The organism is Pseudomonas sp. TH41 (assembly GCF_016650695.1).
Classification (GTDB): Bacteria; Pseudomonadota; Gammaproteobacteria; order Pseudomonadales; family Pseudomonadaceae; genus Aquipseudomonas.
On sequence record NZ_JAEKFH010000003.1, the window covers coordinates 732,475 to 788,853 of the forward strand.

52 protein-coding genes and 1 pseudogene (1 of these 53 only partly in view) are annotated in these 56,379 nt (G+C 59.5%); 20 read left to right on the plus strand and 33 right to left on the minus strand.

Going from position 1 to position 56,379, the window contains the following annotated elements:
• Both wrbA and JFU37_RS06070 read left to right on the plus strand, forming a co-directional pair.
• Positions 1 to 434, plus strand: partial view of an NAD(P)H:quinone oxidoreductase gene (gene wrbA / locus JFU37_RS06065; RefSeq protein WP_046046494.1) — the 3' portion only. The gene continues 163 nt to the left of window position 1, outside the view; only the last 434 of its 597 coding nucleotides appear in the window; its start codon lies off the left edge, out of view; its stop codon occupies positions 432 to 434.
• 1 nt (position 435) lies between these two features.
• Positions 436 to 861 (plus strand): DUF2069 domain-containing protein, encoded by a 426-nt coding sequence (locus tag JFU37_RS06070; protein ID WP_201114016.1) that lies wholly within the window; start codon positions 436 to 438, stop codon positions 859 to 861.
• 99 nt (positions 862 to 960) lie between these two features.
• Here the strand turns inward: JFU37_RS06070 and JFU37_RS06075 are convergent, their stop codons facing one another.
• Positions 961 to 1,635, minus strand: a complete 675-nt coding sequence (locus JFU37_RS06075; protein WP_201114018.1) for a DNA-3-methyladenine glycosylase I — start codon at positions 1,633 to 1,635, stop codon at positions 961 to 963.
• A gap of 138 nt (positions 1,636 to 1,773) precedes the next feature.
• Entirely contained in the window at positions 1,774 to 2,598 is an 825-nt protein-coding gene (gene ttcA, locus JFU37_RS06080) for a tRNA 2-thiocytidine(32) synthetase TtcA (protein ID WP_201114020.1), read from the minus strand.
• Between the two features lie 361 nt (positions 2,599 to 2,959).
• On the opposite strand from ttcA, the gene JFU37_RS06085 reads away from it, so the two are divergent.
• Positions 2,960 to 3,562, plus strand: a complete 603-nt coding sequence (locus JFU37_RS06085) for a Yip1 family protein (RefSeq protein ID WP_201114022.1) — start codon at positions 2,960 to 2,962, stop codon at positions 3,560 to 3,562.
• A gap of 158 nt (positions 3,563 to 3,720) precedes the next feature.
• Positions 3,721 to 4,215: a SprT family zinc-dependent metalloprotease gene (locus JFU37_RS06090; protein WP_201114024.1), complete on the plus strand. Its 495-nt coding sequence runs from the start codon at positions 3,721 to 3,723 to the stop codon at positions 4,213 to 4,215.
• A 126-nt stretch (positions 4,216 to 4,341) separates the two neighbouring features.
• On the opposite strand, the gene JFU37_RS06095 is transcribed toward JFU37_RS06090, so the two are convergent.
• A complete protein-coding gene (locus tag JFU37_RS06095) occupies positions 4,342 to 5,523 on the minus strand; it encodes a CaiB/BaiF CoA transferase family protein (RefSeq protein ID WP_201114026.1) in 1,182 nt (393 codons plus the stop codon).
• A gap of 263 nt (positions 5,524 to 5,786) precedes the next feature.
• Positions 5,787 to 7,121 carry a dicarboxylate/amino acid:cation symporter gene (locus JFU37_RS06100; RefSeq protein ID WP_201114028.1) on the minus strand — a complete coding sequence of 445 codons (1,335 nt, stop codon included), beginning with the start codon at positions 7,119 to 7,121 and terminating at the stop codon, positions 5,787 to 5,789.
• 337 nt (positions 7,122 to 7,458) lie between these two features.
• On the opposite strand from JFU37_RS06100, the gene JFU37_RS06105 reads away from it, so the two are divergent.
• A complete protein-coding gene (locus JFU37_RS06105; protein ID WP_201114030.1) occupies positions 7,459 to 8,472 on the plus strand; it encodes an AraC family transcriptional regulator in 1,014 nt (337 codons plus the stop codon).
• A gap of 136 nt (positions 8,473 to 8,608) precedes the next feature.
• On the opposite strand, the gene JFU37_RS06110 is transcribed toward JFU37_RS06105, so the two are convergent.
• Entirely contained in the window at positions 8,609 to 8,914 is a 306-nt protein-coding gene (locus tag JFU37_RS06110) for a ribbon-helix-helix domain-containing protein (RefSeq protein WP_201114032.1), read from the minus strand.
• A gap of 14 nt (positions 8,915 to 8,928) precedes the next feature.
• Positions 8,929 to 9,510: a DJ-1/PfpI family protein gene (locus tag JFU37_RS06115; RefSeq protein ID WP_201114033.1), complete on the minus strand. Its 582-nt coding sequence runs from the start codon at positions 9,508 to 9,510 to the stop codon at positions 8,929 to 8,931.
• 404 nt (positions 9,511 to 9,914) lie between these two features.
• On the opposite strand from JFU37_RS06115, the gene JFU37_RS06120 reads away from it, so the two are divergent.
• Positions 9,915 to 10,805, plus strand: coding sequence for a DMT family transporter (locus JFU37_RS06120; RefSeq protein WP_201114035.1), 891 nt, complete (start codon positions 9,915 to 9,917; stop codon positions 10,803 to 10,805).
• A gap of 89 nt (positions 10,806 to 10,894) precedes the next feature.
• Here the strand turns inward: JFU37_RS06120 and JFU37_RS06125 are convergent, their stop codons facing one another.
• From JFU37_RS06125 to JFU37_RS06140, 4 genes are all read right to left on the minus strand, one after another.
• Positions 10,895 to 12,112, minus strand: a complete 1,218-nt coding sequence (locus JFU37_RS06125) for a class I SAM-dependent methyltransferase (RefSeq protein ID WP_201114037.1) — start codon at positions 12,110 to 12,112, stop codon at positions 10,895 to 10,897.
• Positions 12,113 to 12,324: 212 nt separating this feature from the next.
• Positions 12,325 to 12,942: a TPM domain-containing protein gene (locus JFU37_RS06130; protein ID WP_201114045.1), complete on the minus strand. Its 618-nt coding sequence runs from the start codon at positions 12,940 to 12,942 to the stop codon at positions 12,325 to 12,327.
• A gap of 43 nt (positions 12,943 to 12,985) precedes the next feature.
• Complete coding sequence (locus JFU37_RS06135) at positions 12,986 to 13,735, minus strand: TPM domain-containing protein (RefSeq protein ID WP_201114053.1); 750 nt, start codon at positions 13,733 to 13,735, stop codon at positions 12,986 to 12,988.
• 192 nt (positions 13,736 to 13,927) lie between these two features.
• The gene (locus tag JFU37_RS06140; RefSeq protein ID WP_201114055.1) at positions 13,928 to 14,536 is read right to left on the minus strand and encodes a LemA family protein; all 609 of its coding nucleotides are present in this window, start codon (positions 14,534 to 14,536) and stop codon (positions 13,928 to 13,930) included.
• 239 nt (positions 14,537 to 14,775) lie between these two features.
• Here JFU37_RS06140 and bglX point away from each other — a divergent pair, with 239 nt between their 5' ends.
• Positions 14,776 to 17,067 carry a beta-glucosidase BglX gene (bglX, locus tag JFU37_RS06145; protein ID WP_201114057.1) on the plus strand — a complete coding sequence of 764 codons (2,292 nt, stop codon included), beginning with the start codon at positions 14,776 to 14,778 and terminating at the stop codon, positions 17,065 to 17,067.
• Between the two features lie 96 nt (positions 17,068 to 17,163).
• On the opposite strand, the gene JFU37_RS06150 is transcribed toward bglX, so the two are convergent.
• From JFU37_RS06150 to JFU37_RS06170, 5 genes are all read right to left on the minus strand, one after another.
• Positions 17,164 to 18,321, minus strand: a complete 1,158-nt coding sequence (locus JFU37_RS06150; protein ID WP_201114059.1) for a phospholipase D-like domain-containing protein — start codon at positions 18,319 to 18,321, stop codon at positions 17,164 to 17,166.
• A 1-nt stretch (position 18,322) separates the two neighbouring features.
• On the minus strand, positions 18,323 to 18,913 hold the full coding sequence (locus JFU37_RS06155) for a YceI family protein (protein ID WP_201114061.1): 591 nt from the start codon (positions 18,911 to 18,913) through the stop codon (positions 18,323 to 18,325).
• Positions 18,914 to 19,050: 137 nt separating this feature from the next.
• A complete protein-coding gene (locus tag JFU37_RS06160; RefSeq protein ID WP_201114062.1) occupies positions 19,051 to 19,380 on the minus strand; it encodes an amidase in 330 nt (109 codons plus the stop codon).
• Positions 19,377 to 20,471 carry a serine hydrolase domain-containing protein gene (locus JFU37_RS06165; RefSeq protein WP_201114064.1) on the minus strand — a complete coding sequence of 365 codons (1,095 nt, stop codon included), beginning with the start codon at positions 20,469 to 20,471 and terminating at the stop codon, positions 19,377 to 19,379. The genes JFU37_RS06160 and JFU37_RS06165 overlap by 4 nt, the downstream gene beginning before the upstream one ends.
• A 163-nt stretch (positions 20,472 to 20,634) precedes the next feature.
• Positions 20,635 to 21,516 (minus strand): acyl-CoA dehydrogenase family protein, encoded by an 882-nt coding sequence (locus JFU37_RS06170; protein WP_201114066.1) that lies wholly within the window; start codon positions 21,514 to 21,516, stop codon positions 20,635 to 20,637.
• A gap of 154 nt (positions 21,517 to 21,670) precedes the next feature.
• Here JFU37_RS06170 and olsB point away from each other — a divergent pair, with 154 nt between their 5' ends.
• Positions 21,671 to 22,426, plus strand: a complete 756-nt coding sequence (olsB, locus tag JFU37_RS06175; RefSeq protein ID WP_201114068.1) for an L-ornithine N(alpha)-acyltransferase — start codon at positions 21,671 to 21,673, stop codon at positions 22,424 to 22,426.
• Positions 22,426 to 23,217, plus strand: coding sequence for a lysophospholipid acyltransferase family protein (locus JFU37_RS06180; RefSeq protein WP_201114070.1), 792 nt, complete (start codon positions 22,426 to 22,428; stop codon positions 23,215 to 23,217). Before olsB ends, JFU37_RS06180 begins: the two co-directional genes overlap by 1 nt.
• A 127-nt stretch (positions 23,218 to 23,344) precedes the next feature.
• Here the strand turns inward: JFU37_RS06180 and JFU37_RS06185 are convergent, their stop codons facing one another.
• Positions 23,345 to 23,923, minus strand: a complete 579-nt coding sequence (locus tag JFU37_RS06185; protein ID WP_201114078.1) for an acyl carrier protein phosphodiesterase — start codon at positions 23,921 to 23,923, stop codon at positions 23,345 to 23,347.
• Between the two features lie 171 nt (positions 23,924 to 24,094).
• Between JFU37_RS06185 and JFU37_RS06190 the strand changes: the two genes are divergently transcribed.
• From JFU37_RS06190 to JFU37_RS06200, 3 genes are read left to right on the plus strand one after another with little or no spacing between them, the layout of a single operon-like run.
• Complete coding sequence (locus JFU37_RS06190) at positions 24,095 to 24,397, plus strand: ArsR/SmtB family transcription factor (RefSeq protein WP_201114080.1); 303 nt, start codon at positions 24,095 to 24,097, stop codon at positions 24,395 to 24,397.
• Positions 24,398 to 24,431: 34 nt separating this feature from the next.
• Positions 24,432 to 25,598 (plus strand): MFS transporter, encoded by a 1,167-nt coding sequence (locus JFU37_RS06195; protein WP_201114088.1) that lies wholly within the window; start codon positions 24,432 to 24,434, stop codon positions 25,596 to 25,598.
• Between the two features lie 20 nt (positions 25,599 to 25,618).
• A complete protein-coding gene (locus JFU37_RS06200) occupies positions 25,619 to 26,668 on the plus strand; it encodes an alkene reductase (protein ID WP_201114090.1) in 1,050 nt (349 codons plus the stop codon).
• 321 nt (positions 26,669 to 26,989) lie between these two features.
• On the opposite strand, the gene emhR is transcribed toward JFU37_RS06200, so the two are convergent.
• Complete coding sequence (emhR, locus tag JFU37_RS06205) at positions 26,990 to 27,622, minus strand: efflux system transcriptional repressor EmhR (protein ID WP_201114098.1); 633 nt, start codon at positions 27,620 to 27,622, stop codon at positions 26,990 to 26,992.
• Positions 27,623 to 27,887: 265 nt separating this feature from the next.
• Between emhR and emhA the strand changes: the two genes are divergently transcribed.
• The 4 genes from emhA (at position 27,888) to JFU37_RS06225 (ending at position 35,306) form a co-directional block, all read left to right on the plus strand.
• Positions 27,888 to 29,045 carry an efflux RND transporter periplasmic adaptor subunit EmhA gene (emhA, locus tag JFU37_RS06210; RefSeq protein WP_201114100.1) on the plus strand — a complete coding sequence of 386 codons (1,158 nt, stop codon included), beginning with the start codon at positions 27,888 to 27,890 and terminating at the stop codon, positions 29,043 to 29,045.
• 3 nt (positions 29,046 to 29,048) lie between these two features.
• Positions 29,049 to 32,198, plus strand: a complete 3,150-nt coding sequence (gene emhB, locus JFU37_RS06215) for an efflux RND transporter permease subunit EmhB (protein WP_201114108.1) — start codon at positions 29,049 to 29,051, stop codon at positions 32,196 to 32,198.
• On the plus strand, positions 32,195 to 33,655 hold the full coding sequence (emhC, locus tag JFU37_RS06220; protein WP_201114110.1) for an efflux RND transporter outer membrane subunit EmhC: 1,461 nt from the start codon (positions 32,195 to 32,197) through the stop codon (positions 33,653 to 33,655). Before emhB ends, emhC begins: the two co-directional genes overlap by 4 nt.
• 391 nt (positions 33,656 to 34,046) lie before the next feature.
• The gene (locus tag JFU37_RS06225; protein ID WP_201114113.1) at positions 34,047 to 35,306 is read left to right on the plus strand and encodes an OprD family porin; all 1,260 of its coding nucleotides are present in this window, start codon (positions 34,047 to 34,049) and stop codon (positions 35,304 to 35,306) included.
• Positions 35,307 to 35,418: 112 nt separating this feature from the next.
• Here the strand turns inward: JFU37_RS06225 and pcaC are convergent, their stop codons facing one another.
• The 11 genes from pcaC to pcaR all read right to left on the minus strand — a co-directional run bounded on the left by pcaC (position 35,419) and on the right by pcaR (position 46,233).
• A complete protein-coding gene (gene pcaC / locus JFU37_RS06230) occupies positions 35,419 to 35,811 on the minus strand; it encodes a 4-carboxymuconolactone decarboxylase (RefSeq protein ID WP_201114115.1) in 393 nt (130 codons plus the stop codon).
• A gap of 10 nt (positions 35,812 to 35,821) precedes the next feature.
• Entirely contained in the window at positions 35,822 to 36,613 is a 792-nt protein-coding gene (pcaD, locus tag JFU37_RS06235; protein ID WP_201114117.1) for a 3-oxoadipate enol-lactonase, read from the minus strand.
• A gap of 11 nt (positions 36,614 to 36,624) precedes the next feature.
• Positions 36,625 to 37,989: a 3-carboxy-cis,cis-muconate cycloisomerase gene (locus JFU37_RS06240; RefSeq protein ID WP_201114119.1), complete on the minus strand. Its 1,365-nt coding sequence runs from the start codon at positions 37,987 to 37,989 to the stop codon at positions 36,625 to 36,627.
• A 45-nt stretch (positions 37,990 to 38,034) separates the two neighbouring features.
• Entirely contained in the window at positions 38,035 to 39,339 is a 1,305-nt protein-coding gene (locus JFU37_RS06245; protein ID WP_201114121.1) for an MFS family transporter, read from the minus strand.
• Positions 39,340 to 39,496: 157 nt separating this feature from the next.
• A complete protein-coding gene (gene pcaG, locus JFU37_RS06250) occupies positions 39,497 to 40,063 on the minus strand; it encodes a protocatechuate 3,4-dioxygenase subunit alpha (protein ID WP_201114123.1) in 567 nt (188 codons plus the stop codon).
• A gap of 1 nt (position 40,064) precedes the next feature.
• Positions 40,065 to 40,769, minus strand: a complete 705-nt coding sequence (pcaH, locus tag JFU37_RS06255) for a protocatechuate 3,4-dioxygenase subunit beta (protein WP_201114125.1) — start codon at positions 40,767 to 40,769, stop codon at positions 40,065 to 40,067.
• Between the two features lie 53 nt (positions 40,770 to 40,822).
• A complete protein-coding gene (pcaF, locus tag JFU37_RS06260; RefSeq protein WP_201116427.1) occupies positions 40,823 to 42,028 on the minus strand; it encodes a 3-oxoadipyl-CoA thiolase in 1,206 nt (401 codons plus the stop codon).
• Positions 42,025 to 42,804, minus strand: a complete 780-nt coding sequence (locus JFU37_RS06265) for a CoA-transferase subunit beta (protein WP_201114127.1) — start codon at positions 42,802 to 42,804, stop codon at positions 42,025 to 42,027. Before JFU37_RS06265 ends, pcaF begins: the two co-directional genes overlap by 4 nt.
• The gene (locus JFU37_RS06270) at positions 42,801 to 43,661 is read right to left on the minus strand and encodes a CoA transferase subunit A (RefSeq protein WP_201114129.1); all 861 of its coding nucleotides are present in this window, start codon (positions 43,659 to 43,661) and stop codon (positions 42,801 to 42,803) included. Before JFU37_RS06270 ends, JFU37_RS06265 begins: the two co-directional genes overlap by 4 nt.
• A 255-nt stretch (positions 43,662 to 43,916) precedes the next feature.
• Positions 43,917 to 45,263, minus strand: a complete 1,347-nt coding sequence (locus JFU37_RS06275; protein WP_201114131.1) for an MFS transporter — start codon at positions 45,261 to 45,263, stop codon at positions 43,917 to 43,919.
• 127 nt (positions 45,264 to 45,390) lie between these two features.
• Positions 45,391 to 46,233, minus strand: coding sequence for a pca regulon transcriptional regulator PcaR (gene pcaR, locus JFU37_RS06280; RefSeq protein WP_201114132.1), 843 nt, complete (start codon positions 46,231 to 46,233; stop codon positions 45,391 to 45,393).
• Positions 46,234 to 46,748: 515 nt separating this feature from the next.
• Between pcaR and JFU37_RS06285 the strand changes: the two genes are divergently transcribed.
• From JFU37_RS06285 to JFU37_RS06295, 3 genes are all read left to right on the plus strand, one after another.
• Positions 46,749 to 46,916 carry a hypothetical protein gene (locus JFU37_RS06285; protein ID WP_201114135.1) on the plus strand — a complete coding sequence of 56 codons (168 nt, stop codon included), beginning with the start codon at positions 46,749 to 46,751 and terminating at the stop codon, positions 46,914 to 46,916.
• Positions 46,917 to 46,920: 4 nt separating this feature from the next.
• On the plus strand, positions 46,921 to 47,121 hold the full coding sequence (locus tag JFU37_RS06290) for a hypothetical protein (protein ID WP_007935837.1): 201 nt from the start codon (positions 46,921 to 46,923) through the stop codon (positions 47,119 to 47,121).
• A 378-nt stretch (positions 47,122 to 47,499) separates the two neighbouring features.
• Positions 47,500 to 48,975 carry an inorganic phosphate transporter gene (locus JFU37_RS06295; protein WP_201114137.1) on the plus strand — a complete coding sequence of 492 codons (1,476 nt, stop codon included), beginning with the start codon at positions 47,500 to 47,502 and terminating at the stop codon, positions 48,973 to 48,975.
• Positions 48,976 to 48,987: 12 nt separating this feature from the next.
• Here JFU37_RS06295 and JFU37_RS06300 read toward each other — a convergent pair.
• The 4 genes and pseudogenes from JFU37_RS06300 to JFU37_RS06310 all read right to left on the minus strand — a co-directional run bounded on the left by JFU37_RS06300 (position 48,988) and on the right by JFU37_RS06310 (position 51,397).
• A pseudogene (locus tag JFU37_RS06300) lies at positions 48,988 to 50,241 on the minus strand (IS3 family transposase).
• Between the two features lie 322 nt (positions 50,242 to 50,563).
• Positions 50,564 to 50,677, minus strand: coding sequence for a cytochrome c oxidase subunit CcoM (ccoM, locus tag JFU37_RS31115; RefSeq protein ID WP_342214916.1), 114 nt, complete (start codon positions 50,675 to 50,677; stop codon positions 50,564 to 50,566).
• A 144-nt stretch (positions 50,678 to 50,821) separates the two neighbouring features.
• Positions 50,822 to 50,983, minus strand: coding sequence for a hypothetical protein (locus tag JFU37_RS06305; RefSeq protein ID WP_007935839.1), 162 nt, complete (start codon positions 50,981 to 50,983; stop codon positions 50,822 to 50,824).
• A gap of 72 nt (positions 50,984 to 51,055) precedes the next feature.
• Positions 51,056 to 51,397 carry an aspartate-semialdehyde dehydrogenase gene (locus tag JFU37_RS06310; protein WP_201114140.1) on the minus strand — a complete coding sequence of 114 codons (342 nt, stop codon included), beginning with the start codon at positions 51,395 to 51,397 and terminating at the stop codon, positions 51,056 to 51,058.
• 263 nt (positions 51,398 to 51,660) lie between these two features.
• On the opposite strand from JFU37_RS06310, the gene rapA reads away from it, so the two are divergent.
• Positions 51,661 to 54,507: an RNA polymerase-associated protein RapA gene (rapA, locus tag JFU37_RS06315; protein ID WP_201114142.1), complete on the plus strand. Its 2,847-nt coding sequence runs from the start codon at positions 51,661 to 51,663 to the stop codon at positions 54,505 to 54,507.
• A 193-nt stretch (positions 54,508 to 54,700) separates the two neighbouring features.
• Here the strand turns inward: rapA and JFU37_RS06320 are convergent, their stop codons facing one another.
• The gene (locus JFU37_RS06320) at positions 54,701 to 56,053 is read right to left on the minus strand and encodes a spinster family MFS transporter (RefSeq protein WP_201114144.1); all 1,353 of its coding nucleotides are present in this window, start codon (positions 56,051 to 56,053) and stop codon (positions 54,701 to 54,703) included.
• Positions 56,054 to 56,379: the final 326 nt, after the last annotated feature.

Consider the following 56,379-nt stretch of genomic DNA (forward strand, 5'->3'; position numbering starts at 1 on the left):
CCGACGAAGGCGCGCTGTACGCCAGCCTCGACGACCTGAAAAATTGCGCGGGCCTGGCCATGGGCAGCCCGACCCGCTTCGGCAACATGGCGGCGCCGCTCAAGTATTTTCTCGACGGCACCAGCAACCTGTGGCTGACCGGCGCACTGGTGGGCAAGCCGGCCGGCGTGTTCACCTCCACCGCGAGCCTGCACGGCGGCCAGGAAACCACGCTGCTGTCGATGATGTTGCCGCTGCTGCACCACGGCATGTTGATCACCGGCCTGCCTTACAGCGAGTCGGCCCTGCTGGAAACCCGTGGCGGCGGCACGCCTTACGGCGCCAGCCATCACGCCGGGGCCGATGGCAAAAGCGGTTTGAATGAACATGAAGTGGCGCTGTGCCGGGCCTTGGGCCTGCGCTTGGCGAAGACCGCACAAAAGTTGGGGAACTGAGGTGGCCAAGAAGCCGAAGATTCTGCCCTCCATCGAATGGCTGGAACCGCGGGTTCGGGCGATGCGCGTGATCAGCCTGTTGTGCTTTTTCGCGCTGGTGGGATTGCTCTGCGCCTATTACCTGGTGGTCGCCGACCTGCATGGCGCCCGGCCGTGGGTGATTTTGCTGATCGAACTGGTGCCGTTGCTGTTGTTGGCGCCAGGAATGATTGTCGGCAGCGCGCGTGGGCATTCGTGGATGTGTTTTGTGGTGAACCTGTATTTCATCAAGGGCGCATTGGCCGCGTATGACCCGAACCGGCAGTGGTTCGGGCTGCTCGAGATGGGCGCGAGCCTGGCGGTGTTCTGCTCGGCGTTATTGTATGTGCGGTGGCGGTTTCAGTTGAATCGCAAGTTGGCGGGTGAAGGCGAGATTTCCGCCGCCTGATCTGACGCCTTCGCGAGCAAGCCCGCTCCCACACTGGATCTGTATCGTTCACAAATCCCCTGTGGGAGCGGGCTTGCTCGCGAAGGGAACGACTCGGTCTCAATGATTGACGGTATAAGCCAACATCATCGAAATCTGGCTCATCGGCCGCCCACCGCTTTCTTCATGCCACTGATTGAACACGCCCTGGACCGTGGCCAGATCGCGCAAACTGGTCGGCACCTTGTCGACAATTTCCTGCGCATTCAACGCCGCCACCACGTCATAGCTCGGCACAAAGGTGTCTTTGCCGACCATCCGCAAGAAGCGCGGTGCCGACAACCCGCCCAGTTGATGGCCGCGCTTTTTCAAATACGTCCACAACCCAACGATATCGGTCACCGGCCAATCGGCGATCAACGCGCCGAAGCTGCCCTGCTCATGCGCCACGTCCAGCACGAATTGCGCATTGCGCGGCACGCTTTTGAGCTTGCCGAGGTGACGGATGATCCGCGCGTCCTGCATCAGGCGCTCCAGGTGCTCGGCGCTCATCAGCACGACTTTTTCCGGGTCGAACTTGAAAAACACTTCTTCGAACGCCGGCCATTTTGCATCCACCAGACTGTGCTTGAGCCCGGCGCGGAACACGCGCAGGGCCATGGTCGAGAGGTAGCGATCGTCGCTGATCTTGCGCAATTGCGCCGGGGTCTTGGGAACGGGCAGATGGGCTTCCAGTTCAGCCGCCGAACCGAAGCGGTTCAGACAGTATTCGTGCAGCCACTTGTAATCGCGCATGCCCTCTCCTGAGGAATGATATGAAAACGGCGCCCAAAAACTGTGGGAGCGGGCTTGCTCGCGAATGCGGTGTGTCAGCCGACTTTAATGTTGAATGACACACCGCATTCGCGAGCAAGCCCGCTCCCACAGTTTTGTTCAGAGATTTACAACATTAACGAAGCGCGAAGCCGCCGTTTCGTCGATCTTTAGGCTGGTGAAGTCAAACAGGTTACGGTCCGCCAGTTGCGACGGAATCACGTTCTGCAAGCTGCGAAAAATACTCTCGGTACGGCCCGGGGTCTTGCGCTCCCAATCCAGCAACATGTCTTTGACCACCTGACGTTGCAGGTTTTCCTGAGAACCACAGAGGTTGCACGGGATGATCGGGAATTGCTTGAGGTCTGAGTAGGCCTGGATGTCTTTTTCGTTGCAGTAGGCCAACGGGCGGATCACCACGTTGCGACCGTCATCGGCACGCAGTTTCGGCGGCATGGCCTTCAGCGAGCCGTTGAAGAACATATTGAGGAAGAACGTCTCGACGATATCGTCGCGATGGTGACCGAGGGCCATTTTGGTCGCGCCGATTTCGTCGGCAAAGGTGTAGAGGGTGCCGCGACGCAAGCGCGAACACAGCGAGCAGGTGGTCTTGCCTTCCGGGATCAGCTCCTTGACCACCGAATACGTGTCTTTCTCGACGATGTGGTACTCGATGCCCAGTTCTTTAAGGTAAGCCGGCAGCACGTGTTCGGGAAAACCTGGCTGCTTCTGGTCCATGTTCACGGCCACGATCTCGAACTTGATCGGGGCGACCTTCTGCAAATGCATCAGCACGTCGAGCATGGTGTAGCTGTCCTTGCCACCGGACAGGCAGACCATGACCTTGTCGCCGTCTTCAATCATGTTGAAATCGGCAATAGCCTCACCGGCCTGGCGGCGAAGGCGCTTTTGCAGTTTGTTCTGGTTGACCGTAAGAGTGCCCATGACGCGAATCCGTGAGGTGTGACGAAAGGCCGGCATTTTACGCAAAAATACCTCGTCGGCGAAGAACCCTGTGTAGGAGCTGCCGCAGGCTGCGATCTTTTGATCTTCGGCAATTTCCAGTGCCGTCGAAGATCAAGATCAAAAGATCGCAGCCTTCGGCAGCTCCTACAAAAGACATAACCGCGATTAAGCCCTGTGTTTACAGCGCGATTTGCTCTAAGCCCTATCACCTGTGCCGGTAAGTCCTTTCTATACTGCGACATAAGGTCGCACGCATATCCAGACCTATTACTTACTTGGCCACTTTGGTCCGTAAGCGCTCCACTGGGGGGCGAGGGTAAAAACAAGAGGAGTGACTGGCATGATCCATCACGTAGTGGGGCTGTTCACCCACCCTGACCAAGAATGGAAAGAGATTCGTGGCGATCAAGAGGAAAGTATCAGCCGCATGTACCTGACGCACACGTTGATTCTGGCGGCAATCCCTGCGGTGTCGGCGTTTATCGGCACCACGCAGGTCGGCTGGGTCATTGGGAGCCGGGCGCCGGTCATGTTGACCCAGGAAAGCGCGCTATGGATGACGATCATGTCTTACGTGGCGATGCTCGGCGGTGTCGCGGTGATGGGCGCATTCATCCACTGGATGGCCCGTACTTATGATGCCAACCCAAGCCTGGCACGTTGCGTTGCGTTTGCGACCTATACCGCAACCCCGCTGTTCGTTGGCGGCCTTGCGGCACTTTATCCACATATGTGGCTGGGGATGATCGTCGGGACGGCGGCTATCTGCTACACGGTTTATCTGTTGTATGTGGGGCTGCCGACATTCATGAACATTCCATCTGACGAGGGATTCCTGTTTTCAAGTTCGGTGCTCGCCGTCGGCCTGGTGGTGCTGGTGGCTATCATGGCATTCACGGTCATTGTATGGGGACTCGGCGTGGGGCCGGTCTATACGAACTAGCAACATTCCACCTAAAAACTAGATCTGCCAACACAGGCCGCCGCAAGGCGGCCTTCTAATTTTCCGGGTCCGCTCACGGCGACGACCATTCGGCGCCTCGGCGATTCGCAAGGCCCCGGGGTTGCGGCATACTCGACGTCTCTGGAGATCCATCAAGCATGCCCGAGCAACTCAATACCCGCGTCGAAGACTGTTACCTGCAAGCCGAAACCTTTTTCAAACGACCTTTCAAACGCCCCGTGGTGAGCCTCAAGCTGCGCGGGCAAAAAGCCGGTGTCGCGCATTTGCACGAGAACCTGCTGCGCTTCAATCCGCAGCTGTACCGGGAAAACACCGAAGATTTCCTCAAGCAGACCGTGGCCCATGAAGTCGCGCACCTGATCGCCCATCAACTGTTCGGCGACCGTATCCAGCCCCATGGCGAAGAGTGGCAGTTGATCATGCGCGGCGTGTATGAACTGCCGCCCAATCGTTGCCACTCCTATGACGTCAAACGCCGCCGCGTGACTCGCTACATCTACAAATGCCCGTGCGCCGACAGTGATTTTCCGTTTTCGGCACAGCGTCATGGTTTGGTGAGGCAGGGGCGGCGGTATTTGTGCCGACGATGCCGCAGCACATTGGTGTTCAGTGGGGAGATGCGGGTCGAGTAGTCAGATTTGTGGTGTTTGGGCCGGCCTTTTCGCGAGCAAGCCCGCTCCCACATTGAATTGCATTCCCCTGAAGGAACTCGGTCAAATGTGGGAGCGGGCTTGCTCGCGAAGGGGCCCTAAAACCCACTACACAACCACCTTGGCACGGCGCAATTCCGCAATCCGCTCAGCACTAAACCCCAACTCCCCCAACACCTGATCCGTATGCTCCCCCACCGCCGCACCGATATGCCGCGGCTCAGGCAATCCATCAGAAAACTTCAACGGACACGCCATCTGCGCCTGAGTCGTCCCGTCACCCCGAGGCACCTCAGTCACCAACGCCCGCGCCTTCAACTGCGGATGCCGCACCGCCTCGCCAACACTCAACACCGGCTCGACACACGCATCGACTCCGGCAAACAAGGCGCACAACTCGGCGAAGTCATGTTTCTCGAATTCCATCTTCAACTCATTCTTCAGCGCCTGTTGCTGCTCGGGTTTGGGCGACAAGCCCTGGGCCGCCAGTTCCGGCCGTCCCAGCGCCGAACACAGTGGCTGCATGAACACCGGTTCCAGGCTGCCCACCGATAACCAGCGCCCATCCCGCGAACGGTAATAGTCATAGAAACTGCCGCCATTGAGCATCTGATCTTCCCGACCCGGCTCCTTGCCACAGGCCAGATACCCCGCGCCGGCCATGGCGTTCAGGCTGAAAGCGCAGTCGGTCATGCTCACGTCCAGGTGCTGCCCCTGTCCGGTGTGCTGCCGGGCAATCACTGCCGCCAACAGGCCTATGACCCCGTGCAACGAGCCACCGGCGATATCCGCCACCTGCATGCCCAAGGGCAACGGCCCACTGTCGGCGCGGCCGGTGTAGCTCGCCATCCCCGCCAGCGCCAGGTAGTTGATATCATGGCCGGCGCGGTCCTTGTAGGGGCCGGTCTGCCCATAACCGGTGATCGAAACGTAGATCAGCTTCGGATTGATCGCCTTCAAGGCTTCATAGCCCAGGCCCAGTCGCTCCATTACGCCGGGGCGGAACTGCTCCAGTACGATGTCGTGGTCCTTGAGCAACTGCTTCACCACGTCCAGCGCCTCGGGTTGCTTGAGGTCCAGGGCCAGGCTGCGTTTATTGCGATTGAGGTAGGCATGGCTGGCGGAGACGCCCTGATCGTGAGGCGGCAGCACTCGCAGCAGGTCCATGCGGGTCGGCGATTCGATGCGCAAGACCTCGGCGCCCATGTCCGCCAGCAACAACGAGGCGAACGGCCCCGGCAGCAGTGTCGAGAAATCCAGAACCTTGAGTGATGCCAGTGGACCGAGCATGAGCGTTCTCCCTAAACAATGCCCCCAGCCTAGGCAGCCGGCGGCATTCCAGCAATCACCTTATGCGTCAGATGCGCTGACCGTTGCGCTCAAATCGCAGGCAAAAAAAACCCGCCGAAGCGGGTAGTGCCGTAGGAGCGAGCTTGCTCCGGGCGGCGTTCCGACGATGGTCGTTAACGAAAACGGGTTTTGCCTGGCTAAACGCGGCGTTTTGAAGTCCATCGCGAGCAGGCTCGCTCCTACAGTTCTCTCAACAGCGAGTCTTACTTGACGTTGCTCGGGGTTGGGCCTTCGGCCACACCCAGGTCGTCTTCAGCGCGCTCGTCGGAAATGCCGCGACCGCCGGAAGCCAGTTCCGCATGCATCACGTCAACGTCCAGCTCCTTGACCCACTTGGCCACCACCAGGGTGGCAACCGCGTTACCGACCAGATTGGTCAGCGCACGGGCTTCAGACATGAAGCGGTCGATGCCGAGGATCAGCGCCAGACCAGCAACCGGCAAGTGACCCACCGCGGACAGGGTGGCCGCCAACACAATGAAACCGCTACCGGTCACGCCAGCAGCGCCTTTGGAGGACAGCAACAACACCACCAGCAACGTGATCTGGTGAGTGATGTCCATGTGGGTGTCGGTCGCCTGAGCGATGAACACGGCCGCCATGGTCAGGTAGATCGCCGTACCATCCAGGTTGAACGAGTAACCGGTCGGGATCACCAGACCTACCACGGATTTCTTCGCACCCAGACGCTCCATCTTGATCAGCATGCGTGGCAGCACCGACTCCGAAGAAGAAGTCCCCAGCACAATCAGCAGTTCTTCACGGATGTAGCGAATCACTTTCAGCACGCTGAAGCCGTGAGCGCGAGCGATCGCGCCCAGCACAACGAGGACGAACACCAGGCACGTGATGTAGAAGCACGCCATCAACTGACCCAGTTGCACCAGCGAGCCAACACCGTACGCACCGATGGTGAACGCCATGGCGCCCAAGGCACCGAGTGGTGCGAGCTTCATGATCATGTTGATGATATTGAACATCACGTGAGCGAAGCGATCGATGAAGTCGAGGATCGGCTTGCCGTAGGCACCCAGGCGATGCAGGGCGAAACCGAAGATCACCGAGAACATCAACACTTGCAGGATGTCGCCGGTCGCGAACGCGCCGAAGATGGTGTTCGGGATGATGTTCAACAGAAAGCCAATGACGCTTTGATCAGCACCGGCCGCTACATACTGAGCGACTTTGGAGGCATCCAGGGTCGCCACGTCGATGTGCATGCCGGCACCCGGCTGCACGACGTTGACCACCACCAGCCCCACCAGCAAGGCGATGGTTGAAACGACTTCGAAGTAGAGCAGCGCGTAACCGCCCGTCTTGCCGACCGACTTCATGCTCTGCATGCCTGCAATGCCGCTGACGACGGTGCAGAAGATGATCGGGGCGATGATCATTTTGATCAGTTTGATGAACCCGTCACCCAGCGGCTTGAGGGCTACGCCGGTCTGCGGGTAGAAGTGACCGACCAGGATGCCGATGGCGATGGCAACGATCACCTGAAAATACAGGGATTTGTACAGTGGCTGACGAGTCGTCATTGCAAAGTTCCTCAAGAGTGCCCGCTGACAACATCCATCTGTTGTCCCTGACACCTGAATTGCGAACCCTCCTGCACTGGAGGGATTTGTTTTTCGAGCTGCGCGTGGCAAGCATCTGCTCGTTGTATCGCAAGGCCCGTGCCACCTTTGCCGAATTGCCTGCAAGCCTTTCGACATCAAGGGTTACAGCTTTTTCCTTGTCACCGACCGGTTACGGCACAGTGGCGGGTTTCCGCCTATCCGCCCAATCACCTCCTGCAATTTGGCGGATATCCGCCTTGTTCATCACCCGGCACCACGCCTACTATCCGCCCTTCAATGGACGGACCTGCCCGCTATGCGCGAACGCACCATCGCCAGTCATTTCGCCCGTGCAGCCCTCGGTGGCGCGCGCCGGCTGGGATACGACTATTCAAATCTGCTGCAACAACTCGGCATCAGTCCCGAATGGCTGGACGAGCCGCGTGCGCGGATTGCGCCTGAGCTGTTCACCCGATTGATCCAGGGGTTGTGGCTGGCGCTCGACGACGAATTCCTCGGTTTCGGGCCCGCCCCGAGTAAAACCGGCAGCTTCGCGATGATGTGCCATGCCCTGATCCACTGCCGCACTCTGGATAAAGCGCTCAATCGCGGCTTATTGTTTTATAGCCTATTCCCCGAGGGGCCGCGTCTGACCCTGACCCGCGAAGGCGAAAGCGTGCGCCTCAGCCTCTACGATTCGCAGTTTTGCGACCCGGACCATTTCCTCACCGAAAGCCAGCTGATGGTGTGGCATCGCCTCGCCAGCTGGCTGATCGGCCAGCGAATTCGTCTGGAACAGGCCACCTTCAGCTACCCGAAACCCGAGCACGGCGCCGAATACGATTTGCTGTTCCCTTGCCCGATGGAATTTTCCGAAGTAAAGAGCACGACGGCGCGGAGCAGCCTGCTGTTTCACAGTCGCTACCTGAACCTGCCGTTGTTACAGGACGAGCGAACCCTCAAGCATTTCCTCCAACGCTCGCCCGCCGACCTATTGGCGCGACCGGATGACGGCGATAGCCTGAGCAGCCAGTTGCGCCGCCTGCTTAGCCGCGACAGTTCACGCTGGCCGGATCTTGAAACGGTGGCCGCGCACCTGCACATCAGCCCGCAGACCTTGCGCCGGCATCTGCGGGAAGAGGGTTCAAGTTTTCAGGAGCTGAAGGATCAGTTACGCCGGGACATTGCGATTTATCACTTGGGGCGGGCGGATCTGTCGTTGCAACAGATTGCCGAGGCGTTGGGATTTTCCGAGCCTTCGGCGTTTCACCGGGCGTTCAAGAAGTGGACCGGATTGACGCCGGGGGCTTATCGCGCCCAGGAGAAATGAGTTTTTTGTGGTGAATTGACTGGCCCCTTCGCGAGCAGGCTCGCTCCCACAGGGATCTTTGGCGTGACATAAATCCAGTGTGGGAGCGACGGTGCGGCGATCCGACCTGCTCGCGAAAAGGGCGACGCGATTTGCCCTACTTCACCACCGAACGCACCACTGACAATTCCGGCACAGCCACCCGCCGCTGACTCAGGTACCGCATACAACTCACCCGCAAAAACGAGGCGAAATTCACCACCTCGCCGCGATAGTCCATCACCTCTTCATACAGCTTGGCGATCAACTGGTTGGTGGTCATGCCATCGACCTCGGCGATTTCGCTGAGGATGTCCCAGAACTGATTCTCCAGCCGCAGGGTGGTGACCACCCCGCAGATGCGCAGCGAGCGGGAGCGCGATTCGTAGAGAATCGGATCGGCTTTGACGTAGAGCTCGCACATGGGAACGTCCCTCGTTACAGCGTGATTTTGGTGCCCAGCAACCCGAGGAAACCCGCGAGCCAGTTCGGGTGCGCCGGCCAGGCCGGAGCAGTGGCCAGATTGCCTTGAACGTGACCTTCCGTCACCGGGATATCGATGAACGTCCCGCCGGCCAGCCGGACTTCCGGGGCGCAGGCCGGGTAAGCGCTGCACTCGCGACCTTCGAGAATCCCCGCCGCGGCCAACAGTTGTGCACCGTGACACACGGCGGCGATCGGCTTACCGGCCTTGTCGAACGCGCGCACCAGCTCCAGCACTTTTTCGTTCAGGCGCAGGTACTCCGGCGCACGACCGCCGGGGATCAGCAGCGCGTCGTAGTCTGCGGACTTGACCTTGGAAAAGTCGAAGTTCAGGGCAAACAAGTGACCGGGTTTTTCACTGTAGGTCTGGTCGCCTTCAAAGTCGTGGATCGCTGTGCGCACGGTCTGGCCGGCGTTTTTGTCCGGACAAACGGCGTGCACCGTGTGGCCAACCATCAGCAGCGCCTGGAACGGCACCATCACTTCGTAGTCTTCGACGTAATCGCCAACCAACATCAGAATTTTTTTAGCCGCCATGGGGAAGACTCCTCTGGGAAAAACGTGGGCCTGCAGGAGTATTCAAGGTAGTCCTTAATCTGCATGACAGGTAATACCCGACTACTACGTTGATTACCTGATTACCTGATTACCTGATTACCTGATCACCTGATCACCTGATTACCTGATCACCCGATCACCCGATCACCTGTAGGAGCTGCCGAAGGCTGCGATCTTTTGATCTTGATCTTGAACCTTTGGAATGAAGCATATTGGGGTTGGTGGGGCGGCTGGTAAAAAGATCGCAGCCTTCGGCAGCTCCTACGTTGCGAGCATTACTCGCAACTGTACGGATAACTCTACGCCTAGCTGTAACAGCGGCAGCCCCCAGGTTTGTGGCTATATAAAGGCTCTTCCCGCCACCCTCGATTCTGGTTGCCATCATGTCCTCGCGCGAAAATACCGGTATGGCCCTGGGCCTGCTCGGCGTTGTTATTTTCAGCCTCACCTTGCCCTTCACGCGGATCGTCGTGCAGGAACTCCATCCGCTGCTCAACGGCCTGGGCCGTGCGTTGTTCGCGGCGGTTCCGGCGGCGTTGCTGTTGCTGTGGCGTCGGGAGAAATGGCCGACCTGGAAACAGATCAAAGGCCTGACGCTGGTGATTGCCGGGGTGATCCTCGGGTTCCCGGTGCTCTCGGCCTGGGCGATGCAAACCTTACCGGCGTCCCACGGTGCACTGGTCAACGGCCTGCAACCATTGTGCGTGGCGCTGTACGCTGCGTGGCTGTCCCATGAGCGACCTTCAAAAGCCTTCTGGGCCTGCGCCGCACTGGGCAGTGCGTTGGTACTCGGTTATGCGCTGATCAGCGGGGCCGGCAGTATTCAGGCGGGTGATTTGCTGATGCTCGGCGCGATTGCCGTGGGTGGCCTGGGTTACGCCGAGGGTGGACGGTTGGCCAAGGAGATGGGCGGCTGGCAGGTGATCTGTTGGGCCCTGGTGCTGTCGACGCCGCTACTGATCGGGCCGGTGGCGTACCTGGCGCTGCAACATCAAGGAGAGATTTCGGCCAAGACCTGGTGGGCGTTTGGTTATGTCTCGCTGTTCTCGCAGTTCATAGGGTTCTTCGCCTGGTACGCCGGGCTGGCCATGGGTGGCATTGCCCGGGTCAGCCAGATCCAGTTACTGCAGATTTTCTTCACCATCGCCTTTTCGGCACTGTTCTTCGGTGAACACATCGAGCCGATCACCTGGCTGTTTGCCGCCGGGGTGATCGTGACGGTGATGCTGGGGCGCAAGACAGCAGTCAAGCCCGCGCGCATTGCCACGGCGTGAAGCAAGATCAAAAGATCGCAGCCTGCGGCAGCTCCTACAGAGGAACGCGGTCAATGTAGGAGCTGCCGCAGGCTGCGATCTTTTCGGGATCAGCCCAGATAACCGTCAGAACGCAGCAAGGTTTCCAGGCAATGCTCGCTGATGTGGTAGAAATCCTTCAGCTCCTGAATCTTCACCAACAGCTGAGCCGGGTCAACCGGCTCGGCGCGTTTGACCGCCAGGATCATTTTGTTCTTGTTGGTGTGGTCCAGTGAGATGAACTCGAACACCTTGGTTTCATAACCGCAGGCTTCGAGGAACAACGCACGCAAACTGTCGGTGACCATTTCCGCCTGCTGGCCCAAATGCAGACCGTACTGAAGCATCGGCTTGAGCAGCGCCGGGCTCTGGATTTGCAGGCGGATCTGTTTGTGGCAGCACGGCGAGCACATGATGATCGAGGCGCCGGAGCGGATGCCGGTGTGAATGGCATAGTCGGTGGCGATGTCGCAGGCATGCAGCGCGATCATCACGTCCAGCTCGCTCGGTGCCACACTGCGCACGTCACCACATTTGAACACCAGCCCCGGGTGCTCAAGCTTTGCCGCCGCGGTGTTGCACAGATTGACCATTTCTTCACGCAGCTCCACACCCGTCACCACGCCTTCGGCCTTCAAGGTATTTCGCAGGTAGTCGTGGATCGCGAATGTCAGGTAACCCTTGCCCGAACCAAAATCCGCCACCTGCACCGGCTTGTCCAGCGCCAGCGGGGAGCTGGTCAGCGCATGGCTGAAGACCTCGATGAATTTGTTGATCTGCTTCCACTTGCGCGACATCGCCGGGATCAACTCATGCTGCTTGTTGGTCACGCCAAGGTCGGCGAGGAACGGCCGGCTCAGGTCGAGGAAGCGGTTTTTTTCGCGGTTATGTTCGGTGGACGGTACTTCACGCAATTGCTGAGGTTTGCTCTTGAACAGCGAAGACTTGCCCTTTTTGCTGTATTCGAGCTGGGCTTCGTCTGTCAGCGACAGTAAATGCGCATTTTTGAAGGATGCGGGCAACAACGCGGCAATGGTCGCCACGCCCTCGTCAATCGGCAGGTTTTTGGTGATATCGCGAGTCTTGTAGCGATACACAAAGGACAGGCAAGGCTGATCCTTGACCGTCAGCTGCTTGATGATCAGCCGCTGCAACTCGGCTTCGGTGCCGACGTACTTGGCCAGCACCAGTTTGATGAACGCATTGGCGTCGAGGCTGGTTTGCAGCAGATCGATGAACTGGGCGTGATGATCCGGCGCGAGGCTGGCGGGAGTGGCGGTGACAGACATGGAAAAAACGGCCTCGGGCGGAGCGAATCGGGGAATGGCGGGTATTTTAGGGGGGATGGCCACTCAGGACACGCAGTTATTTACCGAACGGCGCGATCTGTAGGAGCGAGCTCGCTCGCGATGGTCGCTAACGATGACGCGGGCTCTCTGGATAAGCGCGGTGATTCGGCATCCTTCGCGAGCAAGCTCGCTCCTACAAGGAATGAGTAAGCTCAGCCCAGCACCACCAACCGATTTGGCAATTCATTGCGCACATGCGTCACCGGCACATGCACTTTGAGCAACTCGCCGCACGCTTCGACACAGGTGACAAACCCCTGCAGTGTCTGCCCCTGCTTCACCTGTTGCGTGAACGCCGCAACAATCCCGTCCCAATTCTTGTTGTCCAGCCGTTTGGAAATCCCTTCATCCACCAGAATTTCCACATAGCGCTCGGCCTCGCAGACAAAAATCAGCATCCCGGTGCTGCCCACCGTGTGGTGCAGGTTTTGCTCCAGGAACTGCCGACGTGCCAGGTTCGAGGCGCGCCAGTGACGCACCGAGCGCGGAATCAGGTACGTGGTGACTTTGGGAATACGCAACACCAGGCACAGCACGATGAAGCTGGCCCATTGCACCAGCAGCAAGCTGTGCAGGGTTAGCCAGCCCGTCAGGTAATGCACGACACCCGGCACCACCAGTGCCAGCAAACTGGCCCAGAGCAGCGGGATATAGGCATAGTCGTCGGCGCGGGCCGCGAGCACGGTCACCAATTCCGCGTCGGTGTCGCGTTCGACCCGGGCAATGGCCTCGGCGACTTTGCGTTGTTCGTGTTCAGTGAGTAATGCCATGTTTACGAATGCCTGTTCGTTATTGTTATTAACTGAAGTGTCATCACCAGCCGCCCGACGAACCGCCGCCCCCGAAACCGCCACCGCCGCCGCTGAAGCCCCCGCCTCCGCCGCCACCAAAACCGCCGCCGCCAAATCCACCTCCCGAGCGGCCTCCGCCGCCGCCACTGGGCAGGATTCCGAGCATCTGGCAGACGAAAATCGTCAAGATGAACAGCATCACCAGAAACACAAATACACTCGGATGCCGCGAAATGAAGTCCCCGTTTTCATCGCCCCGCGATTGATAGACGGTCGACGGCTCATCCAGCGGATTGCCGCCCAACACCACAAGCATCGCCGCGACCCCGTCGCTGATGCCCTTGCTGAAGTTGCCGGTTTTGAACGCCGGGGTGATCACCTGATTGATGATCACCGAACTCTGCGCATCGGTCAGGCGATCTTCCAGGCCATAACCGACTTCAATCCGCAGCTTACGATCGTCACGCGCCACGATCAGCAGCGCGCCGTTGTTTTTGTCCTTCTGGCCGATGCCCCAGTAGCGTCCCAGTTGATAACCAAAGTCCGCGATGTCGGTGCCCTGCAAGTCCGGCAACGTGACCACCACCAACTGCTCGCCGGTGGCTTTTTCATGGGCCTGAAGTTGTTGCGTCAGCTGCTCGCGCACCGCTGGCTCGATCATCTGGGCGTTATCCACCACCCGTCCGGTCAGTTCCGGGAATTTCAACCCGGCCTGGGCCGTCAGGGCAAACACCCAGAGCATCAGCACCAGGCCCATTTTCAACACGCGCATTGGCAACCTCTTCCGTGCACCCGCATCAACATCTCTCAACCCCTGTAGGAGCTGCCGAAGGCTGCGATCTTTTGATCTTGATCTTAAAAGCAACATCAAAAGATCGCAGCCTTCGGCAGCTCCTACAGGGTTTGTTCACCCGCCATCAAGTGATGTGAAGCCATGTTTATTCGTGGTGTTAATTCAAATCCGTCAAAACTTCACTTGCGGTGCTTTATCAGCATCCGGCGTTGTCGCCTCGAAGGTTTCGCGAATCGGCAAATCGCTGTACATCACGCTGTGCCACAGGCGCCCCGGAAAGGTACGGATTTCGGTGTTGTACTTCTGCGCGGCAAGAATGTAGTCGCGGCGCGCCACGGCGATGCGGTTCTCGGTGCCTTCAAGTTGCGATTGCAACGCCAGGAAGTTCTGGTTGGCCTTGAGGTCCGGGTAACGCTCGGACACCACCATCAAACGGCTCAAGGCACCGGTCAGCTGATCCTGGGCCTGCTGATACTGTTTGAGCTTTTCCGGGTTATCCAGGGTCTTGGCATCCACCTGGATCGACGTGGCCTTGGCCCGGGCTTCGATGACCGCGGTCAGGGTTTCCTCTTCGTGCTTGGCGTAGCCCTTGACGGTTTCCACCAGGTTGGGAATCAGGTCGGCGCGGCGCTGGTACTGGTTCTGCACCTGGCCCCAGGCCGCCTTGGCCTGCTCGTCCAGTGTCGGGATCGTGTTGATGCCGCAACCGGCCAACAGCGTGGTCAGCAACATCAAGGCTGCGACGTGCAGGCTCGACCGATAGTGGTGTCGTACATTCATCTGGTTGACGCTCCCGTGTACATTCCGTTGAAAAACAACCAGCAGCCCCCTGACCGGCCTCTTGGGGCATAATCTGCCGCCGCCACTGGATTGCATCGAGCCAATGGGCTAAAAGATGCCCCCAGCGCTAAAACACTGCGCAAGTGTGCCTGCATTTACCTGAACAACAATAGTCGCTCCCTAAATTTTGGCTGACCGGCGCGCATTCACCGCCGCTTAGGCTTTTGAGATAACTATTCATGAAGAAGCTGTGTTTGCTGGGCCTGTTCGTCAGCCTGGCCAGTCATAACGTATTGGCCGCCACGACGCCCGCACCTTTGGAGAACAAGGACGCCTTCATCAGCAACCTGATGAAGCAGATGACCCTCGATGAAAAAATCGGCCAGCTACGGCTGATCAGCATCGGCCCGGAAATGCCTCGGGAGCTGATCCGCAAGGAAATCGCCGCGGGCAACATCGGTGGCACGTTCAACTCGATCACGCGCCCCGAAAACCGTCCGATGCAGGACGCGGCCATGCGCAGCCGGTTGAAGATCCCGATGTTCTTCGCCTATGACGTGATCCACGGCCACCGGACCATTTTCCCGATCCCGCTGGCCCTGGCCTCGAGCTGGGACATGGACGCCATCGGCCTGTCCGGACGCATCGCGGCCAAGGAAGCGGCGTCAGACAGCCTCGACCTCACCTTCGCGCCGATGGTCGACATCTCCCGCGATCCACGCTGGGGTCGCACGTCCGAGGGTTTCGGCGAAGACACCTATCTGGTTTCGCGCATCGCCGGCGTGATGGTCAAGGCCTTCCAGGGCAGCGGCGCGAATGCGGCCGACAGCATCATGGCCAGCGTCAAACACTTTGCCTTGTATGGCGCGGTCGAAGGGGGTCGCGACTACAACGTGGTCGACATGAGCCCGGTCAAAATGTACCAGGACTACCTGCCCCCCTACCGCGCCGCCATCGACGCGGGTGCCGGCGGGGTAATGGTTGCGCTGAACTCGATCAACGGCGTGCCGGCCACCGCCAACACCTGGCTGATGAAGGACCTGTTGCGCAAGGAATGGGGCTTCAAAGGCCTCGCCGTCAGCGACCACGGGGCGATTTTCGAGCTGATCAAACACGGCGTTGCCGCCGACGGTCGCGAAGCCGCGAAGCTGGCAATCAAGGCCGGCATCGACATGAGCATGAACGACTCCCTCTACGGCAAAGAGCTGCCAGGGCTGCTGAAGGCCGGCGAGATCGAGCAAAGCGACATCGACAACGCCGTACGTGAAGTACTGGCCGCCAAGTACGACATGGGCCTGTTCAAAGACCCGTACCTGCGCATTGGCAAGGCTGAAGATGATCCGGCCGACACCTACGCCGACAGCCGTCTGCACCGTACCGAGGCGCGTGACGTTGCGCGCCGCAGCCTGGTGTTGCTGAAGAACCGGGGCGAAACCCTGCCGCTGAAGAAAACCGCGAAAATCGCCCTGGTCGGTCCGCTGGCCAAGGCGCCGATCGACATGATGGGCAGTTGGGCAGCCGCCGGCAAACCTGCGCAATCGGTGACCCTGTTTGACGGCATGACCAACGCACTGGGCGCACAATCGACGCTGATCTACGCCCGTGGCGCCAACATCACCAGCGACAAGAAAGTCCTCGATTACCTGAACTTCCTCAACTTCGACGCCCCGGAAGTGGTGGACGATCCGCGTTCGGCCCAAGTGTTGATCGATGAAGCGGTGAAAGCCGCCAAAGACGCCGATGTGGTAGTGGCGGCGGTGGGCGAGTCCCGTGGCATGTCCCACGAATCGTCGAGCCGCACCGACCTGAACATCCCGGCCAACCAGCGCGACTTGATCAAGGCCTTGAAAGCCACCGGCAAACCGCTGGTGCTGGTGTTGATGAACGGTCGTCCGCTGTCGATTCTCGAAGAGAAAGAACAGGCTGACGCGATTCTGGAAACCTGGTTCAGCGGCACCGAAGGCGGCAACGCCATTGCTGACGTGCTGTTCGGCGACTACAACCCGTCGGGCAAACTGCCGATCACCATTCCGCGCTCGGTAGGTCAGATTCCGACCTACTACAACCACCTGAGCATCGGCCGGCCGTTCACGCCGGGCAAACCGGGCAATTACACCTCGCAGTATTTTGATGACACCACCGGGCCGCTGTTCCCGTTTGGCTTTGGTTTGAGCTACACCGATTTCAGCCTGACCGACGTGGCCCTGTCGTCGACCACGCTGAATAAGACCGGCAAGCTCGACGCCAGCGTCATGGTGAAGAACACCGGCAAGCGTGACGGCGAAACCGTGGTGCAGCTGTACATCCAGGACGTGACCGGTTCGATGATTCGTCCGATCAAGGAACTGAAGAACTTCCAGAAAGTCATGCTCAAGGCCGGCGAACAGAAAGTCGTGCACTTCACCATCACCGAGGATGACCTGAAGTTCTTCAACGCCCAGCTCAAGTACGCAGCGGAACCGGGCAAGTTCAATGTACAGATCGGCCTGGATTCAGAGGACGTGACGCAGCAGAGCTTTGAGTTGCTGTAACCGTTAAAAGCAAAAGATCGCAGCCTTCGGCAGCTCCTACAGGGGAACGCATTCCAATGTAGGAGCTGCCGAAGGCTGCGATCTTTTGATCTTGCCCTACCCCCGTCGATCCAGCAGATTCACCACCAGCCGATCCACCCATCCCCACATCCGTTGCTTCACCCGTCGCCACAGCGGCCGGCGTTGCCAGGCCTCCAGGCTCACCTCCTGACTCAAGCCAAAGTCCTTTTCAAAACTCGCCGCCACCGCCCGGGTCAACCCGGGGTCAAACGCTTCGAGATTGGCCTCCAGGTTGAAGCGCAGATTCCAGTGATCAAAGTTGCACGAGCCAATGCTCACCCAATCATCGATCAACACCATTTTCAGGTGCAGGAAACACGGCTGGTATTCAAAGATCTTGACCCCTGCCTTGAGCAATCGCGGGTAATAGCGATGCCCGGCGTAGCGCACCGACGGGTGATCGGTGCGTGGCCCGGTCAGCAGCAGGCGCACATCGACGCCACGGCCGGCTGCCCGTCGTAGTGAACGGCGGACTTTCCACGTCGGCAGGAAATACGGGGTTGCCAGCCAGATTCGCCGCTGCCCACTGTTCAACGCACGAATCAGCGATTGCAGAATGTCCCGGTGCTGACGGGCGTCCGCATAGGCGACCCGGCCCATGCCTTCGCCCATGGACGGCACGCGCGGCAGCCGCGGCAAGCCGAAATGCGAAGCCGGTTTCCAGGCGCGTCGATGACGGTTGGCGATCCATTGGCGGTCAAACAGCAACTGCCAGTCGATGACCAGCGGGCCGGTGATTTCCACCATGACTTCGTGCCATTCGCTGGTGTCTTCGCCCGGCGTCCAGAACTCATCGGTGACCCCGGTGCCGCCGACCACCGCCAGGCGCTGGTCCACCAGCAACAGCTTGCGGTGATCGCGGTAAAAGTTACCCACCCAGCGCCGCCAGCTCAGGCGATTGTAGAAACGCAGCTCTACGCCGGCCGCCATCAGACGCTGACGCAGGGTCAGGGTAAACGCGAGGCTGCCGTAATCATCGAACAGGCAACGCACACGCACACCACGCTCGGCCGCCTGGACCAGCGCCTGAACCATGGCCTCGGCGCACGCACCGGCCTCCACCAGGTACAGCTCCAGTTCGACCTGCTCTTCGGCGCGGGCAATCGCGACCAACATGCGAGGGAAGAACTGCGGGCCGTCGATCAGCAGTTCGAAGCTGTTGCCTTCACGCCAGGGAAAAATTGCGCCGGCCATGTCAGCGCGCCGTGAATATCAGTACCGCACCCACCGGCACTGACAAACTGATCGCCGACAAACCGGCGACGTTGCGCAAACGTTCCAGGCCGGGGGCCAGATCGAAATCCGCAGCGTTGATCACCAGCGGCTCGAGGGTCACCACCTGGAAGCGCCGGTCATCGAGACGGGTCGCTAACAGTTCGGCGTTGTAGTCGTGTTGTTTGCCATGGAGGTTGACGGTCAGCGGCAAACGCAACTCCAGTTGCGCACCAGGAGCGAGGTCTTTGATCGGCCGCAAATCGATCTGCGCGGTGATCAAGGCGTCGGGAAAGGTCTGGATCTCGAACAGGTCCTTGCGCATGCGCTCGTCACGCAACGGGATGCCGCTGTTCACCGAGTCCAGCTCAACCTCCACTTCGGCCAGGCCCTTGGGATCGACCTTGCCATGCAGCACCAGAAAGCGCTGCACTTCGGAAACGTTGGCGTTTTGGGTGCTGATAAACGACAGCCGCGAAGACTCTCCGTCCAGGTACCAATTGGCGTGTGCCGGCAGCGTGGCGCTGGCCAGCAGCACGAAGGCCAGGGTTTTGAAGACAGAGCGGTTGAACATAGAGACTCGCGGGCAGAAAAACCTGAGCGAACCTTAACCGCCCGTGGGCGTGTTGCAAACCTTGAAGATCAAAAGATCGCAGCCTGCGGCAGCTCCTACAGAGATTGGTGTAGGAGCTGCCGCAGGCTGCGATCTTTTCACGGCATCAACCGACATCCCTGCCGTTCGCCGACCCAAGCGGCGCTATTGCTGCGGCCCATGCCGCTGGCGGTGACGCGCTTGCTGGCGGGATCATCGGTGAAACCGCGGGTGGGCAGCCATTGCTTCACATAGCTGTGGCAATACTCGGCGTCGTTGTTCATCACGTAGCGGCACGAACAATATTCCTTGGCGGTGTAGGCGCTGATGATGTCCGGGAACGCCCACAGCGCCACTCGCTCCTGCCAGACCCAGCCGAGCAAGAGCATCAGCAGGATCAATAGCAACGTGCTGATTGGTCGGCGACGAATGAAAGGGCGACGGTTCATGGCTGTACCTTCACGGCAAATGCCTTGAGCGCGAGCTTGAGCAATTCGTTGTGTTGGTAGCGGCCGTCACGGTCATCGCCGTAGCGGACGATCACCAGGTTTTGGCTGGGGATTACGTACATCGCCTGCCCCCAATGGCCCAGCGCGGCGAAGGTATCGGCGGGGGCTTCGGGCCAGGGTTGTGCCGCGCCATCCACCGCGCGATTGAGCCACCACTGTCCGCCGGGCACCGCATCGTCCTGATTCTTTTGATAGTGGGCAAAGGGTTCGCGATTGAAGGCGACCCAGTCTTTGGGAAGCAATTGGCGTTCGCCCCAACGACCGTCGCGCAACATCAACAGACCGACGCGGGCCAGATCCCGAGCGGTGAGGTAGGCATAGGACGAAGCGACAAAGGTGCCTGTGGCGTCGGTTTCCCAGACGGCGTGGCGAATCCCTAACGGTTCGAACAACGCAGCCCATGGATAGTCCGGATAACGTGCCGGGCCGACGATGTTTTTCAGCGCGGCGGACAGCAGATTGCTGTCGCCACTGGAATAGCGAAACGCCTGACCGGGGGCGGCGTACTCGCCGTGATCGGCGGTGAACGCGGCCATGTCGGGGTGACCGCGGGTGTAGAGCATCGCGACCACCGAGGACTTCAACGGTGCGTATTCGTAGTCTTCCTGCCAGTCCAGGCCCGAAGCCCAATGCAGCAGATCGGCCATTGTTATCGTCGGGTGTTTTTCAAGCGCTGGATAAAACTTCAGCACCGGGTCTTTGAGTGTGAACAGGCCTTCGCCATAGGCCACGCCGAGGACCGTGGCCATGAGGCTTTTGCTGATCGACCAGGTCAGGTGCGGTGTGTTGGCGGTGGTTGGCGCGGCGTAGCGCTCGTAGATCAATTGGCCGTCGCGGATCACCAGCAAGGCATCGGTGCGGATGCCTTGGCGCGTGGTGTCGTCGCGAGGAGGGAAGGCGTAGGCCTCCAAGGCGTCGAGTGCGGGCCCGGTGATCGTCGGACCGGCCGACCATTGTTCGGCAGGCCATTGTTCGGCTTGGGCTGTGAGGCTGAGCAGCAGCATCAACATCAGGGACAAGCCTTTGAACATGGCAGGGGCTCGAAGTTGTGAACCTGCTGAGCCTAGCCCAGTTAAATGACACTCTCACTGTCCCTGTAGGAGCTGCCGCAGGCTGCGATCTTTTGATCTTTATCTTTTTCGGAGCCGCGGAAGATCAAGATAAAGATCAAAAGATCGCAGCCTGCGGCAGCTCCTACAGTGAACTGTTCAAGGCTTTGGCCAACCGCTTGCCTCTGGCTCCCGCCGCCAAATCCATCACCGCCTGATCCCTGCGCCACATCGCCGCCCAATGCGGCGGGCCATCGGCCAATGCCTGATCCACCTCAGCCTTGAGCCCATCGAACTGTGCAAACAACCCGCCCAGCAACACATGGCCGGCCGAATTATTCGGCGCTTGCCGACTGACTTCTGCACACCCGGCCAGCAGCGCCAGCAATCGCAGTTGCAAGGTTTGCGGCCAGTCACTGTCCTGAGCGACCCCATACAGCCAGGCCGTCATGGCGCTCAGCACATAGATGTCTTCCAGCGTGCGGAACGGTTTGACGTAAGCGTCCCAACCATCCCCCGCCAGCAATTCACATAGCGCGTTGTCGAGAAACAGTCGGCCGTGGCTGATGTCCGGCATCAACGGGATCGCAGGCAGTTTTTCCAGGCGCACGCCCGGCTCATCGGGATAGACCACCGCCAGACTCAAGCGCGGCGTCTCGCCAGGTTCTTCACTGCGAGCAGCAATCAGCAACCAGTCGGCGGCATCGCCAGCGGTGACGAAATCCTTGCGCCCGCTGACGCGCAAATCGCTGAGACGGGTTTGCATGTCTGCCACCCGCAGGCTGCGTTGCTCAGTCGCACACAACGCGCCGAGACTCAGGGGCGCGCTCGGCCAGAGCATGCGCAATGCGGCCTGATAACCCACCAGAAACGCCAGCCCCGGTGTCGCCATCAACCGGCCACCCGCTACCGCCAGTTCGAACGGCGTAACGCTACCCAATTGGTGCAACAAGATCGAAAAACCTTCGCCCAAGTCCGCATTGGCAGGCAAGCGATCACGGCGGTGCAACAGGGTTTGCCAGGGCATAAGAGGCTCCTTGTGGGCTGTCATAGAAGCATCACCAAAGCTTCATGGCGATGACACCGGGGCTACATAGCCTGACTTTGCACAACACGGCTGCATAAAGAAAGTCGATCGGCTGCAACCCAAGACAGGGGAACAGCCCGCACGGAGATTCCCAATGACTCAGATCGCCCGCATCAGCGACACCGGCAATGAACGCCGCCTGCAAGCCGAACGCCTGGTGGGCGCCGTGGCCTTGCAGGAAGCCCAGGCCCTGCGCTTCAACGTGTTCAGCGGCGAATTCAACGCCAAGCTCAAGGGTGCTGAACTGGGTCTGGACATGGATGACTATGACGTTCACTGCGCCCACATCGGTGTGCGCGACTTGAATACCGGGCGTCTGGTGGCGACCACTCGTTTGCTCGATCACACGGCGGCCAGCAGCCTGGGCAAGTTTTACAGTGAAGAGGAATTCAGCCTGCACGGGCTGGTCCATCTGCAAGGCCCGATCCTCGAAATCGGCCGCACCTGCGTCGACCCGGCCTACCGCAACGGCGGTACCATTGCCGTGCTCTGGGGTGAACTGGCGGAAGTGCTGAACCAGGGCGGCTACAGCTATTTGATGGGTTGCGCGAGTATTCCGATGCAGGACGGCGGCATTCAGGCTCACGCGATCATGCAGCGTTTGCGCGAACGTTATCTGTGCACCGAACACCTGCGCGCCGAGCCGAAAAAGCCGCTGCCTGTTTTGGACATCCCGTCCAACGTCATCGCCGAAATGCCACCGCTGCTCAAGGCCTACATGCGCCTGGGTGCGAAAATCTGCGGCGAGCCATGCTGGGATGAGGATTTCCAGGTCGCCGACGTGTTCATCCTGCTCAAGCGCGACGAGCTTTGCCCGCGTTACGCCAAACACTTCAAGGCGGCTGTGTAATGAGTCGGTTGCGGGTGTACGCGCGGATCGCGCGAGTGCTTGGCGTAGTGACGCTGGGTTTGAGCATGGCCAGTGTGTTCGGGCTGTTCGAACGTTTAGGGATTGCTCATTCGATGGTTCGCCGCCAGCGCTGGTCGCGATTCTTCATGGCGCGGTTGAGCAACGCCCTGCCCTTTCGCGTGACGGTGCACGGTGAATTACCGAAGGCGCCAATGCTGTGGGTCAGCAACCACGTGTCCTGGACCGACATCCCGCTGCTGGGCATGCTGACGCCATTGTCATTCCTGTCCAAGGCCGAAGTGCGCACCTGGCCTGTAGCGGGCTGGTTGGCGGCCAAGGCCGGCAGCCTGTTTATCCGTCGGGGCTCGGGCGACAGCCAGTTGATCCGCAAACAGATGACCCGTCATCTGGAGCAAGCGCATCCACTGCTGATGTTCCCGGAAGGCACCACCACCGACGGCCGTTCGTTGCGCACCTTTCATGGGCGCTTGCTGTCCGCGGCGATCGATTCGGAAGTGAAGCTGCAGCCGGTAGCGATTCGTTACTTGCGTGACGGTGAGCTTGATTCACTGGCACCGTTTGTTGGCGATGATGATTTGCTGTCGCACTTGATGCGCTTGTTCGCGAACGATCGGGGTGAAGTGGAGATTCATCTGCTCAAGCCGATTGCTTGCGAAGGTCGGGAGCGCGCGGCGCTGGCGTTCGAAGCGCAGCAGGCGGTACAGAAGGCGTTGTTTGGGGCGATTCCAGCAACACAGCAAGCCCCGATGCGCCCCGCTATCGCGGCCTAAACACACATCCCCCCGAAGAAACACATCCCCGTGTGGGAGCGGGCTTGCTCGCGAAAGCGGTCTGTCATCCACCATTGATGTCGACTGGCACACCGCTTTCGCGAGCAAGCCCGCTCCCACAAGGGATTTATCTTGCTGGATGGTTGCGCACAAATTGTTGAAGCTGTGGATAGAACAACCTGAAGTCCTCGCTCAACGGTTCATACAACACTCGCAACTCCTGCATCGCTGCCGCCAGTTCTTCGGGTCGGGTCAACCGACGAGAAATCCCTCGCAACACCTGCTCCAGCACCTCGAATTCCCGATAAGAACCCAACCAGTCGTTGGCCACCATATGCGGCGCGATGCGCGCCAAGCGTTCCGGCAGTTGCGGTTCGCGGGTCAGCACGCGGTACACGTGCGAGGTGAACAGCTCCAGCGGTTGTTCGGCGTACAGTTTCCAGTCCCGCGCCAGGCAGTGATCGAAAAACACGTCGAGCACGATCCCGGCGTAACGCCGGCGGGTCAGGGAGAACCGCGACAGCGCCACGTCCACCAACGGGTGGCGATCGGTGAATACGTCGATGCTGCGATGCAGCTGGATGGCCGCTTCAATCTCCGGATCAAACTGCCCTTGCAGCCGCCCTTTGACGAAATCGCCGTAAAGACTGCCGAGCAATTGACCGGGGCGCTGGCCACCGAGGTGAAGATGAGCGAGATAGTTCATGGGCGCAGCTTAGCACTGCACCCTTGTATCGTTACACCCACCATATCGTTATAACCCGATATACCGATTTACGCGGTCCTCAGAGCAAAATCATATTGGAATATCGCGAAATACCGATTTAAAGTTCGCTGCATCGCGATATAGCGTTTTACTCATCACGAGCCCTAAGCCATGAACCTCGACCTCGACGAAATAATAAAAGCCCTGGCACACCCAGTACGGCGAGAAATCCTGCACTGGCTCAAAGACCCGACCGTCGAATTCCCCGACCAGTCCCACAGCAACGAGCACGGCGTCTGCGCCGGGCAAATTGATCAACGTTGCGGTTTGTCGCAGTCCACCGTGTCTGCGCATCTGGCCACCCTGCAGCGCGCCGGCCTGATCAGCAGCCGCAAAGTCGGCCAATGGCACTTTTTCAAACGCAACGAGGAAACCATCCAGGCGTTCCTCCGCACCTTCAGCAAAGAGCTCTGACCCTTTACGTCAGTCAGCCGACAAGGAATCAATAATGCCCCTCTCGCTCCTCATTCTGGCCTTGAGCGCCTTCGCCATCGGCACCACCGAGTTCGTCATCATGGGCTTGCTGCCGGACGTGGCGGCCGACCTCGGTGTGTCGATTCCCGGCGCCGGCTGGCTGGTGACCGGTTACGCCCTGGGCGTGGCTATCGGTGCGCCTTTCATGGCACTGGCCACCGCCCGACTGCCGCGTAAGGCCGCTTTGGTAGCGTTGATGGGGATTTTCATCATCGGCAATCTGCTCTGCGCACTGGCCACTGACTACAACGTGCTGATGTTTGCCCGTGTGGTGACCGCCCTCTGCCACGGTGCGTTCTTCGGCATCGGTTCGGTGGTGGCAGCAGGCCTGGTACCGGCTAACAAACGCGCTTCGGCCGTGGCCCTGATGTTCACCGGCCTGACCCTGGCCAATGTCCTCGGCGTGCCGTTGGGCACTGCACTCGGTCAGGAAGCCGGCTGGCGTTCGACTTTCTGGGCGGTCACCGTGATCGGCGTGATTGCGCTGATCGGCCTGATCCGCTTCCTGCCGGCCAAGCGCGATGAAGAGAAACTCGACATGCGCGCCGAACTGGCTGCGCTCAAAGGGGCCGGGATCTGGCTGTCCCTGAGCATGACCGCCCTGTTCGCGGCCTCGGTGTTCACCCTGTTCACTTATGTCGCGCCGTTGCTGGGCGAAGTCACCGGTGTCTCGCCTCGTGGTGTGACCTGGACCTTGATGCTCATCGGCCTGGGCCTGACGGTCGGCAATATCATCGGCGGCAAACTGGCTGACAAAGGCATGGCCGCGACGTTGATCGGCGTCTTCATTTCGATGGCGGTGATTTCCACCGTGCTGACCTGGACCAGCGTCGCGCTGATTCCAACCGAAATCACCCTGTTCCTCTGGGCCACCGCGTGCTTTGCCGCCGTGCCTGCCCTGCAAGTGAACGTGGTGACCTTCGGCAAGGCTGCACCGAACCTGGTGTCGACCCTGAACATCGGCGCATTCAACATCGGCAACGCACTGGGCGCCTGGGTCGGCGGAAGCGTCATCGCCCACGGCTTCGGCCTGACCCGCGTGCCTCTCGCGGCCGCCGTACTGGCGGTACTCGCCTTGCTGATCACCCTGATTACTTTCCGCCAGAGCGGCAACCCCGAACTGGCCCCTGCTACTCACTAACCTCACGAGGGTTGTACTTCATGACGACTATTTTCGATCCGATCAAACTGGGCGACCTCGAGTTGGCCAACCGCATCATCATGGCGCCGCTGACCCGCTGCCGCGCCGACGAAGGCCGTGTGCCGAACGCGCTGATGGCCGAGTACTACGTACAACGCGCCTCGGCCGGCCTGATCCTCAGCGAGGCCACTTCGGTCACGCCAATGGGCGTCGGCTACCCGGACACCCCGGGCATCTGGTCCAACGATCAGGTGCGTGGCTGGGCCAATGTGACCAAAGCGATCCACGGCGCGGGCGGTAAGATTTTCCTGCAACTGTGGCACGTCGGGCGTATTTCCCACGGGTCGTATCTGGGCGGTGAAGCGCCGGTCGCACCGAGCGCCATTCAGCCGGAAGGTCATGTCAGCCTGGTTCGCCCACTGGCCGACTTCCCCACCCCGCGTGCTCTGGAAACCGCTGAAATCGCCGACATCGTCGACGCGTACCGCACCGGTGCCGAGAACGCCAAGGCAGCCGGTTTCGACGGTGTGGAAATCCACGGTGCCAACGGTTACCTGCTCGACCAGTTCCTGCAAAGCAGCACCAACCAGCGCACCGACCACTACGGTGGCTCCCTGGAAAACCGTGCGCGCCTGTTGCTGGAAGTGACCGATGCAGCGATCGAAGTCTGGGGCGCGGGCCGCGTGGGTGTGCACCTGTCACCGCGTGCCGATCTCCATGACATGGGCGACGACAACCTGTCCGAGACCTTTACCTATGTCGCTCGCGAGCTGGGCAAACGTGGCATCGCGTTCATCTGCTCTCGCGAGAGAGAAGCTGGCGACAGCCTCGGTCCTCAAATGAAGGACGCGTTCGGCGGCCCCTACATCATCAACGAGCGTTTCACCAAGGACAGCGCCAATGCCTGGCTAGCCAGCGGCAAGGCCGATGCGGTCGCCTTCGGCGTGCCGTTCATTGCCAACCCGGACTTGCCTGCACGGTTGAAGGCCGATGCACCGCTGAATGAGGCGCGTCCGGAATTGTTTTATGCCAAGGGCCCGGTTGGTTACATCGATTATCCGATGATGTAATTTTCAACCACGTAAAAAAGCCGCGTACGAACGCGGCTTTTTTATACCTGAATATCGCGATTTGGCACTGTAGGAGCTGCCGCAGGCTGCGATCTTTTGATCTTGATCTGGCGATACCGCAGCAGCTGAAGATCAAAAGATCGCAGCCTTCGGCAGCTCCTACAGGGGCGACACAAAATTCCTACAAAATAATGAGGCTGCCGCCTGTCAACCGGGCGAATGTGCGTATATAAAAGCACCCCAATGCCGTGGAGCCGGTGAAGAACTGTTCATTTATGGCTCCGACGGATGACACACGCAAAGCCGATTACGCATTTTGTTTCATTTGCGCAGACTGGGGCTCAAGCGCAGCATATCCAACCCTGTATCAACCCAACGCTCTGCTTCGATGTGCAGGTGAAAACTGTCGGGAACCAGCAGCCACTGATACAAGATGCCATCGATGTAAGCATGCAGGCTGATGGCCGCGCGCTCCGTGTCGAGGTTTTCCGGCAATTGCCCCCGATTCACTGCATTACGCAGGGCCAGGCCGATCCGCACATTGCAGTCGAGGCTGGCCACCACACGCTGCTGGCGCAGATCGCACATTTCATCGGTGAATTCGCATTTATGGAAAAAAATCTCATTGATGCGTCGTGTTTTCGGGTCCAGGGCAACTTGATGAAACAAATGAATCAGCAGCTTGCGCATGCAGCCCAGTGGATCGAGCTCTGCTTCGCTTTCACTGGCCCTGGCCATTTCTTCCAGCGGCTCGTGCAACGTATCGAGCATGGCCTGTACCAGGTCCGCCTTGTTGCTGAAATGCCAGTAGATCGCCCCGCGAGTGACGCCAGCCAGGGTCGCGATGTCCGCCAGTGTCGTGCGCGCTACGCCCCGTTCAAAAAAGGCCTTTTCTGCCGCTTCGAGTATCTGGCTACGGGTTTCTTGAGCTTCCTCTTTGGTACGACGGACCATGGCAGTAAAACCTCAATCAGGATGCTTCAGCGATGTCTGAATATCCGCTGAATAAAAGTGGGGCGAGCGCTCTTGGGTATCGTCCCCGGCCTACAATTCGAACCTTCGAACGGCGTCTGTAACGATGTGGATACGTGGTCAAGGTGTTTACAAACAACCATGAACGTAAGTATATTCATTAGCAAGCTACTTATCCACTCATCACCCATTTTTTACCTTTCCACATTTCTTGAGCGTTTCTTGCGCGCCTGACCCGAGGATTTTCATGCAATTCAAGCCAGCTGTTACCGCTCTGGTCACCGCCGTCGCCCTGGCATCACTGCTAAGCGGCTGCAAAAAGGAAGAGGCGGCACCGGCCGCGCCACCTCCTCAGGTCGGCGTTGTTACTTTGCAACCTCAATCCTTCACCCTGACCTCCGAACTGCCAGGCCGCACCAGCGCGTACCGCATCGCCGAAGTTCGCCCGCAGGTCAATGGCATCATTCTCAAGCGTCTGTTCAAGGAAGGCGGCGACGTCAAGCTCGGCCAGCAGCTCTATCAAATCGATTCGTCGGTCTATGACGCGACGCTGAAAAGCGCTGAAGCCAACCTGCAACAGACCAGGTCGATCTCGGATCGCTACAAGCAACTGGTCAACGAGCAAGCCGTCAGCCGTCAGGAATACGACACTGCCGTGGCCAACCGCATGCAATCGGAAGCCGCGCTGCAAAGTGCCCAGATCAATGTGCGCTACACCAAGGTTTACGCCCCGCTGACGGGTCGTATCGGCCGTTCCAATGTGACCGAAGGCGCACTGGTCACCAGCGGTCAAGCGGACCCGATGGCGGTGATCCAGCAACTCGACCCAATCTACGTCGACGTCACCCAGTCGTCCGTCGAGCTGCTTGAGCTGCGCCGTGAACTGGAAAGCGGTCGCCTGCAAAAATCCGGTGACAACGCGGCGGCGGTCAAGCTGACCCTGGAAGATGGCAGCCAGTACAAGCAGGACGGCAAGCTCGAGTTCTCCGAAGTGTCGGTTGACCAGACCACTGGTTCCGTCACCCTGCGCGCCGTGTTCCCGAACCCTGACCACACGCTGTTGCCGGGCATGTTCGTTCATGCGCAGTTGCAGGCCGGTGTGAACGCCGCGGCGATTCTGGCCCCACAACAAGGCGTGACTCGCGACCTCAAAGGCACGCCGACCGCATTGGTCGTCGGCCCGGACAACAAGGTTGAACTGCGTCAGCTCAAGGCCAGTCGCACCGTCGGCAGCCAATGGCTGATCGAAGACGGTCTGAAGGCCGGCGATCGCCTGATCACCGAAGGCCTGCAATTCGTCAAACCTGGCGTTGAAGTCAAGGCCACTGAAGCCACTAACGTTGGCGCAAAGAACCCGGCACCCGCACAGGCAGCTAACAAGGCTTCCAGCGGAAAAGGGGAGTAAACCATGTCGAGATTTTTTATCGACCGTCCGATTTTCGCCTGGGTAATTGCCCTGGTGATCATGTTGGTCGGGGCTCTATCGATCCTCAAACTCCCGATCAACCAATACCCGAGCATTGCGCCTCCGGCCATTGCGATCCAGGTGACTTACCCAGGCGCGTCCGCACAAACCGTGCAGGACACCGTGGTGCAGGTCATCGAGCAACAGCTCAACGGTATCGACAACCTGCGTTATGTCTCGTCGGAAAGTAACTCCGACGGCAGCATGACCATTACCGCGACCTTCGAGCAGGGCACCAACTCCGATACCGCGCAGGTTCAGGTCCAGAACAAACTGAACCTGGCCACCCCGCTGCTGCCGCAAGAAGTACAGCAACAGGGCATCCGCGTGACCAAGGCAGTGAAAAACTTCCTGTTGGTCATCGGTGTGGTCTCGCAAGATGGCAGCATGAACCGCGATGACCTGGCCAATTACATCGTATCCAACATGCAGGACCCGATTTCGCGGACCGCCGGTGTCGGTGACTTCCAGGTCTTCGGTGCCCAGTACGCGATGCGGATCTGGCTCGACCCGGCCAAGTTGAACAACTTCAACCTGACCCCGGTGGACGTTAAAACCGCCGTTGCCGCGCAGAACGTGCAGATTTCTTCCGGCCAACTGGGCGGCCTGCCGGCACTGCCCGGCCAGCAACTGAACGCCACCATCATTGGCAAGACCCGTTTGCAGACGGCGGAACAGTTCAAGGAAATCCTGCTCAAGGTCAACAAGGACGGCTCTCAGGTTCGCCTCAAAGACGTGGCTGATGTTGGCCTCGGTGGTGAGAACTACGCCATCAATGCCCAGTTCAACGGTGCACCGGCCTCCGGTCTCGCGGTCAAACTGGCCAACGGGGCCAACGCCCTTGACACTGCCAAAGCCCTGCGCAAGACCATCGACACGCTCAAGCCGTTCTTCCCGCAAGGGATGGAAGTAGTATTCCCGTACGACACCACGCCAGTGGTGACCGAGTCGATCAAGGGTGTGGTTGAAACCCTGGTCGAAGCGATCGTGCTGGTGTTCCTGGTGATGTTCCTGTTCCTGCAAAACTTCCGCGCCACCGTGATCACCACGATGACGGTGCCGGTGGTGTTGCTGGGTACGTTCGGGATCCTCGCGGCATTCGGCTTCAGCATCAACACCCTGACCATGTTCGGGATGGTGTTGGCCATCGGCTTGCTGGTGGACGATGCCATCGTCGTCGTGGAAAACGTCGAACGCGTCATGAGCGAAGAAGGCCTGTCACCCAAGGAGGCCACCAAGAAATCCATGGGGCAGATCCAGGGTGCACTGGTCGGTATTGCACTGGTTCTGTCGGCCGTACTGCTGCCGATGGCATTCTTCAGCGGTTCCACCGGGGTGATCTACAAACAGTTCTCGATCACCATCGTTTCGGCCATGGCCCTGTCCGTAATGGTCGCGCTGATCTTCACCCCGGCGCTCTGCGCCACCATGCTCAAGGCGATTCCGAAAGGCGAACACGGCACGCCGAAACGCGGCTTCTTCGGCTGGTTCAACCGCGGCTTCGATCGTAGTGTCAAAAGCTACGAGCGCGGTGTCGGCAACATGCTCGCGAACAAGGCCCCGTATCTGCTGGCCTACGTGATCATCCTGGTCGGCATGATCTGGTTGTTCACCCGCATCCCCACAGCGTTCCTTCCGGAAGAAGACCAAGGCGTACTGTTCGCTCAGGTGCAGACACCGGCAGGTTCCACCGCCCAACGCACGCAAGTGGTGGTCGACCAGATGCGGTCCTACTTGCTGGAGAAAGAATCCGGCGCAGTGGCTTCGGTCTTTACCGTGAACGGCTTCAACTTCGCCGGTCGCGGTCAAAGTTCCGGTTTGGCGTTCATCATGCTCAAGCCGTGGCATGAACGGGATGCGGAAAACAGCGTATTCAAACTCGCCGCCCGCGCCCAGCAGCACTTTTTCACCTTTCGTGACGCCATGGTGTTTGCCTTCGCACCACCGGCGGTACTGGAATTGGGTAACGCCACCGGCTTCGATGTGTTCCTGCAAGACCGCGCCGGTATCGGTCACGACAAGTTGATGGAGGCACGAAACCAGTTCCTCGGTATGGCCGCGCAAAGCAAGATGCTCTATCAGGTGCGTCCGAACGGTCTGAACGACGAACCGCAATATCAGCTGGAAATCGATGACGAGAAGGCCAGTGCCCTGGGCATTACTATCACCGACATCAACAGCACCCTGTCGATTGCCCTGGGCAGTAGCTACGTCAACGACTTCATCGACCGCGGTCGGGTGAAAAAGGTGTACGTGCAAGGTCAGCCTGGCTCGCGCATGAGTCCGGAAGACATCAAGAAGTGGTACGTGCGTAATGCCCAGGGAACCATGGTGCCGTTCTCTGCCTTCGCCAAGGGTCAATGGATCTACGGTGCGCCGAAGCTGTCGCGTTACAACGGTGTAGAAGCGATGGAAATCCTCGGGGCCCCGGCGCCCGGCTATTCCACCGGTGAAGCCATGGCCGAAGTCGAAGCCTTGGCTCAGAAACTGCCGCCCGGTGTCGGTATCTCCTGGACCGGTCTGTCCTACGAGGAACGTCTGTCCGGCTCGCAAGCGCCAGCGCTGTACGCGTTGTCGCTGCTGATGGTGTTCCTGTGTCTGGCGGCGTTGTACGAAAGCTGGTCGATTCCGATCGCGGTCATGCTGGTGGTGCCACTGGGGATTATCGGTGCGCTGATGGCCACCAGCCTGCGCGGCCTGTCGAACGACGTGTATTTCCAGGTGGGATTGCTGACGACCATCGGGCTGGCGGCGAAAAACGCCATTTTGATTGTCGAATTCGCTAAGGAACTGCACGAGCAAGGACGTAGTCTGCGCGATGCCGCCATCGAAGCCTGCCGCATGCGTTTGCGCCCCATCATCATGACCTCGCTCGCGTTTGTCCTCGGTGTGGTACCACTGGCTATTTCCACGGGTGCAGGTTCGGGTAGCCAACATGCGATCGGTACCGGGGTTATTGGCGGTATGCTCACCGCCACGGTCCTGGCGATCTTCTGGGTCCCACTGTTCTTCGTCACCGTGTCGTCCATCGGTCAGCGCAAAATCGTCGACCCGGATGACGCTACTGAAACTCCTAAAGAGGCTGGCCAATGAGCAAGTCGCTACTCTCCCTAGCCGTCGCCGCCTTCGTGCTCGGTGGTTGCTCGCTGATACCCGATTACCAGCAGCCTGAAGCGCCGGTGGCGGCCCAATACCCGCAAGGTCCGGCTTATTCGCCGGCCCAGGCGCCGAACCAGGCTGCCGCCGAACAGGGCTGGAAGCAGTTTTTCCATGACCCGGCGTTGCAACAGCTGATCCAGGTCGCCCTGGAAAACAACCGTGACCTGCGTGTCGCCGCACTGAACATCGACGCGTTCGCGGCTCAGTACCGCATCCAGCGTGCCGACCTGTTCCCGGCCGTTTCGGCCAATGGCACCGGCAGCCGTCAGCGGGTTCCGGCGGACGTCTCGCAAACCGGTCAGGCAGGCATCACCAGTTCCTACTCAGCCACGGTTGGCATCAGCGCCTATGAACTCGACCTGTTTGGTCGGGTTCGCAGCCTGAGCGAACAAGCCCTGCAGCAATACTTCGCCACTGAAGAAGGGCGCCGCAGCACGCAGCTCAGCCTGGTGGCCAACGTCGCCAATGCCTATCTGACCTGGCAGGCTGACAAGGAACTGCTGAAGGTCACCCAGGACACCCTCGGTGCATTCCAGGAGAGCTACAAGCTCACCGCCCGCAGCAACGAAGTGGGGGTAGCCTCGGCGCTGGACCTGGCGCAGTCGCGTACTTCGGTGGAAAACGCCCGTGCGCAATTGGCCCGATACACGCGCCAGGTCGCCCAGGATGAAAACAGCCTGGTGCTGTTGCTCGGCACTGGCATCCCGGCCAATCTGCAACCCGCCAAACCCCTGGCTGACGACCTGCTGAGCGATGTGCCGGCCGGTTTGCCGTCGGACTTGCTGCAACGTCGCCCGGACATTCTTCAAGCCGAATACAACCTGAAAGCGGCGAACGCCAACATCGGCGCGGCGCGGGCTGCATTCTTCCCGAGTATCAGCCTGACGGCCAACGCCGGCACCTTGAGCCCGGACTTGTCCGGCCTGTTCAAGGGCGGTTCGGGCACCTGGCTGTTCCAGCCGCAGATCAACCTGCCGATCTTCAACGCCGGCAGCCTGCGCGCAAGCCTGGATAACTCGAAAATCCAGAAAGATATCGGTGTGGCGAACTACGAGAAGTCCATCCAGACGGCCTTCCAGGAAGTCGCCGATGGCCTGGCTTCACGCGCGACCTACACCGACCAGGTACAAGCTCAACGTGATCTGGTCAGCGCCAACCAGGACTATTACCGTCTGGCTGAGCGTCGTTACCGGATCGGTGTCGACAGCAACCTGACCTTCCTCGATGCCCAGCGCCAGCTGTTCGCCTCCCAACAGTCGTTGATCACCGACCGTCTGGCGCAGCTGATTAGCCAGGTCAACCTGTACAAGGCCCTGGGCGGTGGCTGGAACGAGCAGACCGCGAAGAATGAGCCGTTGAAAGAAGATGCACCGAAGATGAAGTTGTTCTGATCGCACTGTAGAAAAAAAGAAGCCCACCTTTTGGTGGGCTTTTTGTTGTCTTTGAAAAAGTCAGGATCAAAAGATCGCAGCCTTCGGCAGCTCCTACATGGAACCGTGAACACCTGTAGGAGCTGCCGAAGGCTGCGATCTTTTGATCTTTTGATCTTTTGCCGTTCGATAATCGCCCAAAACCCGCTTTTCAAGATTGAACCATCCAGTACATTCACCGCACCATTTGTCGTACAAAACCAATAACAACAGGTTCGACACCATGCCCCCGCGCCCTGCCCTGTCCGGCTGATCCCGTTCGTTTTTGTCCCGATTTCAGATGTTTGTCTGCAACCCCAAAGGTTGCGGCATCACACCGTTTCATCCCCAAGAATTAGCGAGACCCGAGCACATGACGCCTTCCACCGCGCAGTATTTTTCCCCGAGTCTGATCGCCATCGCCCTAGCCTGTGCAGCCCTGCCTGCCGCAGCCGAGGAGTCAGGCTTTGTCGAAGGTGCCAAGGTCAACCTGAACTTGCGCAATTTCTACATCAACCGCAACTTCACCAACCCGACCAAGGCTCAGGGCAAGGCTGAAGAATGGACACAAAATTTCATCCTCGACGCAAGGTCCGGGTTCACTCAGGGCACCGTCGGGTTTGGCATGGATGTGCTGGGGCTGTACTCGGTGAAACTCGACGGCGGCAAAGGCACCGGCGGTACACAGTTGCTGCCATTGGACCACGACGGCCGCCCGGCCGATAACTTCGGTCGCACCAACGTGGCGTTCAAGGCCAAGCTGTCGCAGACCGAAGCGAAGGTCGGCGAATGGATGCCGGTGCTGCCGATTCTGCGCTCGGACGACGGTCGCTCGCTGCCGCAAACCTTCCGTGGCGGTCAGATCACCTCAAAGGAAATCGACGGCCTGACCCTGTATGGCGGCCAGTTCCGCGCCAACAGCCCACGCGACGACAGCAGCATGAAGGACATGTCGATGAACGGAAAAGCCGCATTCACTTCCGACCGCTTCAACTTTCAGGGCGGCGAATACCTGTTCAACGAGAAGCGCACGCAGATCGCTCTGTGGAATGCCGAACTCAAGGACATCTACAGCCAGCAGTTCGTCAACCTGACCCACAGCCAGCCCATCGGTGACTGGACCCTGGGCGCCAACCTCGGTTTCTTCTATGGCAAGGATGATGGCAGCGCGCGGGCTGGCGAGCTGGACAACAAAACCTGGTCGGGGCTGTTCTCGGCCAGGTACGGCGGCAACACCTTCTTCGTTGGCCTGCAAAAGCTTACCGGCGACAGCGCGTGGATGCGGGTCAACGGCACCAGTGGCGGCACGCTGGCCAACGACAGTTACAACGCCAGCTATGACAACGCTCAGGAAAGGTCCTGGCAAGTGCGCCACGACTACAACTTCGTCGCACTCGGCGTACCCGGTCTGACCTTGATGAACCGCTACATCAGCGGCGACAACGTTCACACCGGCGCCATCACCGACGGCAAGGAATGGGGTCGCGAAAGTGAGTTGGGCTACACCGTGCAAAGCGGAGCGCTCAAGGACCTCAATGTGAAGTGGCGCAACTCGACCATCCGCCGGGACTTCAGCAACAACGAGTTCGACGAGAACCGGTTGATCGTCAGCTATCCGATCAGCCTGCTGTAAACCCACGCCCTTGTAGGAGCGAGCTTGCTCGCGATGGTGTGTCAGCCGACATTAATGTAGCTGACACTCCATCGCGAGCAAGCTCGCTCCTACAGGGGTGTGCCTTTACCACTTATTCCCGCGATTCAACCCCCAACTCATCCCACACCGACTCGGCCAGGTGGAACGTCGCATTGGCCGCCGGAATGCCGCAGTAGATCGCGCTCTGCATGATCACTTCTTTGATCTCGCCACGGCTCACGCCGTTGTTGGCGGCGGCGCGCAGGTGCAGCTTGAGTTCGTCATTGCGGTTCATGCCGATCAGCATGGCGATGGTGATCAGGCTGCGGGTATGGCGCGGCAGGCCCGGGCGGGTCCAGATGTCACCCCAGGCGTGGCGGGTGATCATTTCCTGAAACTCCGAGTTGAACTCGGTCAGCGCGCTCAAGCTGCGGTCGACGTGAGCGTCTCCGAGGACTGCGCGACGGACTTTCAGCCCTTCGTCGTAGCGTTGTTTTTCGTCCACGACAATCCCCTTAATGAGCCAACAAAAACGCCAGTACCCGTTCGCTGAACGCAGCGCTGGCCTGAACATTGGACAGATGCGCCGCATAGAACTCGGCGTACTCGGCGCCCTGCACATGCTCCTGAATGAAATGCCCACCGGACGGCGGCGTGACCGCGTCTTCGGTGCCGGCAATCACCAGCAGGGGCACCTTGATCGAGGACAGTTGATCGCGGAAATCGGCATCGCGCACGGCCGCGCAATTGGCCGCATAGCCTTCAGGCGAGGTGGCCGCGAGCATGTCGGTAATCCGCTTCGCCACAGCCGGATGGGCGGCGGAAAAATCCGGGGTAAACCAACGCGCAATCGACGCATCACGCAGCGCGACCATGGCCGCCGAACCGTCACGCAGCACGGTTTCGATGCGTGGGTTCCACACCGACGGATCGCCGATTTTCGCCGCGGTATTGCACACCACCAGTGAGTTCAGTCGATTACCGGCGTTGATCCCCAGCCACTGGCCGATCAAGCCGCCCATGGACAGACCGCAGAAATGCGCCCGTTCGATGTGCAGTGCATCAAGCAGCGCCAGCACGTCGTGGCCCAGTTGCTCGATGCTGTACGGCCCCGGTGTGACCAGCGATTTGCCGTGACCGCGGGTGTCGAAACGCAGCACGCGGAAATGATGGGTGAACGCCGCGATCTGCGCGTCCCACATGTGCAGGTCGGTGCCCAGCGAGTTGGACAGCACCAGTACCGGCGCATCCTCCGGCCCATCGAGTTGGTAGTTCAGTTCGCCCTCGGCGAGTTGTACGAAAGCCACAGCAGTCTCCTTCAGGCAGTCAACGCAGAATGTTCAGCCACTGCTCGCTCGACCCAGACATGGGCCTGACCGAGGTAATGGGCAGGGTTCAACAGATGATCCAGTTCAGCGGGCGTGAGCTCGCTGGTCACTTGCGGCTCGTCGCCGAGCACCGCGCGCAGATGACGTTGCTCGGCCACCGCACGTTTGCAGCATCGCTCGAGCAGATGATGCGCGGTGTCACGCCCCACCCGTTGGGCGAGAACGATGCTCACCGCTTCGGCAAGCACCAGGCCTTGAGTCAGGTCGAGGTTGCGGGCCATGCGATCGGCATCGACTTCCAGTCCGTCCGTCACCAGCAGCGCTTGCTTCAGGCTGCCGGACACCAGGCAGCAAATCTCCGGCAAGGTTTCCCACTCGGCATGCCACAGACCGAGGCTGCGCTCGTGTTCTTGAGGCATGGCGCTGAACAGGGTCGAGAGCAAACCGGGAACGCGCGTCGCGGCACCGATCAGCACCGCAGCGCCCACGGGATTGCGTTTGTGCGGCATGGTGGATGAACCGCCCTTGCCGGGTGCGGAAGGTTCGAACACTTCGCCCGCTTCGGTCTGCATCAACAGACTGATGTCGCGACCGAGTTTGCCAAGGCTGCCGGCGATCAGTCCGAGTACCGACCCGAACTCCACCAGGCGATCACGCTGGGTGTGCCAGGGTTGCTCGGGCAAGGTCAGTTGCAGTTCCCCGGCCAGTGCTTCGGCAACCGGCATCGCCTGTTCGCCAAGGGCCGCCAGGGTTCCGGAGGCGCCGCCGAATTGTAGCACCAGCAAACGTGGCTTGAGCTCACTTAGACGCTGACGGCTGCGGCTCACCGCGCCCAGCCAACCGGCGATTTTCATGCCGAGGGTGACCGGCGTCGCGTGCTGCAACCAGGTGCGTCCGGCCAGCGGCGTGGCGACGTAACGTAATGCCTGGGTGGCCAGGGTTTCGCCCAGTTGCGCCAAATCGCGTTCGATCAACGCCAGCGCCTGGCGCAGTTGCAACACCAGGCCGGTGTCCATCACGTCCTGACTGGTCGCGCCCAGATGCACGTAGCGTTCGGCTTCGGCATCGTCGCTCGCAACCTGTTTGCCCAGCGCTTTGACCAGCGGAATGGCCGAGTTTCCGGCCGTGGCAATGGCTTCAGCAAGGACGGCGAAATCGTATTGCTCGGCCCGACACGCAGCTTCGATAGGCGCAACAGCGGTGTGTGGAATCAAACCCACTCGCGCCTCAGCCCGAGCCAGTGCCGCTTCAAAATCGAGCATGGCCTGAACCCGGCCCTGATCGCAGAACACGTCACGCATATCGCGGGCAGTGAAATAGGCATCGAACAATTGATTGCCCGGTCGCTCGTTCATACAGAATCCCTGGAGGCGTGGGCCGGTCAGGCCCACGCGTAACGATCAAAGGTCGTGATGCAAATACGCGGCTTGTTTCGGCAGACGCAGACTAAACAGGAACGCCACCGCCATCATCACCGTGACGTACCAATAGAAGGAGTTTTCCATACCGGCGGCTTTGAGGCTCAGGGCCACGTATTCCGCCGAACCGCCGAAGATCGCGTTGGCCACCGCATACGCCAGGCCGACGCCCAATGCGCGCACTTGCGGCGGGAACATTTCGGCTTTCACCAGACCGCTGATGGAGGTGTAGAAACTCACGATCGCCAGCGCCACGGTAATCAGCACAAAGGCGAGGAACGGGCTGCTGATACTTTTCAGGCTCAGCAAAATAGGTACCGTGAACAAGGTGCCGAGGGCTCCGAACCAGAGCATCGAATTGCGTCGGCCGATCTTGTCCGCGAGCATGCCGAACAACGGCTGCATGCACATATAAAGGAACAGCGCGCCGGTCATGATGTAACTGGCGGTCTTGGCTTGCATGCCGACGGTGTTCACCAGGTACTTCTGCATATACGTCGTAAACGTGTAGAAAATCAGCGAGCCGCCGGCGGTGTAACCCAGCACGGTAATGAACGCGGCCTTATGATCGCGGAACAGCGCTCTAATGCTGCCGGCGTCTTTGTCTTCGCGCATTTCCTTGCTAGTGGTTTCTTTGAGCGTGCGACGCAGAAACAACGAAATCACCGCCGCCGCCGCACCGACCACGAACGGAATCCGCCAGCCATAGGCACGCAACTCGTCCTCGTTGAGGAACTGTTGCAGGATCACCACCAGCAACACGGCCAGCAACTGCCCGCCAATCAACGTCACGTACTGGAACGAGGCGAAGAAACCGCGCTGGCCCTTGAGGGCCACTTCACTCATGTAGGTCGCCGTGGTGCCGTATTCGCCACCCACCGACAAACCCTGAATCAAACGGGCGAACAGCAACATGATCGGCGCCCAGACCCCAATGCTGTTGTAGGTCGGCAGGCAGGCGACGAGCAACGAACCGAAGCACATCATCAGCACCGAAATCATCATCGAATTCTTGCGCCCGTGACGGTCGGCCACACGACCGAAGATCCAGCCGCCAATCGGTCGCATCAGAAACCCGGCGGCGAACACACCGGCAGTATTGACCAACTGCACGGTGGGGTTGTCGGACGGGAAAAAGGCAGGGGCGAAATAGATTGCGCTGAAGGCATAGACGTAGAAGTCGAACCATTCGACGAGGTTGCCGGACGAGGCGCCGACAATCGCGAAGATGCGTTTGCGGCGCTCTTCGCCCGTGTAATGAACCGGAGTAGCGGTGGTCGTTGTCATTGTTTTTCACTCAATGGGGACAGTGAGAGTCTAGACACACTTCGCAACAGTCCCGTTCCACTGTACCGAAACATCAAAAGATCGCAGCCTGCGGCAGCTCCTACATTGGAACGGCGTGCATCCTGTAGGAGCTGCCGCAGGCTGCGATCTTTTGACTTTAATAATCGAAGAACACCGTCTCCGCATCGGTCCCTTGCAGAATCACATTCCACTGATAAACACCCAATGCATCCTTCTTCGCCAGCAACGTAGTGCGACGGTCAGCCGGCACGCACTCCAGCAGCGGATCCGCCACGTTCGCCGGCTCCCCATCAAAGTAAATCCGCGTGAGCAAGTGCTTCACCAGCCCGCGAGCAAACACTAACACCACCAGATGCGGCGCCTGAGTGGTGCCCTTCAAGCCTTCCACCGTACCCGGCTTGATCGTGGTAAAGCGAAAGCGCCCTTCGGCATCCACCGGCACCCGGCCAAACCCTTCGAAGTTCGGGTCCAGGGGTTTGTCCTGATCGTCTTCCGGATGGTCGTACTTGCCGGCGGCGTTGGCCTGCCAGACTTCCAGCATCGCGTCGTTGACGACGTCGCCGTTGCCATCCACCACTTGCCCGGTGATTGCCACGCGTTCGCCGAGGGTGTGTTCGACGGTCAGGTTTTCGCGGTTCAGCCAGGTCAGGCCAATGTGGTAATACGGCCCGACGGTGTGGGACGTGGTCGCATTCAGCGTCATCTTATTTCTCCATCGGCGTGGCTTCGCGGCCGCGCAAGACGATGTCCCAGCGATAACCGAGGGCATAGGAAGGGATGGTTTTTTCCAGGTCGAAACTGGCGATCAAACGCTCTTTGGCGCGGGTATCGGGCACACAGTTGTAGATCGGGTCGTAGGCGAGCAACGGGTCCCCCGGGAAATACATCTGAGTGACCAGGCGCGTCAGAATACTCGGCCCGAACAGTGAGAAATGGATATGCGCCGGGCGCCACGCGTTGTGGTGGTTGCCCCACGGATAGGCGCCAGGCTTGATGGTCTGGAACTGATACCAGCCATCGGCGTCGGTTACGGTGCGACCGGTGCCGGTGAAGTTCGGGTCCAGCGGCGCGTCGTGCAAGTCGCGATCGTGGTTGTAACGACCGGCGGCGTTGGCCTGCCAGATCTCCACCAGAATCCCTGGCACCGGCAGACCGTTTTCATCCAGCACACGGCCATGAACGATGATCCGCTCACCTTGCGGCTGGCCCTTGTGCTGCGCGGTCAGGTCGTTGTCCTGCTCTTTAATACGTTCGGCGCCGATGGTCGGACCGGTAATTTCCGACAGCGAATGGGGCAAAAACACCAGCGGCTTGGACGGCGACCGACGGTTGGTCGATTGATAGGCCGGGTGCAGGTATTCCGGCTGAGTGCCCTCTTGCGGGCGACGGTAACCAGGCTTGTCAGTCATGAAACATTCCTCAGTTCTTATTAGTCGGCGCTGCTGATTTATCAGAGCAGGCGTCAGACGCGCTCGATTGCCAAGGCCAGGCCTTGGCCGACGCCGACGCACATGGTCGCCAGACCTTTCTTGCCACCGGTTTTTTCCAGCTGATGCAACGCGGTCAGCACCAGACGCGCACCGGTCATGCCCAACGGGTGGCCCAGGGCAATGGCGCCGCCGTTCGGGTTGACCTGCGCTGCGTCGTCCGCCAGTCCCAGTTCACGCAACACCGCCAAACCCTGGCTGGCGAACGCTTCATTGAGTTCGATCACGTCGAAATCGCTGACGGCCAGACCCAGGCGCTCGGTCAACTTGCGCACTGCCGGCACCGGACCAATGCCCATTACCCGTGGTGCGACACCGGCACTGGACATGCCCAGCACTTTGGCGCGAGCGGTAAGGCCGTGTTTCTTCACCGCTTCGGCCGACGCGAGAATCAACGCCGCCGCACCGTCGTTCACACCCGAAGAGTTGCCGGCTGTGACGGTTTTGTCGGGACCGTTGATTGGCTTGAGTTTGGCCAGGGCTTCCAGCGTGGTGTCGCCGCGTGGATGTTCGTCCTGACTGACGACCGTTTCACCCTTTTTGTGGGCAATCCGCACTTCGACGATTTCTTCGGCGAAAAATCCTGCGGCTTGGGCGGCGGCCGTCCGCTGCTGACTGCGCAGTGCGAAAGCGTCCTGATCCTCGCGGGAAACTTCGTAATCGTCAGCCACGTTGTCGCCGGTCTGCGGCATCGCATCCACACCGTACTGGGCTTTCATCAACGGATTGATGAAACGCCAACCGATCGTGGTGTCTTCCAGCTTCATGTTGCGCGAGAACGCCGCATCAGCCTTGCCCATCACGAACGGCGCACGGGACATCGACTCGACACCGCCGGCAATCGCCAGCTCCATTTCGCCACTGGCGATAGCGCGGAATGCGGTACCGATGGCATCCATACCCGAGGCGCAGAGACGATTGAGGGTCACGCCCGGAATGGTTTCGGGAAGACCTGCCAGCAGCAACGCCATGCGCGCCACGTTGCGATTGTCTTCGCCGGCCTGGTTGGCGCAGCCGAGGAACACCTCGTCCACCGCCGTCCAGTCCACCGACGGGTTGCGTTCCATCAGCGCCTTGATCGGCACGGCGGCCAGGTCGTCGGCGCGAACCGCCGACAAGCCACCGCCGAAACGGCCAATAGGGGTGCGAATCGCGTCGCAGATATAAACGTCACGCATCAGGCTTCTCCGGGGACTTGGCCATGGGCCGCAGCGGTGCGGGCCTCTAGATCACGCAGTGCCTTAAGCTCGACATCGGTCGGCTCGGCTGTGTTTTCAACGGTCTCGGCAAAACGAATCGCCCAACCGGTCGCCGCGATAACTTGCTCGCGGGTCACCCCCGGGTGCAGCGCGGTGACCACGAATTCATGGCTGCCGGCTTCCGGTTCCATGATGCACAGGTCGGTAATGATGCCGACCGGACCGGCACCCGGCAGCCCCAGACGCTTGCGCGAATCACCGCCCTCGCCATGGCCAACCGAGGTGATGAAGTCGAGTTTGTCGACAAACGAACGCGCCGACTGCTTGAGGATGATCAGAACGCTTTTGGCCGAGCCCGCAATCTCCGGCGCGCCACCGGCACCCGGCAAGCGGACTTTCGGCTGGTGATAGTCACCAACGACGGTGGTGTTGATGTTGCCGAAACGGTCGACTTGCGCGGCGCCCAGGAAGCCGACGTCAATGCGTCCGCCCTGCAGCCAGTAGCGAAAAATCTCACCGGTCGGGACCACGGTGTCAGCGGTTTCCGCCAGTTCACCGTCACCGATCGACAACGGCAGTACGCTCGGTTTGGCACCGATCGGACCCGATTCGTAGATCAGGACGACGTCTGGCGAGGACGTCAGCCGCGCCAGGTTGGCCGCTTTCGACGGCAGACCGATACCCACGAAGCACACCGAACCGTTCTTCAGACGGCGAGCGGCGGCGACGGTCATCATTTCATTGGTGGTGTAAGTCATTTCGTCACCTGCGAAGCGGCGGCCAGCTTGGCCTGGAACTCGCTGAAGTCAGCGCAGCCATGGATGTATTCGTTGATCCACGCGGTGAAGGTTTCGCGGTCGCGGGCAATCGGGTCCCAAGCCTGGTAGAAACGGTTGTCGCGCTCGTTGTAGCCGTGAGCGTAGGACGGATGCGCGCCGCCAGGGACGTGGCAGACCGCGCTCAAAGCCCAGGTCGGCAAAACACAGGAGTTCATCGGTGCATTGAGGTCATCGACGATTTCTTCGACGGTGACGATGCAACGCTTGGCGGCCAACGCGGCTTCTTTTTGCACGCCGAGAATGCCCCAGAGCAGCACGTTGCCTTTGCGGTCGGCTTTCTGCGCGTGAATTACGGTGATGTCCGGACGCACCGAAGGCACGGCTGCCAGCACTTCACCGGTGAACGGGCACGTGACCGTTTTGATCAGCGGATTGACTTTCGGCAGGTCGGAACCGGCGTAAGCACGCAGCACCGCGAACGGTAGCCCGGAAGCGCCAGCGACGTAGGCATTGGCCAGGTCGGCATGGCTGTGTTCTTCAATTTCCAGCGGATGCGGCCACTGCTTTTCAACGGCGTCACGCAGGCGGTGCAGCGAACCGACACCCGGGTTGCCGCCCCAGGAGAAAATCAGCTTGCGAGCGCAACCTGCACCGATCAACTGGTCGTAGATCAAGTCAGGCGTCATCCGCACCAGCGTCAGGTCTTTCTTGCCCTGGCGAATGATTTCGTGACCCGCCGCCGTAGGGATCAGGTGGGTGAAGCCTTCGAGCGCGACGGTATCGCCATCGTTTACGAATTGCTTCACCGCGTCGTGCAGCGAAAGGATTTCAGCCATGGGGCAGGCTCCCGTTTTGTTTTGAACCGACAGTGGATGAAAAAGGCGCGATGCGCAGCGCCGGAATGACTGAAGAGTAAGCCCCTGAAAAACGCCAAACAATCCGATAATCGACTGAGTGTTCGTTTATCGAACAGATTGTTGTCTGGCTATCGTTATGTGTCGCCCCAAAAAGATCGCAGCCTTCGGCAGCTCCCCTGTAGGAGCTGCCGCAGGCTGCGATCTTTTCTGCTTCACGCCGATTTCAATCCAGGTTCACGTCGCATCCGCATGGCTGACCATGCCCTTGATCACCACCGCCGTGGTCGCCAATGCCGCCGGGATCACCAGCGCCGTCAGCACTTGTTCAAAATTCCAGCCCAGCCCCAACAACGTCGCCCCCATCCACGCCCCCAGAATCGCGCCGAAACGACCAATCCCCAGCATCCACGACACACCGGTCGCCCGGCCCTGGGTTGGATAAAACCGTGCCGCCAGTGACGGCATTGCCGATTGCGCGCCGTTGACGCACATCCCGGCCACTAGTACCAAGGTCGCCAATAGCGTGATGTTGCCCAGGCTCTGCCCTACCGCGTAGGCAAACACCCCGGCCAACAGGTAGAACGTGCCAATCACCTTGTGCGGATTGAACCGGTCCATCGCCCAGCCCACGCCCACCGCGCTCAGCACGCCGCCAAACTGGAACAACGCGCCAATGAATGCCGCCTGTTCCATGCTCGCGCCACTGTCACGCATCAGGGTCGGCAGCCAACTGGTCAACAGGTAAACGATCACCAGGCCCATGAAGTAGGTGAGCCAGAGTAATAAGGTGCCGGTGCTGTAGGTGCCGGAGAAAATCACCGCAAATACATTGCGCGCTTTCACGGTTTTCTGTTCCGGTACGCTGAAGCTGGACGCCTGGGCCACAACGGTTGGATCGATCGGCGCCAGCGCCTTGCGCACTTTATCGGTGCCGCGATTGCGCACGACCAGGTAACGCGCCGATTCCGGCAGCCAGAGCAGCAAAACAATCGCCAGAATCAACGGCAGAATCCCACCGATGAGCAGCAGGCTATGCCAGCCAAACATCGGGATCAGTTTGGCCGAAATAAACCCGCCACCGGCCATACCCAGGTTGAAGCCGCAGAACATGCTGGTCACCAGCAGGGATTTTTTACGCTCCGGGGTGTATTCGGACAGCAGCGTCGTGGCGTTCGGCATGCCGGCGCCAAGGCCCAGGCCCGTGAGGAAACGCAGGACCAGCAACTGATCGACGTTGGTGCTGTAAGCCGAGGCCAGGCTGAAAGCACCGAACAACAGTACGGCGCTCACCAGGACGACTTTTCGTCCGAAGCGGTCAGCCAACGGGCCGGAACCCAGCGCACCGAAAACCATGCCGATCAACGCCGCACTCATGACCGGACCGAGACTGGCGCGATCGATGCCCCAATCTTGCGACAAGGCGGGGGCGATGAAGCCCATGGCCGCCGTATCGAGGCCATCCAGGAAGACAATCAGAAAACACAGGATCACCACTCGCCATTGGTAGCGCGAAATGGGTTGAGCATTGATGAAGGACTGCACGTCGAGGCAGCGACCCACAGCAGACTGAGGCTGGTTCATTATTTTTATTCCACGCAAGAACGCAGTCGGACAGAAGTCAGTCAAAACTGACACTGCCGCGACATTAGTGATCCAGGTGAAAGAGCGTCAATTCGCCAAACGCGAGTCTGTGCGATTATCGAACAGCTTAGGCGAAGAGCTGCGCGCTGAGGTCACGGCTGGCAGACAGAAGTCCGGGCAGAAAACGCTGCTCCAGTTCGCTGCGGCTGACCCGGCCGGCATGAGTGCTGACGTTTAGCGCCGCTACCACTTGACCGGAAGCGTCGTACACCGGAACGGCAATCGAGCGCAGGCCCTGTTCGAGTTCCTGATCGACAATGCACCAGCCTTGTTGCCGCACCTCTTGCAGGCATTCGAGTAACGCTTCGGGGGTGTGCAGCGTGCGACTGGTCTTGGCTTGCAGTTCCGCGTGGTCGAGGTACTCGCCCAGAGACGTGTCGTCCAGCGCTGCCAGAAGAATCCGGCCCATGGAAGTGCAATAGGCCGGCAAGCGGCCACCCACCGAGAGGTCGACCGAGATCAGGCGCTGGGTGGTCGCAGAACGGGCGATGTACAAAATGTCATCGCCTTCCAGCGTTGCCATATTACAGGCCTCGTGGAGTTGCTCGCTCATGCGGTCCAGGTACGGCTGCGCGGAGACCGCCAGGGGCGTTGAGGAGATATAGGCGTGGCCGAGCGTCAGCACTTTGGGCAGCAGCGAATACGTGCGCCCGTCGGTGGTGGCGTAACCAAGCTTGATCAATGTGTGCAGGCAACGTCTCACAGCGGCGCGGGGAATTTCCGTACGGTGGCTGATCTGGGCGATGGTCAGGTGCCGCTTGCGCTCCTGGAACGCTTGCACCACCGCCAGGCCACGGGCCAGGGACGTCATGAAGTCCGGGTCACCGGTCAACGCCTGGATCCGCTTGGCAGGTGAGGCGACGATCGGCGGCGCCACTGAAGCGAAGGAGTTGCGCATTTGATCGTTCATATAAGGTCCTTTTCCCACACGGGTCAGCGACTATTACAAGCGGCTACTGGCCTGACACACAACACCGAATAGTCAAGACTGGGCGATTATCGAACCATCGACCGATAATCGCAACCCACCTTGCCCAAAGCGAGCCCAGGTTTAGCGGCTCCGCTCACCGGATTCGCTAAATCTTTTCCCACTTGCCTGGATGAGAACTTAAAGGAGCGATGTTATGGCCCAAGTTGTGAGATTGATTGGCGCCAGAAAGACAGCATTGCAAAGTGGCTTCACTGTGCAACCTAGTTAGCCGTAAAAGTTGCGGTTCACAAAACAATCACACATCAAGATCAACTTTTAACTCTTTGGAGATAGTGTTCTTCGAATCGACCGCTATAATACAAATCAGTGGCCCCGGTTTTTTTAGTGCCGATTCCGCCACCCGGCAGCACGATGTCCCATCGTTGCTGCTCGCAGCAAGCGCCTGACGCTCATTTCATATGCTCCGCCATCGCGCTCGCTGAAACAGGAAACTGATGCTGCGTCAGCTGTTTATCTCTGGTGTCGTGGCCGCCTGCAACATGGAAGTATTGATTACACTGCCGAAAAATGTTGCCCTTACGGGCTTTGTCCTTTCGACGAGCGTGGTCAATAGATTTGATGCAGCGCGTTTCACCAGAATTAATCTCAACTCAATCAGGTAGCACTGTGACGAAAGACGAACTGCGCGCGGAACTTGAGCGCCAGGAACAACGTTACAAGGAAGTTTACGGCGGGGAAGTCACCACCTACGCCGCTCAGCCCGAACCGGAACGCAAACCCTGGCGTAAACGCGCCACTGTTCAGGATCAGGCTTTTACCCAGGAATTGCAGAAGATGGAAAAGGAACTCAAAGCCGAAGAGCCTTGACCGCTTCGGCCTGAATCCTTTCAAGGGTCTGCGTCGGCACCTGTTAAAAGCAGGAGTATAACGACTATGCCTTTCGCGCCCGCTACGAGCGGGCAGCGGCCACCTCATTCATCGAATGAGGTAAATGGTTGATGTCCGACCCTCTTCTCAGATATTTCACACAAGCGTTAAAGACACTCGCACCCATGAGAGAAACCCTTGTGCCTGCGGTCTTTCCAACTGAATTCAATGACTTGCAAAGCCCGCAAAAAACCTCGGGTTTAGGCGGTCGCCACAAATTAATTCGTTGAAGAATGTTACCGACGAGCAGCAAGTGCATCGATTTCCAGTCTTTTCTGGCATAATCGCGCCCCCTTACGACCGGGTCAGAAAACCTTCATGATCGATTTATTCAGCGGACTGGATGCTTGGGTGCTTGTGAGCCTCTTGCTCGCCCTGGCCTTTGTCCTCGCCTTCGAGTTCATCAACGGCTTTCATGACACCGCTAACGCGGTTGCCACTGTTATCTACACCAAAGCCATGCCGCCTCATCTGGCCGTGTTCTTTTCCGGTGTGTTCAACTTTCTCGGCGTGCTGCTGGGCGGTGTTGGCGTGGCGTATGCCATCGTTCACCTGCTGCCGGTAGAGTTGCTGATCAATGTGAACACCGGTCACGGGCTGGCCATGGTGTTCTCGTTGCTTGCCGCCGCTATTACCTGGAACCTGGGCACCTGGTACTTCGGCATCCCGGCTTCCAGCTCCCACACCTTGATCGGTTCGATTCTCGGTGTCGGCCTGGCCAATGCCTTGATCAACGACATCCCGTTGGCCGATGGTGTGAACTGGCAGAAAGCGATCGACATCGGTGCTTCCCTGGTGTTCTCGCCGATGGCCGGTTTCCTTGTTGCCGCGTTGGTGCTGATCGGCCTTAAATGGTGGCGCCCATTGTCCAAGATGCACAAGACGCCAGACCAGCGTCGCAAGCTCGACGACAAGAAGCACCCGCCGTTCTGGAATCGCCTGGTGCTGGTGATCTCGGCCATGGCCGTGAGCTTCGTGCACGGTTCCAATGACGGCCAGAAGGGTATTGGCCTGATCATGCTGGTCCTGATCGGTATTGTGCCGGCGCAGTTCGTACTTGACCTGAGCAGCACGACTTACCAGATCGAACGGACTCGCGACGCAACCCTGCACCTGAGTCAGTTCTACAAGCGCAATGCCGACACCCTGGGTGAATTCCTGGCGCTGGGCAAAAGCGTGGAGGGCGATTTGCCGGAGAAATTCCGTTGCAACCCGCAACAGACCGAACCAACCATCAGCGCCCTGCTCGATACCCTCAAGGGTGTAGCCGACTACCACTCGCTGCCGTCGGAAAGCCGCATCGAAGTGCGTCGCTACCTGCTTTGCCTGGACGACACCGCGAAGAAAGTCAGCAAATTGCCTACCCTGGCAGCCCGTGAAAAGTCTGACCTGGACAAACTGCGCAAAGATCTGACCACCACCACCGAGTACGCCCCGTTCTGGGTGATTCTGGCGGTCGCCCTGGCACTCGGCCTGGGCACCATGGTTGGCTGGAAGCGCGTGGTACTGACTATCGGCGAGAAGATCGGCAAGCAAGGCATGACGTACGCACAAGGCATGTCGGCCCAGATCACCACCGCGGGCATGATCGGCCTGGCCAACATCTTCAGCCTGCCGGTGTCCACCACCCACGTCCTGTCTTCGGGCGTGGCCGGCACCATGGTTGCCAACAAAAGCGGCCTGCAAGGCGGCATGGTGAAAACCATCCTGCTGGCCTGGGTCCTGACCTTGCCAGCGACAGTGGCCCTGTCGGCCGGCCTGTTCTGGCTGGCATCGAAGGCATTGGGCAGCTGATACGTAGCTTGTCTAGTCCTGAAATAGGTTTACACCTGTTTCACCCCAACGCCCGATGCATCGCATCGGGCGTTTTGTATTTCAACGACAGGTGCGGACGCTCGCGGTTGTAGATCGATACCGACTCGCTCACCATTTTCTTCGCCTGCGTTAAATCCTGTGGTCGCTGGAGCAAAAGCTCCGTCTTCAATATCCCGTTGACCCGCTCTGCCAGGGCGTTTTGATAACAGTCGTAGCCGTCCGTCATCGAACACCTGATGCCGTGTTTTGCGTGCAGTTCCTGGTACATTCCCGAGCAATACTGGCTGCCTCTGTCCGAGTGATGAACCAGTGGCTGCTCCGTTCGACGGTGCTTCACCGCCCGGCGCAGCGCCTGCGCGACCGACTCGGTGTGCAGGCTTTCATGGACGTGATAGCCCACGATCTTTCGCGAAAAAGCATCCGTCACAAGGCTCAGATAGGCCACGCCTTCCTGAGTGGGCAGATAGGTGATGTCAGCCACCCAGACCTGTTCCGGGCCGCTGGGAACAACCTGTTCAGGCCCCGGTTTGAGCAGGTTCGGATGGCGTCGAAAGCGATGATGACTGTCGGTTGTCTTGTGATACGCCCGCTTACGGGCTACCAATAAACGCCGTTCGCGCAGAATCGAAAACAGGCGATCTCGCCCTACTTGCAGCTCAAGCAGTGGCTGACATTGCAGCAGGTAATGCAGCTTTCTAGTGCCCAACCGCGGCTGCCGCAGGCGCTTTTGCTGAACGAAATCGGCAACTTTCTGATCCAGAATCAGACGAGCAGCATCGGCGCGATTGCGTTTGTAGTAAGCCTGTCGGCTTATCCCCATGAACTGGCAAGCCCTGCTGATGCTCAGGTTTTGGATTCGTTTTTGCGCGAGGACTTGCCGGGACGCTTTTTTACGACAGAGAGACCGTAGTCATTTTTCAAGACGTCCACGACGGCCTCGAAAAACTGCGCTTTCTGATTGGACAGCGCCAACTGCTCTTCAAGCTCTTTGATGCGCTGCTCTGGCGTTAATGGTCGGTTTTTGTCGGGCATAGACCCCATCCTCGGCGAGCCAATGTAGGTGCCGGGGCTCCAATCTTGACGACCGTGCTTGCGTAACCATGTCAGAACGGTCGTTTTGCCTTGAATCCCGTAGCGCTCCTGAGCCTCTTTATAACTCAGCTCGCCTTTTTCGACCTGGTCGACGACCGACAATTTAAAGGTCAGCGTGTAGTCTCGCTGACTACGCCTTTTTGCGGATTCCATTACGTCCTCCTGAAAAACAGATCAGAAGGTGTAAACCTTATTCAGGACGGGACAGCTGCAATAAAAAAAGGCGCGTTCCGTGAGGTTCGCGCCTTTTTTATGGCTTTCTTTCAAACAACCCCCAAATCCTCTGTAGGAGCGAGCTTGCTCCGGGCGGCGTTCCGACGATGGTGTATCAGACATATTGATGTCGACTGACACACCATCGCGAGCAAGCTCGCTCCTACAGAGGATTTGCGTACGCCGATAGTTATTCGCAAACAAAAAAAGGGCAACCGAAGTTGCCCAAAATGCCTTGCGTGCTCATTACACCCAGAAAGAACTACGGTTTGCGCTTATGCGAATCCTTCCAGATAAAAAATCCAAAACCTGCAAAAAACAGAACCATGAGGCTGACGGTCAGCACTCCGGCGATCACCACGTTATCGAAAAACATAACTAGCCTCCTGCACTTGCCCTGTTGCGATAGGGCTAAGTTAACCAATCAGGCAGGAGAAAAAATTGACCGGGGTCAATGTCGCCCGGGAATGGGCTTATAAGGAGGGAAATAACTGACCAGCATCAACCGATGCCGGGTGCTTCAACGCTTTTTCGGTTTGTTTTTCGGTTTTTTCTTTGCTTTACCCAACGGCATGGCCTGCTCGAATGCCTGGCGTACTTCATTCAGGCGCTTTTCATTGAGGTCATGAACCCGCTTGGCGCGTTCAGAATTGAGGTCGATCAGCTTGTCGTCTTGGCTCATGGTACTCAGTACATCGTTTGGCAGGTTTGTCGCAATAATGCAGTCTGACGGCAGCGCTGACCAGCCGCCACCTCAAATCTGAATATCGACCCACAACCCCTGACGCGGTTGATCTTCCATCAGCGGCGCCACCGGCACGGTATTGTCGGCATTCAATTCATCACCGGGGATCGCCAGGTGTTCCTCCGGATCGTCATCGGCTTCACGACGCCGCCGCTCCCGCTGCTGCTGGCGGCGCTGTTCTTCGCGCAGCTGAAACGCCGCTTCTTCCGGATCGCGCTGTTGCAGGTCGATGGTGCTTTCGCTGGAACTTTCCTGCATCGGTGCCACCGGCGGAATATCCGGGCGCGGGCGGACCGGGTCATGTTGGGAAGTGATCGGAACGGCACTCAAGGGCAGCATCGGTAACAGCATATTTTTGGTTCTCCTGTCAGCAGGCTGTCGGCTGTAGAGATAGCGACTTGAGCCATCGGTCGCAAACTGTGACCGGGTGCACACTGTAGGTGTAGGAGCGAGCTCGCTCGCGAAGAACGTCAGGGCACCGCGTACACCCAGGCAGCCCTCGTCATCGTTAACGTGCTTCGCGAGCGAGCTCGCTCCTACACGAGTAATCCTTTGGCCCTGAAGCCCTCATTCCGTTAAGATAGCCCGCTTTTTCAAGGTGGGAGTCAGGCAGCATGGCGCAGCAGTATCAACCGGGGCAACGCTGGATCAGTGACAGCGAAGCCGAGCTGGGTTTGGGCACCGTTCTGGCACAGGACGGCCGCTTGTTGACCGTGCTCTATCCGGCCACTGGCGACACTCGCCAGTACGCGCTGCGGAATGCGCCCCTCACCCGCGTGCGGTTTTCGCCGGGTGACTCGATCACTCACTTCGAAGGCTGGAAACTGACCGTACAGGAAGTCGACGACGTCGACGGCCTGCTGGTCTACCACGGCCTCAACGCGCAAAACGAAGTGGTGACCCTGCCGGAAACCCAACTGTCGAACTTCATTCAGTTCCGGCTGGCCAGTGACCGACTGTTTGCCGGCCAGATCGACCCGCTGGCCTGGTTCTCCCTGCGTTATCACACGCTTGAGCACACCAGCCGCCAGTTGCAGTCCTCGCTGTGGGGCCTGGGCGGCGTGCGTGCGCAACCGATCGCGCACCAGTTACACATTGCCCGTGAAGTCGCCGACCGCATTGCCCCACGGGTTTTGCTGGCTGACGAAGTGGGCCTGGGTAAAACCATCGAAGCCGGCCTGATCATCCACCGCCAACTGCTCTCAGGCCGCGCCAACCGCGTGCTGATCCTGGTTCCGGAGAACCTTCAGCACCAATGGCTGGTGGAGATGCGCCGCCGCTTCAACCTGCAAGTCGCGTTGTTCGACGAAGAACGCTTTATCGAAAGCGATGCCGCCAACCCGTTCGAAGACACTCAGCTCGCGCTGGTTGCACTGGAATGGCTGGTGGACGACGAGAAGGCCCAGGACGCGCTGTTCGCCGCCGGTTGGGATTTGCTGGTCGTCGACGAAGCGCACCATCTGGTGTGGCACGAAGACAAGGCCAGCCCTGAGTACTCGCTGGTCGAGCAACTGGCCGAAGTCATTCCAGGCGTATTGCTGCTGACCGCAACCCCGGAACAACTGGGTCAGGACAGCCACTTCGCCCGTCTGCGCCTGCTCGATCCGAACCGTTTCCATGACCTGCACGCCTTCCGCGCCGAGAGCGAAAACTATCGCCCGGTGGCCGAAGCCGTTCAGGAGCTGCTTGACAAAGGGCGCCTGTCGCCTGAAGCGCACAAGACCATTCACGGCTTCCTCGGCAACGAAGGCGAAGCCTTGCTGAGCGCCGTGAACGATGGCGACACCGAAGCCAGTGCCCGCCTGGTCCGCGAATTGCTCGACCGCCACGGCACCGGCCGCGTGTTGTTCCGCAACACCCGCGCTGCCGTGCAGGGTTTCCCGGAGCGCAAACTGCACCCGTACCCGCTGCCATGCCCGGACGAATACCTCGAACTGCCGCTGGGCGATCACGCCGAGCTGTACCCGGAAGTCAGCTTCCAGGCCCAGCCGGACGCCAACGAAGAGGAGCGCTGGTGGAAATTCGATCCGCGCGTCGAGTGGCTGATCGACACGCTGAAGATGCTCAAGCGCACCAAAGTGCTGGTGATCTGCGCCCACGCTGAAACCGCCATGGACCTGGAAGATGCCCTGCGCGTGCGTTCCGGCATTCCAGCCACGGTGTTCCACGAAGGCATGAACATCCTCGAGCGCGACCGCGCCGCCGCATACTTCGCCGACGAAGAATTTGGCGCGCAAGTACTGATCTGCTCGGAAATCGGCAGTGAAGGTCGCAACTTCCAGTTCTCGCACCACCTGGTGCTGTTCGACCTGCCCTCCCACCCGGACCTGCTCGAGCAGCGTATCGGTCGTCTGGACCGGATCGGCCAGAAACACATCATCGAACTGCATGTGCCGTACCTGGAAACCAGCCCGCAACAGCGGCTGTTCCAGTGGTATCACGAAGCGTTGAACGCATTCCTTAACACCTGCCCGACCGGCAACGCCTTGCAGCATCAGTTCGGCCCGCGCCTGCTGCCGCTGCTGGAAAACGCCGACGACGGCGAGTGGCAAGCGCTGATCGACGAAGCCCGCGCCGAGCGTGAGCGTCTGGAAGCCGAGCTGCACACCGGCCGTGACCGCTTGCTGGAGCTCAACTCCGGCGGCGCTGGCGAAGGTGATGCGCTGGTCGAGGACATTCTCGAGCAAGACGACCAGTTTGCACTGCCGATCTACATGGAAACCCTGTTCGACGCCTTCGGCATCGACAGCGAAGACCATTCGGAAAACGCGCTGATCCTCAAGCCGAGCGAAAAAATGCTCGACGCCAGCTTCCCGCTGGGCGACGACGAAGGCGTGACCATCACCTACGACCGCAACCAGGCGCTGTCTCGCGAAGACATGCAATTCATCACCTGGGAACACCCGATGGTTCAAGGCGGCATGGACCTGGTCTTGTCCGGCTCGATGGGCAACACCGCCGTGGCGCTGATCAAGAACAAGGCACTGAAGCCCGGCACGGTGTTGCTGGAACTGCTCTACGTCAGCGAAGTGGTTGCCCCGCGTTCGCTGCAACTGGGCCGTTACCTGCCACCGGCGGCCCTGCGCTGCCTGCTCGATGCCAACGGCAATGACTTGTCGGCCCGGGTGTCGTTCGAAACGTTGAACGATCAACTGGAAAGCGTGCCTCGCGCCAGTGCCAACAAGTTCATCCAGGCCCAGCGCGATCAGCTGACACCTCGAATCAATGCCGGCGAAGACAAGATCTTCCCGCGGCACGCCGAACGCGTTGCCGAGGCACAGCGTCGCCTGGCAGCCGATACCGACGAAGAGCTGGCGCGCCTGACCGCGTTGCAAGCGGTCAACCCGACCGTACGCGACAGCGAACTGGTTGCCCTGCGCAAACAGCGCGAGCAAGGTTTGGCCATGCTCGACAAGGCGGCGCTGCGACTGGAAGCGATTCGGGTGTTGGTGGCGGGTTAATCGCCCCTGCTCCACCCCGCTAAAACAAAAGGCCCGCAGCGATGCGGGCCTTTTTTGCACTCTATAGTTTTGCAGAGAAACAACGGACGCCAAGATCGCAGCCTTCGGCAGCTCCTACAGGGATCGTGTCACGCCGTGATGCCATGTAAACCGCAAACATGTAGGAGCTGCCGCAGGCTGCGATCTTTTGATCTTAAACCGCGGGCACCGCAGCCCCCCCAGGCTCAACCACCGCCACCAACCCTTCTTTCATCCGCTTCGCATCCCGCACAAAACACTGCGACGCCAAAAACAGAAACACCATCGTAAAGAACAGCGCCACCGGGATCAGGTACATCGCGTCATGCAAGCCGACAGCCTTGAACGCTTCGGTCATCTGATCGGCACCGGCCGCCAGCATCGCCGTGTGCGCAAAGTGATCGGACAGTCCGCCCACCACCACCGGCCCCAAGCCGCCGCCCAACAAATACAGCCCGGCAAAGAACAGCGCCATCGCCGTCGCCCGCAACCGCGGTTCGACCACGTCCTGGATCGCCGTGTAGACGCAGGTGTAGAAGTTGTATGCAAACAACCAGCCCACACTGAACACCGCCACAAACACCCCGATCTCGATCCGCCCCGAATGCAACGCCCAGGCCGTGCACACGGTCGAGATGATCAGGCTGAACGCCGCAAACAGCAGTCGGCCATTGGCCACCCGCTGGTGAATCTTGTCAGCGACCCAGCCACCGAGCGTCAGGCCGAACAGCCCGGTCACGCCGACGATTACTCCCGTTGCGACCGCGGCTTCCTGCAACGGCATCAAGAAGTAACGCTGCAGCATGGGCACCAGAAACGAGTTGCAGGCATACGTGGCGAAGTTGAAGCACAGCCCTGCCATGACCAACCAGAGGAAAGTCGGCACAGCCAGCACGCGACGGATCGGCCGGTCGACGCGCTCCTGGGAGACCTGCACGCTTTCCGCGGCGCCGCGCTTCGGTTCCTTGATGAAGAACATGAAGATCGCCAGGATCAGCCCCGGCACCGCCGCGATGAAAAACGGCGCACGCCAGCTGTCGAACGCCTTGACCATTGCGCCGATGGTGAAGAATGCCAGCAGCAACCCCAACGGCAGACCGAGCATGAAAATGCCCATCGCCCGCGCGCGGCGGTGGGCCGGAAACAGGTCGCCGATCAGCGAGTTGGCGGCCGGTGCGTAACTGGCTTCACCGATGCCGATGCCCATGCGCACGAGCAGAAAGCCCCAGAAGCTGCCCACCAGCCCGTTGACCGCCGTGAGCCCGCTCCACACCGCGAGTCCCCAGCCCATCAACTTGCTGCGCGAACCGGTATCAGCCATTCGCCCCAGCGGCAGACCGGCGATGGCGTAGACGATGGTGAATGCCGTACCGATGATCCCCAGCTGAAAGTCGCTGAGGTGCCATTCCATGCGAATCGGCTCGATGATGATGGCCGGGATGGTACGGTCGAAAAAGTTGAACAGGTTGGCGAGGAACAGCAGGAACAGAATGCGCCAGGCATTCGCCGCTTGGGTCGAGTTCTGCATGGGTCCATCTCTTTTTTATTGTTATGAGGCTTCACTGCCCTCGGAAACTGCAATCTAGTCAGCCACGGCCAGCCTGTCTGTCATCATTCGTCAGCCTGATATCAGCTCATCGTGCCTTGCGCAAAACTGTGGGAGCGAGCCTGCTCGCGAAGGCGGTTGCTCCATCACCATCTGTATTAAATGTGTCAGCCCCTTCGCGAGCAGGCTCGCTCCCACAGGGGGGAATTGCGGTGTTTTCCATGGCCCGACCAACTGCTGAAAAATACCTGTCGCCCCCCCTTCCAATGCCCAAGGCGAAGCCTAGAATAGCGGCCTTGTCTGACCCA

What these genes read in the sequence shown, in the direction of transcription:
- pcaH (WP_201114125.1), bottom strand. Translation starts at nt 40,769, where the DNA reads ATGACTGACAAGCCTGGTTACCGTCGCCCGCAAGAGGGCACTCAGCCG.
- emhR (WP_201114098.1), bottom strand. Translation starts at nt 27,622, where the DNA reads ATGGTCCGTCGTACCAAAGAGGAAGCTCAAGAAACCCGTAGCCAGATA.
- JFU37_RS06090 (WP_201114024.1), top strand. Translation starts at nt 3,721, where the DNA reads ATGCCCGAGCAACTCAATACCCGCGTCGAAGACTGTTACCTGCAAGCC.
- JFU37_RS06095 (WP_201114026.1), bottom strand. Translation starts at nt 5,523, where the DNA reads ATGCTCGGTCCACTGGCATCACTCAAGGTTCTGGATTTCTCGACACTG.
- JFU37_RS06200 (WP_201114090.1), top strand. Translation starts at nt 25,619, where the DNA reads ATGACGACTATTTTCGATCCGATCAAACTGGGCGACCTCGAGTTGGCC.
- emhB (WP_201114108.1), top strand. Translation starts at nt 29,049, where the DNA reads ATGTCGAGATTTTTTATCGACCGTCCGATTTTCGCCTGGGTAATTGCC.
- JFU37_RS06320 (WP_201114144.1), bottom strand. Translation starts at nt 56,053, where the DNA reads ATGCAGAACTCGACCCAAGCGGCGAATGCCTGGCGCATTCTGTTCCTG.
- pcaR (WP_201114132.1), bottom strand. Translation starts at nt 46,233, where the DNA reads ATGAACGATCAAATGCGCAACTCCTTCGCTTCAGTGGCGCCGCCGATC.
- JFU37_RS06115 (WP_201114033.1), bottom strand. Translation starts at nt 9,510, where the DNA reads ATGGCGGCTAAAAAAATTCTGATGTTGGTTGGCGATTACGTCGAAGAC.
- pcaG (WP_201114123.1), bottom strand. Translation starts at nt 40,063, where the DNA reads ATGACGCTGAATGCGACCACGTCCCACACCGTCGGGCCGTATTACCAC.
- JFU37_RS06130 (WP_201114045.1), bottom strand. Translation starts at nt 12,942, where the DNA reads ATGGCATTACTCACTGAACACGAACAACGCAAAGTCGCCGAGGCCATT.
- JFU37_RS06295 (WP_201114137.1), top strand. Translation starts at nt 47,500, where the DNA reads ATGATCGATTTATTCAGCGGACTGGATGCTTGGGTGCTTGTGAGCCTC.
- JFU37_RS06100 (WP_201114028.1), bottom strand. Translation starts at nt 7,121, where the DNA reads ATGACGACTCGTCAGCCACTGTACAAATCCCTGTATTTTCAGGTGATC.
- JFU37_RS06180 (WP_201114070.1), top strand. Translation starts at nt 22,426, where the DNA reads ATGAGTCGGTTGCGGGTGTACGCGCGGATCGCGCGAGTGCTTGGCGTA.
- JFU37_RS06310 (WP_201114140.1), bottom strand. Translation starts at nt 51,397, where the DNA reads ATGCTGTTACCGATGCTGCCCTTGAGTGCCGTTCCGATCACTTCCCAA.
- rapA (WP_201114142.1), top strand. Translation starts at nt 51,661, where the DNA reads ATGGCGCAGCAGTATCAACCGGGGCAACGCTGGATCAGTGACAGCGAA.
- emhA (WP_201114100.1), top strand. Translation starts at nt 27,888, where the DNA reads ATGCAATTCAAGCCAGCTGTTACCGCTCTGGTCACCGCCGTCGCCCTG.
- JFU37_RS06155 (WP_201114061.1), bottom strand. Translation starts at nt 18,913, where the DNA reads ATGTTCAACCGCTCTGTCTTCAAAACCCTGGCCTTCGTGCTGCTGGCC.
- ttcA (WP_201114020.1), bottom strand. Translation starts at nt 2,598, where the DNA reads ATGGGCACTCTTACGGTCAACCAGAACAAACTGCAAAAGCGCCTTCGC.
- JFU37_RS06285 (WP_201114135.1), top strand. Translation starts at nt 46,749, where the DNA reads ATGCTGCGTCAGCTGTTTATCTCTGGTGTCGTGGCCGCCTGCAACATG.
- JFU37_RS06150 (WP_201114059.1), bottom strand. Translation starts at nt 18,321, where the DNA reads ATGGCCGGCGCAATTTTTCCCTGGCGTGAAGGCAACAGCTTCGAACTG.
- JFU37_RS06120 (WP_201114035.1), top strand. Translation starts at nt 9,915, where the DNA reads ATGTCCTCGCGCGAAAATACCGGTATGGCCCTGGGCCTGCTCGGCGTT.
- JFU37_RS06165 (WP_201114064.1), bottom strand. Translation starts at nt 20,471, where the DNA reads ATGTTCAAAGGCTTGTCCCTGATGTTGATGCTGCTGCTCAGCCTCACA.
- JFU37_RS06135 (WP_201114053.1), bottom strand. Translation starts at nt 13,735, where the DNA reads ATGCGCGTGTTGAAAATGGGCCTGGTGCTGATGCTCTGGGTGTTTGCC.
- JFU37_RS06160 (WP_201114062.1), bottom strand. Translation starts at nt 19,380, where the DNA reads ATGAACCGTCGCCCTTTCATTCGTCGCCGACCAATCAGCACGTTGCTA.
- JFU37_RS06225 (WP_201114113.1), top strand. Translation starts at nt 34,047, where the DNA reads ATGACGCCTTCCACCGCGCAGTATTTTTCCCCGAGTCTGATCGCCATC.
- JFU37_RS06075 (WP_201114018.1), bottom strand. Translation starts at nt 1,635, where the DNA reads ATGCGCGATTACAAGTGGCTGCACGAATACTGTCTGAACCGCTTCGGT.
- JFU37_RS06185 (WP_201114078.1), bottom strand. Translation starts at nt 23,923, where the DNA reads ATGAACTATCTCGCTCATCTTCACCTCGGTGGCCAGCGCCCCGGTCAA.
- olsB (WP_201114068.1), top strand. Translation starts at nt 21,671, where the DNA reads ATGACTCAGATCGCCCGCATCAGCGACACCGGCAATGAACGCCGCCTG.
- JFU37_RS06305 (WP_007935839.1), bottom strand. Translation starts at nt 50,983, where the DNA reads ATGAGCCAAGACGACAAGCTGATCGACCTCAATTCTGAACGCGCCAAG.
- JFU37_RS06270 (WP_201114129.1), bottom strand. Translation starts at nt 43,661, where the DNA reads ATGGCTGAAATCCTTTCGCTGCACGACGCGGTGAAGCAATTCGTAAAC.
- JFU37_RS06265 (WP_201114127.1), bottom strand. Translation starts at nt 42,804, where the DNA reads ATGACTTACACCACCAATGAAATGATGACCGTCGCCGCCGCTCGCCGT.
- JFU37_RS06140 (WP_201114055.1), bottom strand. Translation starts at nt 14,536, where the DNA reads ATGAATGTACGACACCACTATCGGTCGAGCCTGCACGTCGCAGCCTTG.
- JFU37_RS06240 (WP_201114119.1), bottom strand. Translation starts at nt 37,989, where the DNA reads ATGAACGAGCGACCGGGCAATCAATTGTTCGATGCCTATTTCACTGCC.
- JFU37_RS06195 (WP_201114088.1), top strand. Translation starts at nt 24,432, where the DNA reads ATGCCCCTCTCGCTCCTCATTCTGGCCTTGAGCGCCTTCGCCATCGGC.
- JFU37_RS06275 (WP_201114131.1), bottom strand. Translation starts at nt 45,263, where the DNA reads ATGAACCAGCCTCAGTCTGCTGTGGGTCGCTGCCTCGACGTGCAGTCC.
- JFU37_RS06170 (WP_201114066.1), bottom strand. Translation starts at nt 21,516, where the DNA reads ATGCCCTGGCAAACCCTGTTGCACCGCCGTGATCGCTTGCCTGCCAAT.
- bglX (WP_201114057.1), top strand. Translation starts at nt 14,776, where the DNA reads ATGAAGAAGCTGTGTTTGCTGGGCCTGTTCGTCAGCCTGGCCAGTCAT.
- JFU37_RS06190 (WP_201114080.1), top strand. Translation starts at nt 24,095, where the DNA reads ATGAACCTCGACCTCGACGAAATAATAAAAGCCCTGGCACACCCAGTA.
- JFU37_RS06125 (WP_201114037.1), bottom strand. Translation starts at nt 12,112, where the DNA reads ATGTCTGTCACCGCCACTCCCGCCAGCCTCGCGCCGGATCATCACGCC.
- emhC (WP_201114110.1), top strand. Translation starts at nt 32,195, where the DNA reads ATGAGCAAGTCGCTACTCTCCCTAGCCGTCGCCGCCTTCGTGCTCGGT.
- JFU37_RS06245 (WP_201114121.1), bottom strand. Translation starts at nt 39,339, where the DNA reads ATGACAACGACCACCGCTACTCCGGTTCATTACACGGGCGAAGAGCGC.
- JFU37_RS06105 (WP_201114030.1), top strand. Translation starts at nt 7,459, where the DNA reads ATGCGCGAACGCACCATCGCCAGTCATTTCGCCCGTGCAGCCCTCGGT.
- JFU37_RS06085 (WP_201114022.1), top strand. Translation starts at nt 2,960, where the DNA reads ATGATCCATCACGTAGTGGGGCTGTTCACCCACCCTGACCAAGAATGG.
- JFU37_RS06110 (WP_201114032.1), bottom strand. Translation starts at nt 8,914, where the DNA reads ATGTGCGAGCTCTACGTCAAAGCCGATCCGATTCTCTACGAATCGCGC.
- ccoM (WP_342214916.1), bottom strand. Translation starts at nt 50,677, where the DNA reads ATGTTTTTCGATAACGTGGTGATCGCCGGAGTGCTGACCGTCAGCCTC.